Source organism: Bacillus sp. SH5-2 (genome assembly GCF_008368905.1).
Taxonomy (GTDB): domain Bacteria; phylum Bacillota; class Bacilli; order Bacillales; family Bacillaceae_G; genus Bacillus_A; species Bacillus_A luti.
In genome coordinates, this window is record NZ_QOSD01000020.1 from 400,890 (window position 1) to 458,560 (window position 57,671).

Genomic DNA, 57,671 nt, shown 5'->3' on the forward strand with positions numbered 1-57,671 from the left:
TATCTTAATCGAAAACATGCGTCGTGAAGGTTATGAATTACAAGTATCTAAGCCAGAAGTAATTATTAAAGAGGTTGATGGCGTAAGATGTGAGCCTGTAGAGCGCGTACAAATCGATGTACCTGAAGAATACACTGGTTCTATTATGGAATCAATGGGTGCACGTAAAGGTGAAATGTTAGATATGGTGAATAATGGAAACGGTCAAGTTCGCCTTACTTTCATGGTTCCAGCACGTGGTTTAATTGGTTATACTACAGAATTCCTAACATTAACTCGTGGTTATGGTATTTTAAACCACACATTCGATTCTTACCAACCAGTACACGCTGGGCAAGTTGGTGGACGTCGCCAAGGTGTTCTAGTTTCACTTGAAACAGGAAAAGCATCACAATACGGTATTATGCAAGTTGAAGACCGTGGTGTAATCTTCGTTGAACCAGGTACAGAAGTATATGCTGGTATGATTGTTGGAGAACACACTCGTGAGAATGACTTAACAGTTAACGTTGTGAAAATGAAACAACAAACTAACATTCGTTCTGCGACGAAAGATCAAACTTCAACAATGAAAAAACCACGCTTAATGACTTTAGAAGAGTCATTAGAGTACTTAAACGATGACGAGTTCTGTGAAGTAACTCCAGAATCAATTCGTTTACGTAAAAAGATTCTTGATAAGAGCGAACGTGAAAGAGCTGCTAAGAAAAAGAAATCTGTAGAAGCGTAAGTGTAAAATATTAGAACAGCTACCTTTAATAAAGGTAGCTGTTTTTTTATACTTATTTTTTAGAATATTTACTCTTTTCTATGGACAGTATTTTTTTCGCGGGTTACTCTTGTATTAAGTACATAAATGATTTTTTTTGAGAAGGAGTGAGAAATAGTGTTAGAAAGAATGTCATTTTTTGCGAAATTGTGTAAAGTTGATGAAAATCCAGAAATAGGGATGTGGTTATTGTATGGCATTATTATTATATTAAGTGCACTTGTGTATAATTTAGGATTTGCAAGAAAATTATCGCTAATAAAAAATATAGTGATATATATTTCATTAGCGATTGGATGTACGGTTTTAACTTTCTTTGCAGTTTTTTTACCTGTTGGCGAGGGGCTTGTTGTGGCGGCAATGGTACTTGGGATTTATAGGCTACGTTTACGCCAAGCGAAACAACAAAAAGCAGGATGAGAAGGGAGAGATTTCATGCGTTCAGTACAAGATGCATTATATAATTGGTTAACGATTAAAACAGTTGCGGAAGCACGTCCAGATGATCGTGCTGCAGAAGAAACGTACTTGTTATTTCAAAATATGATATATGAAGAATATAAATTAAGGAATGTAGCAGTTCAGAAGAACGAGGAAATGTATTTGATTACATATGAATTGAATGAGGAAAGAAAATCTGCGAGATTTCCGTTAGAAGCTATTGATTGTTTTCTGGATCAGATGAATCGTGAACCTGAAAAATATAAATAAGTCCTTATCCATGTGATTAAGGACTTATTTATATTTTACCAATCGTCTTCTACTTTTTTATCACGGTATAGTCGGAAATTACCACTTGCATGACGTTCCATCGTACGTTCTGCAATTCGTTCCGAACATTCCATGCACATATATGTATGAATAGGGCGATTACGCAGCTTTTTTGCCATAGGATTTTCATCGTCTAACATATCTTTTTTATCACAAATCATACATTTGACTCTCATTTCGTCACCTCAATACGGATTCTATCAGTATAAGTATATCATGGAAGTGTAATATTTTTGAATAATAGCAGGAAAAAATAATATTTTCGCAATTCGAAAAATAAGTTATGATAAGGATATATTAAGTATATTTGGAGGTGGAAATATGGCGAATGTAGTAGAGCCTACATTAACAGATGATTTAGTACAAACATTACGTAAAGAATGTATTGTTATGGTAGCAACAACAGATTTCGAAAAACAAGTTCCTAACGTAAGTGCTATTTCTTGGGTGTATGCAGTGAGTGAAACTAGTATTCGATTTGCTGTAGATCAACGTTCGCGTATTGTGGAAAATATAAGGCACAATACAGGAGTGGTATTGACTATAATGGCGAATGGATCCGTATTTTCCATAAGTGGTGCAGGTGAAATTTTGACAGATAGAATGGAAGGCATGCCTCTAAAATTAACTGTAATAGAAGTAAATGTGCAAGAAGTACGTGATGTTATGTTTTATGGAGCAAAACTTGCAATTGAACCAACATATGAAAAAACATACGATCTTCGGGCAGCAAAAAAACTGGATAACCAAGTGTTGATAGGGATGAAAGAATTATAAATGAGATGAATAAGAAGAGAATTCGTTAATTTTTGGAATCGGTTATTGTGATTTAACGCTAATAATTAAAATTAAAAGTAATATATTGAATAGAAATGAATAAAAAATAAAGAAAAGGTTTAATTGCTATCATTTTCGATTCTACCTCGTTTATACGGTACATATAATTATAACAATGGTTCGTCCATATTTTATGGATGAAACCCTTGTTCTACAAATTTAAAAGTGGAGTCAGGGGGTAACGGGTTGGATAAAATTTATGTGTTAGATACGAATGTACTTTTGCAGGATCCTTTATCTATTTTTTCATTTGCAACCAATGAAGTAGTGATTCCAGCAGTTGTATTAGAAGAGGTTGATTCGAAGAAACGTTATATGGATGAAGTAGGACGAAATGCTCGTTATGTATCTAAGTTAATAGATAAATTTCGCGAAATAGGAAAGCTGCATGAAAGTATTCCGCTAGAAAACGGCGGTACATTTCGTATTGAATTAAATCATCGTTCATTTGTTCAACTCCAAGATATTTTTGTAGAAAAAACAAATGATAATCGAATTTTGGCAGTAGCAAAAAATCTATCTTTAGAAGAACAAGAAAAAGAGGACGGGAAGTCTGTTATTTTAGTAAGTAAAGATGTGCTCGTCAGGGTAAAAGCTGATGCAATTGGATTGAAGGCTGAAGATTATTTAAGTGATCGCGTAATTGAAGTGGATAATATATACTCAGGATTTTTAGAAGGATATATATCAAAAGAACAATTGGATTATTTTTATGAAAAAGGGGAATTACCTTTATCTGAAATTGCAAATCATCCTTTTTATCCAAATCAGTTTGTAGTAATGAAAGATGCACTAGGGGGGTCTAGTTCTGCACTTGGAATTGTGGATCACTTAGGTAAGAAGGTGAAGAAACTTATTTTTCACAATGAACAAGTATGGGGAATACGACCACGAAACGTGCAACAAATAATGGGATTAGAATTGTTGCTTCGCGAAGATATTCCACTTGTAACGTTAACAGGGAAAGCTGGTACAGGAAAAACGTTACTTGCGTTAGCTTCGGGATTAATGCAAACGGAAGATTTAGGGTTATACAAAAAATTACTTGTTGCAAGACCAATTGTTCCAGTCGGAAAAGATATCGGTTATTTACCAGGAGAAAAAGAAGAAAAGTTAAGACCATGGATGCAGCCGATTTTTGATAATCTAGAGTATTTATTTAATACGAAAAAACCAGGGGAATTAGATGCTATTTTAGCTGGAATGGGTTCGATTGAAGTAGAAGCCCTTACTTATATACGCGGCAGAAGTATTCCAGACCAATTCATTATTATTGATGAGGCTCAAAATTTAACGAAGCATGAAGTGAAGACGATATTAACGAGGGTAGGAGAGAAAAGTAAAATCGTATTAATGGGAGATCCTCAGCAAATCGATCATCCGTATTTAGATGAATACAATAACGGTTTAACATACGTTGTGGAGAAATTTAAAGAGCAACGTATTAGTGGTCATGTAAAGTTTGTTAAAGGGGAGCGTTCTAATTTAGCCCAATTAGCAGCGGATTTATTATAAAAAGGAGTGAGCTAAGGCTCACTCCTTTTTATACAATTTAAATAATCGTAAATTTACGGATATTGCGGATTGGATTGTGTCTGTTTGATCCATCGTTGAAATATAGATGTACAGGTCCGTCCTCATTTAATGGTTTTCCTTCTTTTGAAAAACCAAGGATGGCCTTTTCGACTGTTTCTAACGGAAGTGTAATCGTAGTATCTACTGTTTCAATTTCAACTTGCATAGCGTCCTCTAGCATTTCAGCGTTAGTAAGGAATGGATGAAAAGGTATACCGAATGTTCCAGTAATAAGCTGTTCTTTTTTATATTTCTTTACACTTTGTTGTATCGGCGGGAAGGCAGCACCATTACGGATTTCACGATCCCAATGCTCTGAAGTATGTTTTAAGTATGTTTCTAATTCAGATGACTCTTCTCTAGTTTCATCAAAGTAAGTTGTCAAATCTACTTTTCGATCATCAAAAATCCAAACAGTTGGATCAATAGTGATTGGAAAACGTACTTTTCCATTAATAAATAAAATTTCGCTCATTGTTGTTCCCCCATTTGTGTTATACTCCCACTTTTCAGTATAATAGTATTAGACACTGTTGTCACAAAAAATGTTTCTATTGCAATTTATTAAAACTATCGCTAATATTAATAGATAGGATAGAGGAGAGTAGGACGGAAACGGAGGGAATCAATTTGGCGTCTGAGACAGTAGCAAATCATCAGGAAAAGGCACTAGCCCTTCTACAAGCGGATGCAGAGAAGATTTTAAGACTTATTAAGGTGCAAATGGACCATCTTACAATGCCGCAATGTCCATTATATGAAGAAGTGTTAGACACACAAATGTTTGGACTATCCCGCGAGGTCGATTTTGCAGTTCGCCTTGGTCTTATTGCAGAAGAACAAGGGAAAGCAATGTTAGGTGAGCTCGAACGTGAGTTATCTGCACTTCATGAAGCATTTACAAACAAACAACAATAACGGGTTCAAATAAGGGGGCTCAAACTAAATTAGTTTGAGCTTTTTATTTGTATAATAAAGCAGGAAGAACCTATATACATATGGAATACAACAATAATTAAATTGAAACAGAGAGAGGAAATGAAATGAAAAAAGTATGGAAATCAATGGATTATTCATTGTTACTTCCTCTTGTTATCTTATGTGTGCTGGGAGTTATAATGGTATATAGTTCGAGTTCCATTGTTGCGATTTCGTCAAGATATAACTGGCCGGCAGATTACTTTTTTAAAAAACAATTATTTGCTCTTGCTATTGGAACGGTAATGTTAGCGATTATCGTTTCCATTCCCTATACAATTTGGAGAAAACGAATAGTTTTGATTGCGATGGGAATGGGGAGTATTGTTTTATTATTAGCAGCCTTGATTTTCGGTAAGGACATTAATGGCGCAAAAGGATGGATATTAGGCATACAGCCAGCTGAGTTTGTGAAAATAGCGGTTATTATTACGCTAGCAAACTTTTTTGCGAAGAAGCAAGAGATGCAAACGCCTTTTTTTCAAGGGATTATTCCCCCACTAGGTTTTGTCGGTGGAGCAATAGTAATCATTTTACTTCAAAATGACTTAGGGACCGATATACTAATATGTGGAACTATACTGATTATGTTCTTTTGTTCAGGAGTTAATGTTAACTTGTGGATAAAAAGATTCTTGTTAACGTCTATAATATGGATACCTGCGTTATATTTTATTGGAAATTATAAGTTAAGTCCGTACCAAAAAGCTCGCTTTTCAGTTTTTCTCGATCCGTTTAACGATCCTCAAAATGATGGATTTCAATTAGTAAATTCATTTATTGGAATTGCTTCAGGTGGATTAAATGGGAGAGGGTTAGGGAATAGTGTGCAAAAGTATGGATACTTACCAGAGCCTCAAACCGATTTTATTATGGCGATTATATCTGAAGAACTAGGTTTTATAGGTGTAGCTATCATTTTAATCTGTTTATTACTCATAATAATTCGTTCATTTAGAGTGGCGCAAAAGTGTAAAGATCCATTTGGAAGTTTAATTGCAATCGGTATCGCAAGTTTGATTGGAATACAAACTTTTGTTAATGTCGGCGGTATGTCTGGATTAATACCGCTTACTGGAGTACCTCTACCGTTTATTAGTTATGGCGGAAGTTCCTTATTAGCAAATTTACTTGCGATGGGGATATTACTCAATGTTGCTAGTCATGTAAAACGACAAGAGAAACAACAGAATGAGTTAATGAAAGAAAAAGAACAAGGTGGACCACATCTTGTAGTTGTAAAATAAAAAACACATTGTGCTTTAGAGCGCGATGTGTTTTTTATTTGTTAGTAACTTTTAATATGATGCATTATTTCGTTTTTATGTATAAAAATATATCACATTTAATTAAATGTGATATACAATTAAGTTGTTAGAAAAGTAAGAGGTATGCTATACTATTTTTGTGAAACAAATTGATCAGAAAACTTATCATTTGTTAAAAAATAAGGTATGATGGATAAAAATAAAGTGAAGCTTTCTAAGTATAATATAATGTGGAAAGTGAAGAACTTCACGCTCTTTAGAGTGTGTATATATTTTATCTCTAGAGTGGTAGGAAAGTAGAGGGGGAAAATCATGACAAAGCTGCAACGTATTCAAAAAGTATTGGTAGCTAACCGTGGAGAGATTGCAATTCGTGTGTTTCGAGCTTGTTCGGAACTTGGGTTAAAAACAGTTGCAATCTATTCTAAAGAGGATAGTGGTTCTTATCATCGCTATAAAGCCGATGAGTCCTATTTAGTTGGGGAAGGGAAAAAGCCAATTGATGCTTATCTAGATATTGAGGGCATTATTGAGATTGCGAAAAGTAATCATGTAGATGCAATCCACCCTGGATATGGTTTCTTGTCAGAAAATATTCAATTTGCGAAACGTTGTGAAGAAGAAGGGATTATCTTTATCGGTCCAAAAAGTAAGCATTTAGATATGTTTGGAGATAAAGTTAAGGCAAGAACACAAGCGCAGCTAGCACAAATACCAGTTATTCCTGGTAGTGATGGTCCAGTAAATTCACTAGAAGAAGTCGTAGAATTTGCTGAAAAGTATGATTACCCGATTATTATTAAAGCTTCCCTTGGTGGCGGCGGTCGTGGTATGCGTATTGTACGTACAAGTGAAGAATTAAGAGAATCGTATAATCGAGCGAAGTCAGAAGCCAAAGCAGCCTTTGGTAATGATGAAGTGTACGTTGAGAAATTCGTTGAAAAACCTAAACATATAGAAGTACAAATTTTAGCAGATGAAGAGGGCAATGTTGTTCATTTATATGAGCGTGACTGTTCTGTACAACGTCGTCATCAAAAAGTAGTAGAAATTGCACCGAGTGTGTCGCTTTCAGATGATTTGCGTCAGCGTATTTGTGAAGCTGCTGTAAAGTTAACGAAAAATGTAAACTATTTAAACGCAGGAACGGTAGAATTCCTTGTAAAGGATAATAATTTCTATTTCATTGAAGTAAACCCACGTGTTCAAGTAGAACATACGATTACAGAGATGATTACAGGAGTGGATATCGTTCAATCACAAATTTTAATAGCTGATGGGCATGCGTTACATAGTAAGATAGTAGGTGTACCTAAGCAAGAGGAAGTGGTTGTACATGGATTTGCAATTCAATCTCGTGTAACGACTGAGGATCCACTAAATAATTTTATGCCAGATACAGGAAAAATAATGGCATACCGATCAGGTGGTGGCTTTGGTGTGCGTCTTGATACAGGTAATAGCTTCCAAGGTGCAGTTATTACACCTTACTATGATTCTTTACTTGTAAAAGTTACAACTTGGGCACTTACTTTTGAACAAGCTGCTGCAAAAATGGAACGTAACTTAAAAGAATTCCGTATTCGTGGTATTAAAACAAATATTCCATTCCTAGAGAATGTAGTAAAACATAAAAACTTTTTATCAGGAGAATATGATACTTCGTTTATTGATGTGTCACCTGAACTATTCTTGTTCCCGAAACGTAAAGACCGCGGAACAAAAATGTTAAATTACATTGGTTCAGTAACAGTAAATGGATTCCCTGGAGTAGGGAAAAAAGAGAAGCCAATTTTCCCTGATGCTCGTATACCAAGCGTAAAGCACTCAGAGCCAATCCAAAATGGAACGAAACAAATTTTGGATGAGCGTGGAGCAGATGGATTAGTAAAGTGGGTACAAGATCAAAAACGTGTACTTTTAACGGATACAACATTCCGAGATGCGCATCAGTCTTTACTTGCAACTCGTATTCGTACGAAAGATTTACATCAAATTGCAGAGCCAACAGCGAGAATGTTACCGAACTTATTCTCAGCGGAAATGTGGGGCGGTGCAACGTTCGATGTCGCATATCGTTTCTTAAAAGAAGATCCATGGGAACGATTACTAGATCTTCGTGAGAAAATGCCTAACGTTTTATTCCAAATGTTACTTCGCTCTTCAAACGCAGTTGGATACAAAAACTATCCAGATAATTTAATTCAAAAGTTTGTAGAATGTTCTGCCCAAGCTGGAATTGATGTGTTCCGAATTTTTGATAGCTTAAACTGGGTGGAAGGTATGCGAGTTGCGATTGACGCTGTTCGAGATACTGGTAAAATTGCAGAAGCGACAATGTGTTACACAGGGGATATTCATGATCCGTTACGTAGCAAGTATGATTTGAATTATTATAAAAACTTAGCAAAAGAGTTAGAAGCATCAGGAGCTCATATATTAGGAATTAAAGATATGGCAGGGTTATTAAAACCTAACGCAGCATATGATTTAGTTTCTTCATTAAAAGAGACAGTATCGATTCCAATTCACCTGCACACACATGATACGAGTGGAAATGGTATATTAACGTATACGAAGGCAATTGAAGCAGGTGTTGACATTGTCGATGTGGCAGTGAGTTCTATGGCTGGTCAAACGTCACAACCAAGTGCGAATACGCTATACTATGCATTAGGCGGAAACGAAAGGCAACCAGATGTTAATATAGATTCATTAGAAAAACTATCTCATTATTGGGAAGATGTACGAAAATATTATGCACCGTTTGAAAGTGGTATGAATGCACCACATACAGAGGTATATATGCATGAAATGCCAGGTGGACAGTATAGTAACCTTCAACAACAAGCGAAAGCAGTTGGGTTAGGTGATCGCTTTGATGAAGTGAAAGTAATGTATCGCCGTGTGAATGATATGTTTGGAGATATTGTAAAAGTAACACCATCATCTAAAGTTGTCGGTGATATGGCATTATTTATGGTTCAAAATCACCTGACAGAACAAGATGTTTTAGAGCGTGGGCATTCTATGGACTTCCCAGGATCTGTTGTTGAAATGTTCTCAGGCGATTTAGGACAACCATACGGAGGTTTCCCGAAAGAATTACAAGAAATTATTTTAAAAGGGAAAAAGCCTTTAACAGTAAGACCGGGTGAATTACTAGAGCCAGTAGATTTTGATGCTTTAAAAGAAGAGTTATTCCATAAACTTGGACGCGAAGTAACGATTTTTGATGTAGTTGCATATGCATTATATCCAAAAGTATTTATGGACTACGAAAAAGTTGCAGAGCTTTATGGCAATGTATCTGTTCTGGATACACCGACATTCTTCTATGGTATGAGACTTGGTGAAGAAATTGATGTGGAAATTGAACAAGGTAAAACATTGATGGTTAAACTCGTATCAATCGGAGAACCTCAGCCGGATGGAAATCGTGTTCTTTACTTGGAATTTAACGGTCAACCACGTGAAATTGTTGTGAAAGATGAAAGTGTGAAAGCAACAGTTGCCCAACGTATGAAAGGAAACCGTGAAAATCCAAATCATATTAGTGCAACAATGCCAGGAACGGTTATTAAAGTAGTTGTAAAAGAAGGCGATGAAGTGAGAAAAGGCGATTCTATGGCAATTACGGAAGCGATGAAAATGGAAACGACAGTTCAAGCACCGTTCAATGGTAAGGTGAAAAAAGTATATGTAAATGATGGAGACGCAATTCAAACAGGTGACTTACTTATTGAATTAGATCATTAAAATAAAAAGAGCTGCGAAAGCAGCTCTTTTTTTATTGCAAAAATACCTTGCGGATGCGCAAGGTATTTAAACTTTAATTTATTTAGTTTGTTTAGAAGTTGATGCTGCTTCTTTTGCATTGACCTTACTTCTTGTACCCAACATAACTAAATAGCATAATACAGCAAACAAGCAAGAAATGAATAGGGAATGTAATAATGCCATTGCTAAACTAGCATTTGTAAATACAACTAAAATCCCAACAATAGCTTGAAGTGTTACAAGGATAAAGGAAATAATCCATCCCCAGTATACTACGCGTTGTTGTTTATATTGACGAATAGCAATAATCATCGCGTATAGTATCCAAACGAAAATTAACATTGCTGCAAGCCTATGTCCCATTTGAACCCACTCATGTAGTTGAGTTGGCATAGGTCTATTTTTACTACATAAAGGGAAGTCTGGACAGGCTAAGCTAGCTCGTTCGTGACGTACTAGAGCTCCTGTGTAGACAACGAGATAACAGTAAATTGTTACACCATAAATATGAAATTTCATTTTTTTGTCCATAATAAGTGAACGTGCATCAAATTTCTGATCAATTTCAAAAATAAGACACGATAATAAAATAACAGAAGCAAATGAAATTAAGGAAATACCGAAATGGATAGCAAGTACTGCTGGCATTTGTCCCCAAACAACTGCTGCGGCTCCCATTAATGCTTGTGCAACTAAAAATACGAAGGATAAAATTGCTAACGTTTTTGTTTCACGCACATGTTTATAATATTTCCAGGACAAAATACAAAGGAGAGTGACAAGAATTCCTGCTGATCCTGATGTAAGGCGGTGACTTAGTTCAATAATAGTTTCCATTGATAAATTAGATGGAACAAATTCACCGTTACAAAGTGGCCATGATTTACCGCACCCTTGGCCAGAACCTGTTTTTGTAACTAAAGCGCCTCCTAATAAAACTATTAATAAATCAAGGCTTGTAATGACTGCTAACCATTTAATAAAGCGTTGCAATCTCTTTCACCATCTTTCTGCTATGAAGTTATTGCGAAATATTTTCATTCCATTATGTATAGAATAAAACGCGCTAGTTCCTATGATATATAAAAAATAATAAAATAGCAAAGAAATGGAGGGGGGAGGCAGGAGAGAGAAAACAGTTGTAAAAATAGGATGTATAAGGAAATTTTTAGGTGAAAAATAGGCTATTTTGAAAAGAAATGGGGAGAATACGTGTTAAATATGACAAAATAGTTTATTATAGAAGGTAACATCATGTTATGATAAGGATAAGTAAGAATAAAGTTTTTTATGTTCGACACAAAAAGTTCATGTTTTCTTCACAAAATGTTCGGGAAATATGATTTAATATATTGGAGTATGGGCGTAGATTAGTAGTAGAATGGGTTAACAATATTTCTACTGTAATAATATTGCTATATAGAAGCGAATTATTTCATTCGAAATAGGCGCAAAAAGAAAGATGAAAGTTTTAAGAGGGGGTTAAAGTGATGAACCATGCAACAAGTGAGCTGCATGATGAGTCTGCTGTTACAAGTGTACCGGAAACAACTCGGTTACAAGATTTAAAAGCACTCGTTAAAATGGGGATTGTAAACTCAAATACACTTACTGTATTTACAGGATTTTGGTTGGCATTACACTTTAATGGATTAAGTGTAATGGACAATCTGGATAAGTTATTTTTTACAATCGTTGGTTCTGGATTAGTTATGGCAGGGGTATGTTGTTTAAACAACTACATTGATCGAGACATCGATCCATTAATGGAAAGAACAAAGACCCGTCCAACGGTTACTGGAAAGTATAAACCAGGATTTGCACTTACATTTGGATTAGTTATATTACTTCTTGGGTTTGTATTTTTATTATTAACAACACCAATGGCAGTGTTAATGGGGTTTATTGGTGCTTTCACATATGTTGTTCTATATAGTTTATGGACAAAGAGAAAGTATACACTAAATACTGTTGTAGGTAGTATATCTGGTGCAGTTCCACCTTTAATTGGATGGGCAGCAATCGATCCATCTTTAGGCCATCCAATTGCTTGGATGCTATTTTTAATTATGTTTATTTGGCAAATCCCACATTTCCTTGCATTAGCAATGAAACGTGTTGATGAATATCGAAATGCAGGAATTCCAATGCTTCCTGTAGTTCATGGATTTGAAATTACGAAACGCCAAATTATGATTTGGACAGTATGTTTATTACCACTACCATTTTATATGAGTGGACTAGGGATAACATTTATGGTAATTGCAACACTGCTTAACATCGGATGGATCGTTTTAGGATTTTATGGCTTCCGTAAGAAAGATGACATCAAATGGTCCGTGCAAATGTTTGTTTATTCCCTAAATTATTTAACAATCTTATTTGTATCAATGATTGTAGTTACATTCTTCTAAGACAACGACATAATTGGATTTCTTTACGTTGAGATTTACTTTACTTAACTATAAAGTACAATCTAATTCACAAGGAAAGTGGGGGTTGTTTGTATGAAGAAACAGTGGCGACTGCTTTCGTTCGTTTCACTGCTGGCTTTACTGTTAGGGGGATGCGGTAAAGCCTTTCAATCTACTTTAATTCCGCAAGGAGAAGTAGCAAAAATGCAATATGATCTGCTCTTACTAGCAAGTGCGATCATGGTAGGAGTAGTACTAGTAGTTACTATTATTTTCTTATATGTAATTGTGCGTTTCCGACAAAAGAAAGGTCAGGAAGATTATATTCCAGAGCAAGTTGAAGGGAATCACAAACTAGAAATTATATGGACAGTTATTCCGATTATTCTTTTACTAATCTTAGCTGTTCCAACGGTTACATATACATTCAAACTTGCTGATGTAAGTGCGATGGAGAAAAAGAATATTGATAAAGATACTATCGTTGTTGATGTAACAGCGAATCTTTATTGGTGGGAATTTTCTTATAAATCAGAAAAAATAGTAACTTCTCAAGATTTAGTCATCCCCACAGGTAAGAAAGTGTATTTGAATTTGAAGGGTGCCGATATTAAACACTCATTTTGGGTTCCATCTTTAGCTGGGAAAATGGATACAAATACAGACAATGTAAACAAAATGTGGTTAAAGGCAGATAAATCGGGCACTTATAATGGTTTTTGTACAGAATTTTGTGGCCCATCACATTCTTTAATGCAATTTAAAGTGAAAGCTTTAGATGAAAGCGAGTACAAAAACTGGCTTGCTGATATGAAGAAGATTGATGGGAAGAAAGAAGTAGCTTCAACAAAGGCGCAAGAGGGCCAAGAAATATTTAATAAAAGCTGTATTGGTTGTCACGCAGTTGGATCTAATGATAGTAGACCACCTTCCGCTCGTATCGCACCAAACTTAGCGAACTTTGCTGATCGCGATATGGTTGCCGGCATTGCCGAAAACAATGAAGAAAACTTAAAAAAATGGCTGAAAGATCCTGAAAATATGAAACCAGGAAATAAAATGACTGGTAAATATGGCAACTTAACGGATGATCAAATTGATGCATTAAATGCATACTTACAAACGTTAAAAGTTGAAAAGTAAAGAGGGATTATTCGCGAAGGGGAGGTTGAAAACGTGAGTTCTGTAGCAAAAAAACAGGGGATGGGTGCTGTCATATGGGATTATTTAACGACAGTAGACCATAAAAAGATTGCCATTCTCTATTTAATTGCAGGTGGATTGTTTTTTATAATAGGCGGGATAGAAGCTCTATTTATTCGCCTTCAATTGGCGATTCCTAACAACGCTTTTCTTGTTGGGGATGCTTATAATCAAGTATTAACGATGCACGGTACAACAATGATTTTCCTCGCAGCTATGCCACTCGTGTTTGCATTTATGAACGCCGCTGTACCACTTCAAATTGGTGCACGTGATGTAGCGTTCCCGTTTTTGAATTCACTCGGATTTTGGTTATTTTTCTTTGGTGGAGTATTTTTAAATTTAAGTTGGTTTTTAGGTGGAGCACCAGATGCAGGGTGGACTTCTTATGCATCTTTAGCTTTAGCTTCTAAAGGTCATGGTGTTGATTTTTATGTACTCGGTTTACAAATATCTGGTATTGGTACATTAATTGGTGGTATTAACTTCCTTGTTACAATTATTAATATGCGTGCGCCAGGAATGACATATATGCGTATGCCGATGTTTACATGGACAACATTTGTAACATCTTCACTTATATTATTTGCGTTTCCGCCATTAACTGTAGGATTAGGGCTTTTAATGTTAGATCGTTTATTTGGAACAAGTTTCTTTAATCCAGCCTTAGGCGGAAATACAATTATATGGGAGCATTTATTCTGGATTTTCGGTCATCCAGAAGTATACATTCTTATACTCCCAGCTTTCGGAATATTCTCAGAAATCTTCGCGACGTTCTCGAAAAAACGATTATTTGGTTATTCGTCAATGGTGTTTGCAACAGTATTAATCGGATTCTTAGGATTTATGGTATGGGCGCATCATATGTTTACAGTTGGTCTTGGGCCAGTTGCAAATGCTATTTTCTCAGTTGCAACAATGGCGATTGCAGTTCCGACCGGTATTAAAATATTTAACTGGCTCTTTACGATGTGGGGCGGAAGTATTCGTTTTACGACACCGATGATGTGGGCAGTAGCTTTTATTCCATCATTCGTAATGGGGGGAGTTACAGGTGTTATGCTAGCATCTGCACCAGCTGATTATCAATTTCATGATAATTATTTCGTAGTAGCTCACTTTCATTATGTAATCGTCGGCGGTGTTGTATTTGGCTTACTCGCAGGAGCTCATTATTATTGGCCACTGATGTTTAATAAAGTATTGAATGAAACGTTAGGAAAGATAACATTTTGGCTATTCTTTATCGGTTTCCATTTAACGTTCTTCATTCAGCATTTCCTTGGTTTGATTGGTATGCCGCGTCGTTATTACACATATCTTGAAGGCCAAGGGTTGGAAATGGGGAATATGATTAGTTCTATTGGAGCGGTGTTTATGGCTCTTGGAACGATTGTTCTTCTATTCAATGTAATTAAAACAACTGTATCAAAAGAAAAGGCTGGTCGTGATCCATGGGATGCACGTACATTAGAATGGACAATGCCAGCACCTACACCGGAATATAACTTTAAACAATTGCCATTTGTTCGCGGGTTAGATCCGTTTTGGATTGAAAAACGTGAAGGGAATAAAGAGATGACAGCGGCGGAACCAGTTGGTGATATTCATATGCCAAATCCATCATTTTCACCATTTATCATTTCTTTAGGATTGTTTATAGCGGCATTCGGTGCCATGTATATGCAGGGTGGAAAAGATAAGTTCTGGTTATTAGTAGCAATTATTGGTTTAATCATTACATTCGGTGCAATGTTCCTACGTTCAGTAATTGATGATCATGGATATCATATTCATAAGGAAGATTTAGAGGATAAGGGGGGCAAGGCATAATGCATGTAGATGAAAAATTAACGAATGAAACATTTCCAGCAGAGCCTGAAAAAGCAACCCTTGAGGGGAAAAATAAGTTTGTCGGTTTTTGGTTATTTCTTGGAGGCGAAACGGTGTTGTTCGCTTCCTTGTTTGGCACATATTTAGCACTAAAAAACTCTACAAATGGTGGAGCAACATCTCAAGAGATGTTCCAAATGCCACTCGTTTTTATTATGACGATGCTTTTATTAACAAGTAGTTTAACGAGTGTATATGCGATGTATCATATGAAGAACTTTAACTTCAAGAAAATGCAACTATGGCTACTTATAACAGTGTTACTTGGTTTAGGCTTTTTGGGATTTGAAATATATGAGTTTTATCATTATACGCATGAATTTAAGCATACTATGAGAAGTAGCGCATTTGGGTCTGCATTTTATGCTCTTGTTGGTACGCACGGGCTCCACGTATTGTTTGGATTGTGTTGGATATTAACTTTAATCTTCAGAAATGCGAAGCGAGGTTTAAATCTATACAATGCACCAAAGTTTTACGTTGCATCAATCTATTGGCACTTTATTGATGTAGTTTGGGTGTTTATTTTCACTGTAGTATATTTGATGGGAATGGTGGGATAAACAATGGCAATAAAGCAAACGAATAATCCTAAGGTCGATCTGGTTTATCGAAAGAGAAAAAGTGCAGAGGAAATGAAGCATCAAGTGATTACATTTGCATTAATGATATTTTTGACATTAGTAGCGTTTGTAGCGGTAGCATATCCGAAAACGTTTAGTCCAACTTTCTCTGTCCCGTTTATTTTACTATTAGCAGTGGTTCAAGTGATTTTTCAATTGTACTACTTTATGCATATGAGTCATAAAGGGCATGAAGCGGCAAGTTTCTTTCTCTATTCTGGCTTGCTAATAGGGCTAATTACAATATTAGCTTTTATGACAATTGTATGGCTTTAAACAGTAAGACATAGGGGACTTGTGCTATCACAGTCCCCTATTCACGTTACGTGAAAGGAGAAAATAGTTTTCAGAAGGTAGGTGTGAAAAATGGATAACTTATGGATATTCGGTTTTCAAGCTTTATGGAGTCCTGTATTTATGATGTTTATGATTTCTATTTTGATTGGGTACTTTCTAATTATTGGGCCGTATAGAGATCGATTTGAGAATGCGACTAAAGTAAGTAAAAAACAGATTTTCTATTTTACGATTGGAATTGTTCTTTTGTATTTTGTAAAGGGGGGACCAATCGATTTAATAGGACATATTGTATTTAGTGCACATATGTTTGAAATGGCGATTATGTATATCGCAGTACCACCTTTATTACTACTTGGTATACCAATTTGGTTATATCGTTATATTACTTCTTTTAAGTTTGTTCAAATTATGTTGAAAATCTTTGCAAAACCACTCATTGCTTTGTTTATATTTAATGGCTTATTTTCTTTTTATCATTTGCCAGTTGTATTTGATACTATAAAACAAAGTCAAGTTTTACATCCTATTTGCCTTGCTATTTTGTTTTTTGCAGCAATGATGATGTGGTGGCCGATGCTAAATCCATTACCAGAATATCAGACGTTAAGTGATATAAAGAAACTTGGTTACATGTTTGCTAACGGTATACTATTAACGCCAGCTTGTGCATTAATCATTTTTGCGACTGCTCCATTATTTGCAACATATACGGATTCAGCTGCTTGGATGAAAGCGATGGAATTATGTGTACCAGCGGGAACTTTATCGGATTTAAATATAACTGGACCAGAATTTTTGCACTGGATGCCAGTAGTACAAGATCAACAAACTGGCGGTATCATTATGAAAATTGTCCAGGAAATAGTGTACGGTACGATTATTGGCTATGTATTCTTTAGATGGGCACGTAGGGAACGCGAAAAGGATAAAGAGCAGTTGCAACAATTACCACCTTATTTGCAGACGAAATAAAGTGAAACTTTAATCAGCGGAGGCATCCCCGCTGATTATTAGCCTTCACCAATCGGGCGTTTACTGTCCGGCGAATAGCTGGATAAAAAAAGAGTGCATCCTACTGATGCACTCTTTTTTAGTTACTCTATAATTTGAAATTCTTTTAATTCTTTTTCGACGTTTTGAAGGAGTTGTTCACTTTTTTGAAGTACATTCGTTGGGAAAGTCTCATCATCACCATATTCAACGCCATGAGGATAATAATGCTTTCCTAATAAGGGAGGGAGTAGTTTTACTTCAGCATGTCTGCTACCGATGTCACCTTCAATAGCAATACCTTGTACTCGCAAATAATAAACATCCGTTAATATCTCAAATTTATAATCGTATGTAACCCGTTCATAATCCCACTGTCCAGCAAGTACAAAATGGTTATTTTCCATAATTTCAGTTAAAAGTGTTAAATCAACGACTGCCCCGTTAAATTTCGTATTTGTAAATTGCATAGAATACCTCCTTTTTTAATATTACATCATTATTTTTATAATAGTATGAATAATAAGAAAGTGCAATTCATATTGAGAGAAAAGGGATAATCCAGACTTTTTTCATGAAAATATGATATAGTGAGAAGAGTACGGTACACACAAAAAGGAAAGAAAAGGATTTGTGTATATCTCAATTTTATGTTTTGTGCAGGAGGTATATCGTTTGAAGAAATTATTGCGTATCGTAATGATTACATTTTTAATTTTAGCTGTTGATTTATACGGGAAATTACTCGTTTCACAATATATATTAACCCCATCTCAATCCAAACAAGAAAATAAAATTGTGAAAAAGAAAAAACAAGTAAATGAAGACTCTTCGGATACTGTTTTAAATATGATTGGTGGGGACTCTGAAATTTTATTAGCAAAATGGGGCGAACCATCCCGAATAGAGCCATCTGCTTACGGATATGAATGGTGGATATACAATCAAGATTTAGCTCAATATGTTCAATTTGGAGTTGCTGAACGTAAAGTTGTAACGGCGTATGTTGCTGGTGAACAAGTTAAGGTGACGCCTTATTATATAAATGAAAAGTATGAAGAAGTATATAAAAAGAATCCACTCTCACATGAGATTTCATTAAAAAGAGGGAAGAATAATTATCAATTTGAGTTATCTGATACCGAAGTAATGGAACAACCGTTAATACCTGTAGAAGATGGATGGGCACAATTATATTTTGATCATTTTACACATGAGCTTGTTGGTGTTCGTTATATGGATGATGAAACGTTATTACGCCAAAGACCGTATCAACTTGTTTATTCAGGTGAATTACTTGCAGAACAACCATTGACGCCAGAAAAAATGAAGCAAGTAGAGAATGGGAATATGCAACAAATTTTTGATTTAACAAATATTATTCGAAGTCGTCATGAATTACCGTTGTTAACATGGGATCAACAAACAGCAGAAGTTGCTATTGGTCACAGTAAGGATATGAAGGATAATAATTATTTTTCACACGATTCACCGACATTAGGTACATTAGGAGATCGTTTGCAGCGCGGGAAAGTAGGGTTTCAACTTGCTGGTGAGAACATAGCGGCGCAACATAGTGATGGAATTGCGGCCGTACAGGGTTGGTTAAATAGTGAGGGGCATAGAAAAAATTTATTGAATGAACAATTTACTGGATTAGGTGTTGGGGTATATGATAAATTTTATACACAAAACTTTATTCGAAAATAAAGTGAAACCGTAAGCGGTGGGCTTTTATGAATAGTTACGTTCTTGGATAATTCCCTCGCATTCACTGGATTGTAAGGTGGGTATCATCCTGCAAACAAATAGCGAGATAAAAAGGTGCATGAATCGTCTAAAAATAGGCGAACCATGCGCCTTTTTTTTCTTACAATATAGTAGATACACATGAAGAGGTGAGGATTATGCCAACAACAAAAGGGCCGTTACATCCATCGGTTCAACAGTTTAAAGAGTTTGTAAACCATCACCCTAAAATGGTTCATGAAGTTCGAAGTGGTCATAAAACTTGGCAACAGTTTTATGAGGAATGGTACTTACTTGGTGAAGAAGATCCGATATGGGCAACTTTTAGACCTGATGGAGCGCCTGCTTTTTCTTCGGTAAAAGAAAATAAAAAAGAAAAAGAAAAAGAAAAAGAAAAAGATAATCGAACTGAAGAGGAAAAAACTGCCGATGTGATGGGACAAATGCTTTCTTTCTTTAAAAAGCTAGATGTGGAACAAATGCAACATCATTTAGCCAATGTGACGAGTGCTATTGGTAGCGTGCAACAAGTTTTTCAACAATTTCAAGGGAAACGCGAGCAGCAAGAGCAAAGTACTTCAGAAAATAATCCATTTTTCTTTCAGAAGGATTAGGGGGAAAGATGATGAGAGCAGAACTTATGGAGTTTATAAAAGCTGATGAAGATTTATCTCGCTATATTAGGGAACAACCGTACTGGTATAGAAAATTAACACGAAACCCTGAAGAAAAAGAGGCTTTTGAGTTGGCAGCGATGCAGCATTTCAAAAAAACGATACCAGATAAAGTAGAGAAATTTCAAAATCAATTGGCGGTTGCTTCAATCATGATTGATATGTTTCAGTATATGAAGCAGCAAAATGCGACATAATTGGAAGGGAAAACTATGTCCGTCATGCAGAACTTTTGTTACAATAGAAGCGGATTATTTAAAAAAGGAGTTGCAGCATGACGGAAATTTGTTTAGTACGACATGGACAAACTGATTGGAATTTTCGAGAAATTATTCAGGGGCGTGAAGATATTCCACTTAATGAAGTTGGGAAGAAGCAAGCGAGTCAAAGTGCAGCTGCTTTACAAGCGGAATCGTGGGATTTAATTATTAGCAGCCCGTTAATTAGAGCGCAAGAGACCGCCAATGAAATCGCAGAGGCAGCTGGATTACAGTCGATTTTATTAGATGAGCGATTTGTTGAACGGAATTTTGGAGAAGCTTCTGGGCAGCCGGTTGCGACTGTTAGGGAGTTAATAGCAGAAGGTAAAGTAGAAGGTATGGAGCAAGATGAAGAAATAGTAGCTCGTTGCTTTGCGGCTTTAGAAGATGTTGCAGCAACGCATTCTGGCAAACGTATTATCATTGTTGCTCATTCCCATGCGATAAAAGCAATTTTACATGCAATTGAACCAGATGAAATTACGTTTAAGACCCCATTAAAAAATGCATGTATTAGTTATGTGAAAGAAAATAGTGGACAATGGGATGTTCTTCAATATAATATTGCGGAACATATTAATGTATAAGTGTATTTGCGATTGTGTAAAATCAGTTAGAGTTATATCTTTCTTTTAAGTGAGGCACTTCAATTAGTAGTTCTATTCTAAATGTGGTATGATGAATACTCGGAGGTGTCTCTCATGATTGTAGCGACGCTGGAAAGCGTATTGATATTAGATAAGGCAGAGCAGCTTGCAAAAGCGATTATCTGTTCAGATATAGCAGAAGATTATCGTAAGTGTTATAAAGAATTGCATGAAGATATGGAAGTTCAGGCGTTAATTCAGCAATTTACAGCGATGAAGGAACGATATGAGGAAGTGCAGCGTTTTGGTAAATACCATCCTGACTATACTTTCGTTTCAACGAAAATGAGGGAATTAAAGCGTTCTGTAGACTTACATGATAAAATTGCAGCCTTTAAACGAGTAGAAACTGCTTTGCAAAAATTATTAGATGAAGTTAGTGTGGCAATCGGCTCTGAGGTGTCTTCTTCCGTTAAAGTTCCAACAGGAAATCCATTTTTTGATGTTGGTGGCTGTAGTGGCGGTTGCGGTACCGGTGGCGGTTGTGGCTGCAAAAAAACGGGGTGATTTACCCCGTTTTTTAGAATATGGAAGAAAACGTATACAGAGTTTGTTCTATAATGTCATAAATTTCTGATTGGTTTTCATAGAATATAAAAATTTAAGTTTTTAAAAGGAGAAGATGGAGAAGATTATGTTCGGGCAACGACAAAGTATGATTGTTTATTTACACTCATTGAAACATGCCAAGATTTTGAGGAAATATGGTAACATACATTACATATCAAAGCGTTTGAAATATGCAGTTGTATATTGTGATATGGAACAAATTGAGCACATGATGCATAAGTTGAACAAACTTCCTTTTGTGAAAAAGATAGAACAGTCGTACCGCCCGTTTTTAAAAACAGAATTTGAAAATTCTCGTCCAGATCGGGCAAAAGAATACGATTATAGTTAATGCGAAAAATCCCCCTGCTACGTTTAGCGGGGGGATTTTTCACTTGAAATAAAATGTTATTTCATTGGAGGAATGAAATTGTTCATTCGTAAAATACCAATTAAATGATTGAAAAATAGTTCTTTTTCTGGGAAAGTTGTGGACGGTTTTACAGTAAATGTAGTCACTTTTTTTCCTAGTTGTTCTGCCATTTCTTCGAATAAAATGACACGTTTACTTTTCTTATTTTCAAGCATAGGAATGCCTTCGCGACATATGTATAATGGTTGGAAATCACCAGTAGTAGTTGGTTTTAATATTACAACAAGTGAACAAACTTTTTTTTCATTTTTTATCGTTTCGAATTGTAACATATGGGTTATACGTTCTTGATTTGCTTTGGCAATTTCAAGTAATTCATATAAATCAGAGTAGCCTTCTCCGAGTTCTATAAAGCGTTGAATCATATTTTTTCCTCCTCTTTCTTTTACTGTACCATCTCACTTTTTAAATGAAAAGTAGACAAATAAAAAAAACCCTGCAAAGCAGGGCCCTTCTTATACTAGTATGTACTAGTAAGAAGGCAAAGGGAGAGGAGAAACCGGAGGAAGAACTTATGGGGAAACGTAAGTCTTCTCCGCGGTTGGCAACAACATCGAAGGTGATGTTGTTATAATTATTTATGTCCAATCTAAATGAAGATATACATAATGAAAATAAATTTTATGTTTGGCTTTTTATTTTTCTTTTTTTAAATTTATGATAGGATAAAAAAAGATAAAGTGAAACTAATATACATAATGGATTCGTGTTAGCGAATGATGAGATGAATACATAAAAAATGCGAGCGGTTACTGAATTGAGAAGGGTTTTCTATAATTGCTCGATAGATTGAAATAAAGGTAGTGACAACAGATGAGAGTAGTTTCAGGTAAATGTAAAGGACACCCACTTAAAGCGGTGCCTGGTAATACAACACGTCCAACGACAGATAAAGTGAAAGAGTCTATTTTTAATATGATAGGGCCGTATTTTGATGGTGGCACTGCCCTTGATTTATTTGGTGGTAGTGGTGGCCTTGGAATTGAGGCTATAAGTAGAGGGATTGATAAAGCGATTTTTGTTGATCGAGATAGTAAAGCAATAAAAGTAATACATCAAAATTTAGAAAGTTGTAGAATACAGGAACAAGCTGAAGTATATCGGAATGATGCGGAGCGTGCGGTAAAGGCGCTTATAAAACGAGAAATATCATTTGATCTTATACTAATTGATCCGCCATATAAAGAACAAAAAATTGTATCTTTAATTAGTGTGATGGATCAACATGGATTGCTACATAGTGATGGATTAATTATGGCAGAGCATGGTAATGATGTAGTTTTACCTGATTCTATAGGGGGGCTTGCCAAAGTGCGGGCTGAGAATTATGGCATTACAGCAATATCGATTTATAAGTATGAAGGTGAGGGGACGGAATGACAAGTATAGCTATTTCTTCAGGAAGTTTTGATCCAATTACCCTAGGGCATCTGGATATTATTAAAAGGGGAGCAAAAGTATTTGATGAGGTATACGTAGTTGTTTTAAACAATTCATCAAAAAAACCGTTCTTTTCAGTCGAGGAGCGCTTAGAATTAATTCGAGAAGCAACAAAGGATATCCCGAATGTGAAAGTAGATTCACATAGTGGACTATTGGTGGAGTATGCAAAAATGCGTAATGCAAACGCGATATTACGTGGTTTACGAGCAGTATCTGATTTTGAATACGAGATGCAAATCACTTCTATGAATCGAAAATTAGATGAAAACATTGAAACCTTCTTTATTATGACAAACAACCAATATTCATTTTTAAGCTCGAGTATTGTGAAAGAAGTTGCGAGATATGGAGGAAGTGTAGTAGATCTTGTGCCGCCTATTGTAGAGCGCGCTTTAAAAGAAAAGTTTCAAACCCCGTTAAAGTGAACGGGGTTTTTCTTTATTGTTGCGAAAAAATAATAAGATAACATATACATATAAACAAAATAATGTGAATATCGGTCCGTATTGTACGAAAGATGTCCAAATTTCATGCAGTATAGAAGAATGATTTGATAAAAAGACGGGAATATTTTTTTGCATGGGCGAGAAAGAATTGACTTTTTCGTAAAATGGTTTCCAAAATATAAAAGTAAACATAGGAGCGAGAATACTTTGGATAATGCGTGCGAAAAAATATGGTTTAAATCGGATGTCAGTTTCAGCTAATATGCTTGCAACTTGTGCCTGAATAGAGAGACCGCTAAACGCTAAAATGAAGCTTGTTACCATAGCTTGTTGCAGAAGAGGTGTTTCATTTACTTGACTAATCATTTGGCTTCCAAGTGTCATTTCAAAAATGCCAGATAATATCGGAATACTAAATTCGGTAGTTAGTTGGAAGAATGATAAAATATGTTGCATAATAAAAGAAAGGGCTGTTGTAATATGAAATACAGTAATCATTTTATTTAAAACAGAGAATAAAATAATAAATCCACCAATCATAAGTAGCGTTTGAATAGACGAAACGATCGCGTCCCCAAGTAATTTTCCTATTGGTCTTTTTTCTTGCATGCGTGTCTGGTGAAGAATTGAAAAAGGATTTTGAAAAGGACGTTTTTTAGTAGTGTGTTTATCATTTGTTTTAGTGGTGTTATTACCGTAAAAACGCATCAGTAACCCGACGGCAAAGTTACTTAAATAATGTGCGGCAGCTAATATGATTCCTAATTTCGGATTATTGAAAAAACCGATAGAAACAGCTCCGAAAATAAAAAGTGGATTAGAAGAGTTTGTAAAGGATACGAGGCGTTCTGCTTCGATTTGTGTAAGTTGATTGCTTTTGCGTAGTCTAGCGCTTAATTTGGCGCCAGCAGGAAAACCTGAAGCCATTCCCATTGCCCACACAAATCCGCCTATCCCTGGAACGCGAAACAGTGGTCGCATGAGTGGTTCTAATATAACACCGATAAATTTTACAACACCAATACTAATTAGAAGTTCCGCAATGATGAAAAACGGTAATAGAGACGGGAATACAACTTCCCACCATATATTTAACCCTCGAATGGAAGCTTGCAAAGCAGCTTGGGGGTGGAGTACAAGAGAAAAGGTTAAAAACAGTGTTGATATGGTAAGGAAAGCCGTTTTCCATTTTTCATACATGTAAGTAAATCCCCCTTTGTCCCAAAAAACGTTCATTTCAGTATACGTGGATACGTGGTGAATTTAGACCATAAGTATGAAAAAGGAATGAAAAAAGTTAAAGGGTGAGAAAAATGAAAGAACCGAAAATTGGTTTAGCGCTTGGATCTGGAGGAGCGAAAGGATTTGCTCATATTGGCGTTATAAAAGTTTTGAGGGAAAATGGTATACCGATTCATATGATTGCGGGAAGTAGCATGGGAGCTTTAATAGGTACATTTTATGCAGCTGGTAGTAACGTTGAAAGACTGTATAAAATGGCAACTGTTTTCAAGAGGAAATATTATTTAGATTTCACGGTTCCGAAAATGGGATTTATTGCTGGAAAACGTGTCAAAGATATGATTAAAATGTTTACATATAATAAAAAATTAGAAGAGTTAGATATCCCGACGGCTGTTGTGGCTACTGACATCTTGAAAGGGGAAAAGGTTGTTTTTACAAGTGGTCCTGTTGCAGATGCAGTGAGGGCTAGCATATCGGTACCTGGGGTGTTTGTACCAGAAAAAGTAGATGGGCGATTATTAGTGGATGGCGGAGTTATTGATCGTATTCCAGTATCGGTTGTGAAGGAGTTAGGCGCTGATATTGTTATTGCTGTTGATGTATCTCCGATCAAGGTGAATGGTGAGGTTACGTCCATTTATGATGTGATTATGCAGAGTATTGAAATTATGCAACATGAGCTTGTGATGAATCGGCAAATTGCATCAGATTTAATGATGCGACCAGCTGTGGAACAATTTAGTTCACGTGCTTTTACAAACATTGAAGACATTATTCAAGTCGGAGAAGTAGAAGCGGAAAAACATGTTTCAAATATTTATTTATTAATTGAGCAGTGGAAGGAGAAACATAATGTTTAAGCGTTTTCGGTTTATATATGCAATTTTAATAGGTGTGATATTGGCGATGTTACTTGTTTACGTACGTTTGCCGTATTATGTAACAAAACCAGGGATGGCTGCAAAATTAGAGCCGTATGTTCAAGTTGAGGGCGGAACGAAAGAATCTGGTGATTTTATGCTTGTAACGGTTTCAATGGGACCGGCAAATGTGGTGAATTTAATAGCAGCGCAGTTTAACAAATATACACATGTATCGAAGGCGGAAGAAATATTACAAAGAGGCGAGAGCGATGAAGAATATCAATTTCGCCAAAATTATGCAATGAAAGATTCGCAAAATGCAGCGATTTACAATGCTTATAAACGTGCAAATCGTTCTGTTTCTTTTGAAAATAAAGGTGTTTTAGTAGCGGGAGTTTCGAAGGGAATGCCGTCGGAAGGAAAGCTTAAGCTTGGGGATGTCATCATAGCTGTTGATGGAAAAACATTCGAAAAGACGGAGCAATTTATTGAGTATATGACTGGGAAAAAAGAGGGCGATACAGTAAGTATTGAGTACAAGAGAGGTGGAAAGCAACTTAAAGAAAATTTAAATGTTAAGACAATCCCAAATGGGAATGGGCGTGTTGGTATAGGTGTTTCTATTGTAACGGAAAGAGAATTAGTAGTAGATCCGAAAGTGAAAATTGACTCGCATGAAATAGGGGGGCCATCGGCAGGTTTAATGTTTACATTAGAAATATATAATCAACTTGTAGAAGAAGATTTAACGAAAGGACACGAAATTGCTGGAACGGGTACAATCAATGAAAAAGGTGAAATTGGTCCAATTGGTGGTATTCAGCAAAAAGTGGTAGCTGCTAGTGATGCTGGTGCTGAAGTGTTCTTTGCACCGAATGAAAAAGGTGCGGAGAAATCGAATTATAAAGATGCACTTGAGGCTGCGAAAGATATTAAAACAAAAATGAAAATTGTACCAGTTGACACGTTGGATGATGCATTAACGTATTTAGAAAAAATGGGTGATAAAAAATAAACCTCTCTGAAAAAGAGAGGTTTTTCTTATAGAAATGTTGCAGTTGTTTCATCGTAACGAATTGGATGGTGTGTTACGTCTTGTTTTAGTAGTTGTGTCCGTAATGGTTCTTGCATGATGGAGAAATAGACAGAATTTGCTTTTCGCTCTATATCTAAAGTGGGATGATTAAAAGTTTTTGTATGAGTAAGGATTGGAAGTTCTATTTTTTTCTTGTTTTTTGAAAGGTAAGTTTGTCCTTTTTGTGACATGCCAAGTAGACGGATATACGGTGCATGCTGTTCTATATTTGCATTATGCATTTCTTCTTTTGTTGTGTTTGTTAAAATGTGTGTGCAAGCTCTTTGTAATCTAGTCCATGTATAACGTTTAGTTTTTAATGCTTCCATGAATGAATAGAACGAGGAACTGTTTTGTATTTTTGATAAAATGCGATGCTCTAAGCCTTCTTCTATTTCATATATATGTTGTAAGTCCTTGGGAGACATCGTCATGAGTTTGTATTTGAAAAATGAGAAATATTGTTCCCAATTATGTAATATCCCATAGTTTTGTTTGTAATTTGCTAAAAGTGAAGCGGTTGCTTTTGGGATGAAAGGCTCAATTGCTGTAAATGAACTATTCTCGTTAAAAAGTTGTTTACGAATACTGGTTGCGCTTGCGATATGTTGATCAGTAAATGTTTCATCATGATAATGAGAGGCAAATCTTTTTATCGTTTGTGCTTGCATAGAACTATTTTGCGAGAGAATTGCTTTCATGTATTGGAAGCCTAAAATGTTATTTGGCTGAGACATGTCTATGTTTTTTTCGGATGGCAAAATATGCAGGAAGGCTTCAGATGTAGCTTTTGCGTAACTATTACCTGTGTTCATAAATTGTTTAACAAGTCGATTAAAAGTTTCTTCTTCGTTTTTTTGTACAGAGATGGTATTATAAAAATTTTCGATTATTCCATCTTCACTACCGAAACAAATTTCAGAAACATGTAAGGCGTTTAAAATAGAAATAGCGCCATTTGCAAATGTTTCAGCCTTTTGTGTGGCGAAAGCGTATGGAAGCTCTACAATAAGGTCTACGCCGCTTTCTAACGCCATTTTGGTGCGGTACCATTTAGATAGGAGTGCCGGCTCACCGCGCTGTAAAAAAGGGCCACTCATAACGGCAATTGTAATATCAGAGTGTGTTAACTTTTTTGTTTGTTGCACATGATAATCATGACCGTTATGAAAAGGGTTATATTCAACAACAATACCACTGGCTTTTATGGTAATCTCTCCTTTCGATGTAGCATCTTTTTGAAAAACATGATACTCTATATATTATTTACTATGATGACTTCATTATAGTGTAAAGAAAAAACATTGACAAATATAAAATGGCTAGCTATAATTTTGTTTGTTGCCTTGAGGTGATATGATATGAAATGGTCCATCCATCAATTGAATAAATTGAGAAATAAAGGATTGACATTGGATGAGATGGTAGATGTAAGTGAGCTAAAAGAGGTCGAGAAAGATATTCGTGAAATTAATCCTGTTCATGTAACAGGAAGAGTTGATTTTGGCTCCGGTAAGTTTACGTTTCATCTACATATAACTGGAAACATGGTTTTACCGTGTTCTCGCTCTTTAGTAGATGTGACATTACCATTTGACATTAAAACAACTGAGGTGTTCCAAACTTCACAAGAAGATTTTGAAACAGAAGCTGAAATTCATTGTTTAGAAGGAGAAGTACTTGACTTACTGCCCGTAATCAAGGAAAATATACTTTTGGAGATTCCAATGCAAATTTTCAGTGATGATGTTTCTGGTGGAGCACCGACGCAAGGTCAAGACTGGCAAGTGATTTCGGAAGAAAACAAAGAAAAGCCTGTTGATCCAAGATTGGCAGGACTTGCAAAGTTTTTTGACAAATAATCGGAAGACTGGTTCAGGCCTTCATATGAAAATAACTATTTCTTTTAAGGAGGTGGGAAGAATGGCTGTACCTTTTAGAAGAACTTCTAAAACAGTAAAAAGAAAGCGTCGTACGCATTTCAAATTATCAGTACCTGGTATGGTAGAGTGCCCAAGCTGTGGTGAAGCGAAATTAGCTCACCGTGTATGTAAAGCATGCGGTACTTACAAAGGTAAAGAAGTAATCAGCAAGTAATTGCGGGAAAATAAACGTAGAAGATATCTTCTGCGTTTATTTTTTTTGTCTAATTCTTTAATTGGTGTATTCTATCTTTTCTAGTAACTGCATATGTTTAATAAAAAATGCATAGGGAGGACTAGAGAGATGGCGACAACAAGACAAGATGCTTGGACTGATGATGAAGATTTGCTTCTGGCAGAAGTAGTACTCCGGCATATTCGAGAAGGTGGAACACAGCTTTCTGCCTTTAAAGAAGTGGGAAGACATTTGTCTCGTACACCAGCAGCATGTGGGTTTAGATGGAATTCTTATGTTAGAAAGCAATATAAAGAACGTATTGAAGAAGCGAAGCAACTGCGTAAAGTAGAGAATTATGAAGTGAAAGAGACGAAGGTATTAGAGCCTACGTCAATTACATTGAATGATGTTATCGATTTCTTGCAAAATTATAAAGATGAAAATTCTTTAATGGTGCTGCAACAACAAATTGAATCGTTACAAACAGAGAGAGAGCGTCTTTTGGAGCGATTATCAGTATATGAGGAAGAATATAGAACATTACTTGATTATATCGATCAAAAAAGAAGTGTAATGGTTGCGGAAAGAAATAGCGCTCGTTCCAATGGAAAATTAGAGAAATTAAAGAAATAAAAAAACAGCTGCTATGTAGCTGTTTTTTTTATTTTTAAGCAGATTCTTCGTTTGTAACCGCATTCAAATTTGTTTCTGGGTGCCAAACATAAAAATCACCATTAGGTACTGATACAGGTTGGAAATTTAATTTATCCCAAAAACCAGCTGAATGGATACGTGCAATTGTTTTAATTGGGAATTGTAGTTGTTTCGCATAATTTACAAGCATTTCTCCAAATCCTTGTTTTTGAAAAGTTGGTAACACTTCTAGTTTATAGAGCTCTAGGTAAGTACCTGTAATTTCGAATGGCTCGCCGCCGTTTCTTTTCATGTATAAGCTCATACGTGCAATTAATGATCCGCCATAATAGATACCATAAAATGGAGATTCACTATCGTTTTCAATAATGTTTGCTTGTAATTCTTCTAACATGGATAGTTCTTGAGCTCCGCAACCTTTAAATTTTTTAAATTCATCTAATGTTTTATAATTGATGAGCAAACGCTCAACTTTTGGGAATCCCATTACATCACGTCCTTTTCTAATCTTGTTGAATGCAGAAAAGTAAAAATATTTATAATAATATTATAACTCATTTTTTGATTTTTATGAAGAAGATAGTATATTTCTTTTATTATTTTTTTGAGGATTTGCTAAACTAAGAGTAGAAGCGTATTAATAGGTAGTATATACATAGTGAAAGAAGAGGTTGCATTTGTTTGTCAGGGAACAGTGAAATTATTAGTTGTATTAGTGTGATTTAGGAAGATATAAAGGGGGGAGGGCAAGGGAACTTATGTAACTTGTTCATAGGAGTTCCTTGTGTGAAGATGAAAATTGGGATTGTGGGACCGGGTGCTATCGGTCTATTGTATACATTTTATTTACAAAAAAGTAATCAAGATGTTACGTTGTTTACTAGAACGGCTAAACAGTCTGAGGAATTGAATATAACGGGTATAACCTGTGTTAGGGATGAGGGATGTGAAACGGTATTTCCATCGGTTTTACCAATAGAGAGTATGCCAAAGCAGAAGTTAGACTTTATATTTATTGCTGTAAAGCAATATCATATAACTGACATATTATCTTTTGTGCAGGGAGAATTATCATTAGTCTTTTTACAAAACGGAATGTCACATTTGCATGCTATGCAGAAAATAGGGAATGAAAATATAGCTGTTGGGATTGTAGAACATGGTGCGAAAAAAGAAGGGATGCATACAGTTCATCATACGGGAATAGGTGTTACAAAGTTTGGTGTAGTACGCGGTCAATCTATACATTTTGAAAAAATATTTGATTGTTTTTCTTCCCCTCATTTCCCTCTTCAAATAGCATCTGATTGGAAGGATGTTATGCACAAAAAATTAGTAGTTAATGTATGTATTAATCCGTTGACAGCGTTATTACAAGTTCAAAACGGGGAGCTGATTTCTAATCCGTTTTTTTATCAAATGATGGAGCAAGTATTTCAGGAAGTGGTTTTTCTTGTTAAAGAAGAAAAAGAAATTGTATGGCAAATGGTACGACATGTATGTGAAAGAACGTCTCGTAATACATCATCTATGTTGGCGGATGTGAGAGCGAATAGACAAACGGAAATTAATGCGATAATTGGATATGTATTAGAAGAAGCTAAGAAACAGCAACGACCAGTTCCGACACTACAATTTTTATTCGATGCAATAAAAGGGTTAGAAGTAAAAGTATAAGTGTTATTCTTTGCTTTTACGTGAAACATTGACTACAATGTGGATTGGTGAGAGAACAGGATACGAAAGGAAGAATTATATGGAGATAAAAGAAATCTCTGTTCCGCAACAAGGTGTTGTAGCGGACTATATGAACGGTGAAAAAGAGATACAGTCGTGTTTTGATTATATGTTAACAGAAGATGCTTTTAAACAGCGTTTACATGATTTGCGTGAGAGAGAGTTTTTCCGCCAAGATTTAGTAGCGCATTTATTAGAATATAATACAAAGTTACAAGCGGGAGAAACTACAATTCAAAATGTAAAAGCGCTTGGGGATGAAAATACATATGTTGTTATAGCTGGACAACAAGCAGGGCTATTGACTGGACCGCTTTATACAATTCATAAAATTATTTCAATTTTACAGCTTGCGAAGGAAAAGGAAGCAAGTTTAGGTGTTAAAGTTGTTCCTGTTTTCTGGATTGCTGGTGAAGACCATGATATGGATGAAATTAATCACACTTTCGTAATGAAGAATAAAAATATTAAAAAGACTATTTTTCATGATCGTAATCCGAAAAAGGCGAGTGCTTCAGAGTCGGAACTTTCAGTGGAAGACTGTAGAAAGTGGATTGAAGAGATTTTTAAAACATATCCCGAAACGAATTTTACTAAGGATGTATTGCAATTTATTGATGATGCTTTGGAAAAATCGAATACGTATGTAGATTTCTTTGGTTACCTTATTACTAAAATGTTCGTTAGCTCTGGTTTAATTCTCGTTGATTCACATCATCCTGAATTGAGAAAATTAGAAGTGCCGTTCTTTAAACAAATTATAGGCAAGTATAAAGAAGTGCAAGAGGGGCTTCATAATCAACAGGAAGTAATTAAAGGATTAGGATATAAACCGATTATTGAAACGAAGAATAATGCGGTGCATATATTCATGGAAATTGATAATGAGCGAGTACTACTTGAAGAGAATAAAGGGAGATTTGTTGGGAAAGATGGAGCGTATTCCTTTTCGTATGAAGAATTAATCGAAGAGATGGAAAGAAATCCAGAACGTTTTAGTAATAATGTTGTAACACGCCCGCTTATGCAAGAGTATGTATTTCCTACGCTTGCGTTTATTGGAGGGCCGGGAGAATTAGCTTACTGGAGTGAATTGCAACAAGTATTTCATACTGTCGGTTTCCGGATGCCGCCTGTCGTTCCGCGTATTACAATTTCTTATTTGGAGAGAGATATAGCGACAGATGTGAAAGATTTACAATTACAAGAGAGCGATCCATTTGTAAAGAATGTAGATAAACTGCGTGAGAATTGGTTGTCTAATCAAATAGAGGAACCGATAGATGAACGATTTGTAGATGCGAAAAAAGAAATAATGGATATTCACGCATCATTACAGCAGTTTGTGAAGAAGATAGATCCAGGATTAAGTGCGTTTGCAGGGAAAAATGAAGTGAAAATAAATGAACAAATTGAACTGTTGGAAAGAATGTTGAAAAAGAATGTTGAGAAAAAACATGAGGTTCAGCTAAATAAATTCCGTCACATACAATGTGCACTTCGTCCGTTAGGAGCGCCGCAAGAGCGCGTTTGGAATGTGTGCTATTATTTAAATCAGTTCGGTTTAGATTTTGTTGAGCGAGTAATGGAAAACTCATTTTCTTGGGATGGAAAACATCATGTTATAAAACTATAGAATCTTGCTCTTCGGAGCAGGATTTTATTTTTGTCTCGTTGAATTTACTTTGAAGTGTAATTTTTCTGAATTATCAATTTAAAAATAATGAAGATTGTATGTAGGCAGGATACTTAAATATATGACAAAATAGCACAAAATGTAAACGTATTATTATCTTTTTCGACAGTTTTTTATTTAAATTCCCGCAAAAGATGATAAAATTTAGTATATAATAAAAGAAAATAGCGATTTGTATAGTATGCTGCCTTTGTAGGTAAGTTAAATGAGTCGTTCTTTAGTAGTATTTCGTTCTCTAATCGTGAAATAAGCGTGTAGAGGAAGGAATGCATTCAACATAATTAATTGGAAAAAGAGTAGGTGCAACAATGTTTAAACACGTAACAGTACTTTTGAAAGAAACGGTAGACGGCTTAGATATAAAGCCAGGTGGTACATATGTAGATTGTACACTGGGGGGAGGAGGACATAGTTCTTATCTATTATCCCAATTAACTGATGGCGGGAAATTAATAGCTTTTGATCAAGATGAGATAGCGATTCAAAATGCGAAAGAAAAATTTGCTTCATACGGTGAGCAGTTTGTAACAGTAAAGAGCAATTTCCGTTATTTATCTGAAAAACTACAGGAATTAGGTATAACAGAAGTAGATGGTATTTTATTCGATTTAGGTGTTTCATCTCCACAATTAGACACACCAGAGCGTGGTTTTAGTTATCATCATGATGCACCGTTAGATATGCGGATGGATCAAGATGCCCCATTAACAGCATATGATGTTGTAAACAGCTGGTCATATGAACAACTCGTAAGAATTTTCTTCCAGTATGGTGAAGAGAAATTTTCAAAACAAATAGCAAGGAAAATTGAAGCGTATCGTGAGAATAAAGCTATTGAAACGACTGGAGAGTTAGTAGAACTAATTAAAGAGGGTATCCCGGCTCCTGCACGAAGAACTGGTGGACATCCTGCGAAACGCGTGTTCCAGGCGATTCGTATTGCTGTAAATGATGAATTGAAAGTATTTGAAGAAGCTTTAGAATCTGCAATTAGTATGGTCAAGCCAGGTGGAAGAATCAGTGTTATAACATTCCATTCTTTAGAAGACCGTATTTGTAAAACAACGTTTAAGCGAAATAGTACAACGCCACAATTGCCACCAGGATTACCAATTATTCCTGAGGAATTCAAACCGAAATTAAAACTTATTACAAGAAAGCCGATTTTACCTTCTGATATAGAGCTAGAAGAAAATAATCGAGCGCGTTCTGCGAAGTTGAGGATCGCTGAAAAACGATAAAAAGGGGAGAGAGGTATGAGTAACTTAGCTGTAAAGTATAAGCAACAAGCGCAAGAAGAGGTCCAGATTCAAACACCCCCACAGCAGATGGTTCAACCAAAAGTTAAAGCGAAAATTACAAGAATTGAAAAACTGTTATATGTAGCGTTTATTGGCTTTTTATTGTATGCCTGCGTAGCGTTTATTGGAAATAAAGCGGGCCTTTATCAAGTTAATGTAGAAGCAGCGACAATAGAAGAAAAAATTGTGAAGCAGCAAAAAGAAAATCAAGAGTTACAGGCTGAAGTAGAGAAGTTAAGTCGTTATGAGCGAATCGCTGAAGTTGCAAAAAAACACGGGCTAGAAATTAATGCAAATAATGTGAAGGGCCTCAAGTAAGGCAATAGGTGTGAAGGAAAGATGAAGAGTAATATGACTAAATTTCATACCAATAAGGGAGCAGGGTATTTTATGATATTATTCCTCCTGCTCTTTTTGCTGTTATTAGCCCGATTTTTTTACATACAAGCGACAGGAACTGTGCATAACCAAGATTTGGATACACTTGCTAAGCAAAAACATAGCAAAACAGGAGTCCTCGAAGCCAATCGAGGAACAATTTATGATCAAAACGGTCATGTGTTAGCGCAAGACGCAAACTCGTATAAACTTGTAGCAGAATTAAAAGGTGCTAAGCCCGTTAAGGATAAAGAGGATACCGCAAAGAAAATTGCGGGAGTACTCGGAAAAGGTGAAGAAGATATTTTAGCTGCATTAAATAAGGAAGGCAGAAGTCAGGTTGAATTTGGAACGCTAGGTAAGAATCTGACGAAAGAGCAGAAGGAACAAATAGAAGCGTTGAAGTTGCCTGGAATATCCTTTATTACAGAAAATGCCAGAGTATATCCAAATGGTGATTTTGCATCTTACGTCATAGGTCATGCGAAACCAAATGATAAGGGAACTTCGGTAGGTCAATTTGGCTTAGAACAAAGTTTGGATAAATATTTAAGTGCTTCTAACGGGAAAGTAGCTTATACAGGTGATCGTAAAGGTGTATCTCTCGATGGTGGAAAAGTTAACGTAGAGGCCCCTAAAAATGGAGATAATGTATATTTAACAATGGATCAACGTATTCAAAGTTATTTAGAAGATGCGATGAAAGAAGCGAGTAAGCATTATGAGCCAGAAAGTTTAATAGGGATTGTTGCGGATCCGAAAACAGGAAAAATATTAGCGATGTCTAGTAAACCTAGTTATGATCCAAATGATCGTCAAATTAAATATTTCTTTAATGATGCGATTGCAAATGCATTTGAACCTGGATCAACAATGAAGATTTTCACATTAGCGGCCGCTATCAATGAAGGTGTGTACAAAGGACAAGATTATTATCAATCTGGTACATATCAAGTTGGTAATCGAAAAATAAAAGATCATAATGGTGGTGCTGGTTGGGGATCTATCACGTTTGATGAAGGGGTAGAGCGTTCTTCCAACGTAGCGTTTGCTATTTTAGGTGATCAAAAACTTGGTCCAGAACGTTTCCGAAAATATATCCATGCTTTCGGATTAGATGAAAAAACGAATATTGATTTACCTGGTGAAGGTTCAAATACCATTTTATTCGATCAGCAAATACAGCAAGTAACAACAGCATTTGGACAAGGTTCTACTGTAACGCCAATTCAACTTGTACAAGCTGCAACAGCTATTGCAAATGATGGGAAAATGATGAAACCTTATACAATTGATAAAATTGTAGATCCGATAACAGGGAAAGTAAAATTAGAACATAAACCAGAAGAAGTAGGAAAGCCTGTTACAAAAGAAACAGCAGCGCAAGTAAGGCAGTTATTAGAACGCGTTGTTACATCACCTAAAGGAACAGGGACTGCATATAAAGTTGATGGGTATTCAGTGGGTGGTAAAACTGGGACAGCACAAATTCCGGATGGAAAAGGTGGATATATGACGGGAAGAGAGAATTATATATTCTCATTCTTAGGTATGGCACCGATGGATGACCCACAACTTGTTGTGTACGTAGCTGTTAAACAGCCGAAGTTAAAAGATGATGAAAACGGCGCACAGCCTTTAGCTGATATCTTTAAATATGTAACAAAAAATAGTTTAGAGTATTTAAAGATTAAGCCGAATGAAGTGAAAGATCCAAAAAAATATTTGAAAGATCAACAAACAGCAGTTCCAGATGTAACTGGCAAAACGATGGCAGAAGCAGGGAAAGCGATCGATAAAGCAAAACTCCGTCCAATCGTATTAGGTGAAGGGAAAGTACAGCAACAAGTGCCAAAAGCGACTGAACAAACATTAAGAGGAGATCGGGTCTTCCTAGTGGGAGATAAGCCTACAATGCCAAATATACAAGGCTGGGCACTGCGTGATGTTATGAATTTAGCAAAAACATTACAGCTTAATTTAAAACCTTCTGGCACTGGGTACGTAACCGAACAAAGTGTAGCAGAAGGAACGTTATTGCAACCGGGTACAGAATTAGGTGTTACACTCGTACCGCCACTCGAACCGCAACAAGAAGCAGAAAAACCGTAATGGTAAGAAGCGAAAAGTTCTAATTAAATAAGTACAAGCATATATTGGAACAAGCTAGGCGTAAAGGAGGCTTGTTCCAATATGCGTGTATCAAATGTAACTGTTAGAAAGCGACTTATTTTTATACTTATATCCGGTATACTTATTTTCACTATCATCGATATTCGTCTTGGATATGTGCAGTTCTTTCTTGGGAGTATGTTAACAGATCGTGCGAAGGATTCATGGAGTCGTAATATTACTTTTGAACCTGAACGTGGGAAGATTTTAGACCGAAATGGTGTGGAACTTGCCACGAATAAAAGTGCCCCAACTGTCTTTGTTGTACCGAGGCAAATTGAAAAACCAGCAGAGACTGCAGAGAAACTAGCTGCAGTATTAGGTGTGGAAAAAGATGAGATTTATAAGAGAGTTACAAAAAAAGAGTCGATTGTAAGGTTAGACAAAGGCGGAAGGAAAATATCACATGACAAAGCGAAAGAGGTACGAGGATTAAGTTTGAAAGGTGTGTATATCGCAGAGGATTCGATCCGGTACTATCCATTTGGAAACTTTTTATCACATGTATTAGGGTTTGCAGGTAGTGATAACCAAGGTCTCATGGGACTAGAAAAATATTATGATAAAGAGCTAAATGGTGATAAAGGTCATGTGCGTTTTTTTGCAGATGCGAAAGGACAAAGGATGCCGAATGTTGGTGATGATTTCAAAAAACCAGAAGCTGGCTTGAATTTGGGGCTAACAATTGATGCGCGTATTACGAGAATTATGGAAAGAGAAATGAATATTGCAGAGTCAACGTATAATCCAGACGGTATGATTGCAATTGCAATGAATCCAAAAAATGGTGAAATTTTAGGTATGTCAAGCCGGCCGAGTTTTGATCCAGCAGATTTTCAAAGTGTCTCTCCTGAGGTGTATAACAGAAACTTACCAGTATGGAGTACGTATGAGCCTGGTTCAACATTTAAGATCATTACGTTAGCAGCAGCTTTGAATGAAAATTTAGTAGACTTAGAGAAAGATACGTTTTATGATGATGGAGCAGCTGAAGTTGGTGGAGCTAGATTGAAGTGTTGGAAAGCAGGAGGTCATGGTAGCCAAACGTTTTTAGAGGTAGTTCAAAACTCTTGTAACCCAGGATTTATTGAACTAGGTGACCGCCTTGGTAAAGACCGATTGTTTAAATACATTCGTAATTTCGGTTTTGGACAGAAAACAGGCATTGATTTGCAAGGCGAAGGTAGCGGGATTTTATTTAATTTAGATAAAGTCGGTCCAGTCGAGCAAGCGACGACTTCATTCGGTCAAGGTGTTTCTGTTACGCCAATCCAACAAGTGGCGGCAGTAGCAGCGGCTGTAAATGGTGGAACATTGTATCAACCGTATATAGCTAAAGAATTTATTGATCCGAAAAACAATCAAGTTGTAAGTAAAAAGACACCTGTGGAAAAAAGAAAAGTTATTTCCAAGGAAACTTCAGAAAAAGTTCGGTATGCATTAGAAAATGTTGTAGCGAAAGGGTCTGGTAAAGGGGCATATATTGACGGATATCGCGTAGGAGGAAAAACAGGAACTGCTCAAAAGGTAAAGGATGGAAAATATTTAGAGAATAACTATATTGTATCCTTTATTGGTTTTGCTCCAGCAGATGATCCAGAAATCGTTGTCTATGTTGCTGTTGATAATCCGAAAGGTGTAACGCAATTTGGTGGAGTAGTAGCAGCTCCAATTGTTGGGAATATTCTCCGGGATGCACTTCCTGTTATGGGAGTGAAACCGAGAAAAGAACAAGTTGAGAGAGAATATAAATGGGGCGATACACCAACTGTGGAAGTTCCGAATTTAATTGGTATGAAAAAGAAAGACTTACAGACGCAACTCGTCGATTTGAAGCTTGATATAAGCGGAGATGGAGAGAAAGTCATTAAACAATCACCAGAAGCAGGATCTAAAGTGAAAGAAGGCTCGAAAATTAGAATTTACTTCGGGAATTAAAGGTAACCTAGTACGTTTTATGGTACAATTGGTGGAAGTGAGTTCTTTATAGAAGAGTTACTTAATTTGAGGCCGTAAGGGTTTCAGTTATAAATAGGTCTATTTATAGACGATAGTAGCACTTACCTCCTATTTTACATAATTAGGAGGTAATGTGTTGCTTATTAAAAAAGAGATAAATACACAATGTAGAGAGGGTTTAGTGAAATGAAGTTGCATACACTTGTATCATGTTTGCATGATTTTCCAGTTGTTCCAAAAGAAAATCCAGAAATCACATCAATAGAGGCTGATTCGCGTAAAGTGAAAGAAGGAAGCTTATTTGTATGTATGAAAGGATATACAGTTGATAGCCATGATTTTGCTAAGCAAGCAGCGGCACAAGGAGCGGCTGCTATTGTTGCGGAAAGACCAATTGATGTTGACGTTCCAGTTGTACTTGTGAAAAACACTTTTCGTTCGTTAGCGGTTTTAGCTGATTATTTTTATGGTCAACCAACGCACAAGTTACATTTAATCGGAATTACAGGTACAAATGGAAAGACAACAACATCGCATATAATGGATGAGATTATGCGCGCACATGGTCATAAAACAGGGCTAATTGGAACGATTAATATGAAAATCGGTGATGAAACATTTGAGGTGAAAAATACAACGCCAGATGCACTAACACTTCAACAGACGTTTTCAAAAATGGTTGAACATGGTGTGGATAGCACAGTAATGGAAGTTTCATCGCATGCTTTAGATCTTGGTCGTGTACACGGATGTGATTACGATGTAGCAGTGTTTACAAATTTAACACAAGATCATTTAGACTATCATAAAACGATGGAAGAATATAAACATGCAAAAGGGTTGTTATTTGCACAACTTGGCAATAGTTATAATCATAATCGTGAAAAGTACGCGGTACTGAATAACGATGATGCTGTAACAGAGGAGTACATGAGAAGTACTGCAGCAACTGTTGTAACGTATGGAATTGATACAACAAGTGATATTATGGCCAAAGATATTGTTATGACGAGTGGTGGAACTACGTTTACGCTTGTAACACCGTATGAAAGTGTAAATGTTACGATGAAATTGATTGGGAAATTTAATGTATATAACGTACTAGCGGCAACAGCGGCAGGACTTGTTTCGGGCGTGAAACTAGAAACAATCATTGATGTGATAAAAGAACTAGCTGGAGTTCCAGGACGTTTTGAAGTAGTTGATGGTGGACAAAATTATACAGTTATTGTTGATTATGCACATACACCAGATAGCTTAGAGAATGTATTGAAAACAGCAAAACAATTTGCAAAAGGTGACGTATATTGCATCGTAGGTTGTGGCGGTGATAGAGATCGAACGAAGAGACCGATCATGGCCAGTGTTGCAACAAAATATGCAACTCACGCAATTTACACTTCAGATAATCCAAGAAGTGAAGAGCCAGGAGCTATTTTAGATGATATGATACAGGGTGCAAATGGGAATAATTATGAAGTAATTATTGATAGAAAAGAAGCGATATACCATGCAATTGCTAACGCGAAAGCTGAAGATATCATCATTATTGCTGGTAAGGGTCATGAAACGTATCAAATTATTGGTAAAGATGTACATCATTTTGACGATCGTGAAGTCGCTAAAGAAGCAATTACAGAGCGTTTAAACAACGAAGAGTAACAACGTGAGAGGAGGACTACATGTGCTTGAGCAAGGTTTATTAGTAACGGCTGGGGTAGCATTCTTAATTTCTGTTGCCCTTTCGCCATTATTTATTCCATTTTTAAGAAAATTAAAGTTCGGACAGAGTATTCGTGATGAGGGACCAAAGTCACATCAAAAAAAATCAGGGACACCGACGATGGGTGGTATTGTCATATATGTATCTATGATGGTGACTTCACTTATTATGGCGATTAAGTTTAATCATTTAGGTGCAGAGGTTTCATTATTACTATTAGTGACGTTTGGTTACGGATTGATTGGATTTTTAGATGACTACATAAAGGTAGTTAAGAAGAGAAATCTTGGTTTAACATCAAAACAAAAATTAGTAGGTCAGCTTGTTATTGCTATTGCGTTCTTTTTAATTGGAAAAGGGCAAGCATTTCACACATACATCATGATTCCGGGAACGGATGTTAAGTTTGAATTAGGTTGGGCGTACTTTGTACTTGTACTATTTATGCTAATCGGTGGATCAAATGCGGTTAACTTAACTGATGGTTTAGATGGTTTATTATCAGGAACAGCTGCTATTGCATTTGGGGCGTTTAGTATTATTGCTGTAGCACAAGAGCAATTTGGAGTAGCAATATTCTGTATGGCGGTTGTAGGAGCTGTACTTGGATTTTTAGTGTTCAATGCGAATCCAGCAAAAGTATTTATGGGAGACACAGGTTCCTTAGCTTTAGGTGGTGCCATCGCAGCTGTAGCAATTTTATTAAAACAAGAATTGCTACTTGTAATTATTGGTGGCGTATTCGTAATGGAAACTTTATCTGTTATTATTCAAGTTATTTCATTTAAAACAACAGGAAAACGTGTCTTTAAAATGAGTCCATTACATCACCATTATGAATTATGTGGTTGGTCAGAGTGGCGCGTCGTGGTAACGTTTTGGTCTGTAGGGTTTTTATTAGCTGTGTTAGGAATTTATATCGGGGTGTGGATGTAATTGAAAACTGTAACTGAATTTCAAAATAAAAATATTCTTGTATTAGGCATTGCAAAAAGTGGTTATGCAGCAGCTACCTTGTTACAAAAGTTAGGGGCAAACGTTATTGTAAATGACGGAAAACCTTTAGCAGAAAATGTACTTGCTGCAGAACTACAAGCAAAAGGAATGGACGTTGTATGCGGTGGTCATCCTTTAGAATTGTTAGAGAGAAATATTTCTCTTGTTGTAAAAAATCCAGGAATTCCGTATTCTAATCCAATATTAGTTGCTGCGAAAGAAAAGCAAATTCCAATAGTTACAGAAGTGGAATTAGCATATCGCATTTCAGAAGCGCCATTTGTTGGAATTACAGGATCTAACGGTAAAACGACAACGACAATGCTTACATTTGAAATGTTAAAAGAAGGACAAAAGCATCCTGTTATTGCAGGAAACATAGGGACTGTTGCTTGTGAAGTAGCGCAGGATGCAAAAGAAAATGAAGTTGTAGTTACAGAACTTTCATCGTTCCAATTGATGGGAGTAGAATCGTTCCAGCCTAAAATTGCTGCGTTTTTAAACTTATTTGAAGCCCACTTAGATTATCATGGGACGAAGAAGGAATATGGTTTAGCAAAAGCAAATATTTTTAAAAACCAAACAGAAAACGATTATAGTGTAATAAATGCAGATGATGCAGATGTGATGGCCTTATCTGTGAATACTAAAGGTCAAAAAGTATTATTTTCGACAACGAAAGAAATTGAAGATGGTGCGTATATAAAAGACAATGCTCTTTATTTTAAAGGGGAAAAAGTTGTTGAAGTAAGTGATATCGTTCTACCAGGTCAGCATAATTTAGAAAATATTTTAGCTGCGATGAGTATTGCGAAATTGTTAGGTGTTTCTAACGAAGCGATTACGGTAGTGTTAAAACGTTTTACAGGTGTAAAACATCGTTTAGAATATGTAACAACTATTAACAACCGTAAGTTTTATAATGACTCGAAAGCGACAAATATGCTAGCAACTGAGAAAGCATTATCTGCGTTTGCACAACCGATTGTGTTACTAGCAGGTGGGCTTGATCGCGGAAATGAATTCGATGATTTAATTCCATATTTCAAAAATGTAAAAGCGATTGTAACATTTGGACAAACAGCGCCAAAACTAGTAAGGGCAGCAGGGAAAGCCGGATTAGATATAATTGAAAGTGTCGATACTTTAGAAGAAGCAGTGGTGAAAGCTTATGCTCATTCTACAGACGGCGATGTTATTCTTCTTTCTCCAGCATGTGCAAGCTGGGATCAATTTAAAACATTTGAAGAAAGAGGAGACATTTTTATACAAGCTGTGCATAAACTTATATAAAGTAAATCAAAACATCAGTAGGCTAACACCTACTGATGTTTTGTTACATAGGGCAAAAGGTTCTGCCTAAAGAGGTGGTGTTTATGGGTAATGAAGAAATCGCCTGATTTTATTCTCATCATCGTTACACTTTCGTTGTTGACAATCGGAATGATTATGGTTTACAGTGCGAGTGCAGTTTGGGCCTCTTATAAAATGGGGGACTCATTCTTTTTTGCAAAAAGACAATTATTGTTTGCAGGTCTTGGTGTAGTGGCTATGTTTTTTATAATGAAAATTGATTATTGGGTGTGGCGTACGTATTCAAAAGTAATTTTGCTAGTTTGTTTCATTCTTCTTATTCTCGTTCTTATTCCAGGAGTTGGTCTTGTTCGAGGGGGAGCACGAAGTTGGATTGGGATCGGAGCATTTTCGATTCAACCGTCAGAGTTTATGAAGTTTGCGATGATAATTTTCTTGGCAAAATTTTTAGCGGAACGGCAAAAATTAATTACATCTTTTAAACGTGGTTTATTACCGGCTCTTAGTTTTGTGTTTCTTGCTTTTGGGATGATTATGTTACAGCCAGACCTTGGCACAGGGACGGTAATGGTTGGGACATGTATCATTATGATCTTTATTTCGGGAGCGAGGGTCTTTCACTTTGCAATGTTTGGTTTGCTTGGTGTAGCAGGATTTGTAGGGTTAATTGTATCAGCACCGTATCGAATGAAACGCATTACATCATATTTAGATCCGTGGTCAGATCCGCTTGGAAGTGGATTTCAAATTATCCAATCATTACTCGCAATTGGACCTGGTGGATTATTCGGGCTTGGACTTGGACAAAGTAGACAAAAATTTCTTTATTTACCTGAACCACAAACAGACTTTATATTTGCAATCTTATCCGAGGAATTAGGTTTTATTGGTGGTTCATTTGTGTTATTATTATTTAGTCTATTATTATGGCGCGGGATTCGTATCGCATTAGGAGCGCCGGATTTATATGGTACGTTTTTAGCAGTAGGTATTGTGGCGATGATTGCGATTCAAGTAATGATTAATGTTGGTGTTGTAACAGGACTGATGCCTGTTACGGGTATTACTTTGCCGTTTTTAAGTTATGGTGGATCAAGTTTGACATTAATGTTAATGGCGGTAGGTGTATTATTAAATATAAGTCGCCATTCTCGCTACTAAACCCTGTTTATAAGACAGGGTTTTTCGTATGTGTGTGAAAATACAATATGTATATAGAAATAAATACGATTGAAATAAGAAATAAGAAATAAGAAATGAGAAGCGGAGGAGTTAGTAGTGCGTGTATTAGTAAGTGGTGGGGGTACTGGAGGTCATATTTATCCGGCTCTTGCTTTAATTAGAGAAATAAAAAAGTTAAATCCAGAAGCAAGGTTTTTATATATTGGTACAGAAAATGGATTGGAGAGTACAATTGTTCCAAAAGCAGGTATACCGTTTCAATCTATTGTTATAAGTGGATTTAAACGAAAAATATCGTTAGATAATGTGAAAACAGTGATGCGTTTCCTAAAGGGTGTACAAGATAGCAAACGATATATCCGTCGTTTTAATCCGGACATTGTGATTGGAACTGGTGGATATGTATGTGGTCCAGTTGTGTATGCCGCAGCAAAATTAGGTATTCCAACTATTGTACATGAACAGAATAGTGTACCAGGTGTAACGAACAAATTTTTAAGTCGTTATGTTGATAAAGTTGCTGTTTGTTTTGAAGCAGCGACAGAACATTTTCCACAGTCAAAAGTGGTTATGACAGGTAATCCACGAGCATCAGAAGTAATGGATCAAAATGGAATGAAAGGAAAGCGTTCAGTAGGTTTATCTCTTCCTAAAAAATCCGTGCTTATTTTCGGAGGGAGTCGTGGGGCTAGACCGATTAACGATGCCTTTGTAGAGGCGATAGAACAATTTGGGAATAAAAGTTACGAAATTTTGTATGTAACAGGTGAAGTACATTATGACAAAGTGATGGAAGCAGTGAAGCAAAAGGGGAATCCGAATAATGTTATCATTAAACCGTTCATTCATAACATGCCAGAAGTACTTACAGGTGTAGATCTTGTTGTTTCAAGAGCCGGGGCAACAACACTTGCAGAATTAACGGCGTTAGGTAAGCCAAGTGTGTTAATTCCGAGTCCGTACGTAACAAATAACCATCAGGAAAAAAATGCACGTTCAGTTGTTGATAAAGGAGCAGCAAAAATGCTACTTGAAAAAGATTTAACGTCTGAAACGCTAATTCGTGATATTGATGAGATTTTATTAGATGCACAAACATTACAAAATATGAAGCTAGCTGCTAAACAATTAGGTATTCCGGATGCGGCGAATAAGCTGTATGAAGTAATGAATAAGCTTGTGAAAAAATAACGTTAGGTGAACGCCCTGCATACTACTGTAATAAGGAGACTTAATATGGGGGAGATCGTTTATGGAACAATTAGTAAATGAGCTTATAAAAGCAAATGTTGGTCGAGTATTAGTTAACGAACCGTTAGCGCGTTACACTACTATGAAAATAGGTGGACCAGCTGATATTTTAATTGTGCCAAAGCATGTTACCAGTATTGAGAAAACGTTGCAGTTAGTAAAGCAATATAAAACAAAGTGGACTGTAATTGGTCGCGGTTCAAACCTTCTCGTATCTGATAAAGGGATAGAAGGTGTCGTTATTCGTTTAGGAGAAGGATTAGACCACTTAGAGGTCGAAAACCATAGAGTAAGAGTTGGTGGTGGATATCCCCTTATTAAATTGTCAACTTTACTTAGTCGCCAAGGGTTAGCTGGACTGGAATTTGCAAGTGGTATTCCAGGGAGTGTTGGTGGTGCAGTGTATATGAATGCAGGCGCACATAAATCAGATATATCAAATGTATTATCAAAGGCTCTTATTCTGTTTGAAAACGGAACAATTGAGTGGTTGAGGAATAGAGAAATGGAATTTTCTTATCGTACATCTGTATTACAAACGAAACGTCCTGGTATTGTTTTGGAAGCAGAGTTTCAATTACAGGTAGGAGAGCGTGAGGAAATTGTAAGAAGCATGCAAAAGAATAAAGATTATCGCCGCGAAACACAGCCGTGGAATCATCCTTGTGCAGGAAGTGTATTTCGGAATCCCCTCCCAGACTTTGCAGGAAATTTAGTAGAAAAAGCGGGGCTTCGTGGTTATCGAATAGGTGGAGCTCAAATTTCTGAAATGCACGGGAATTTTATTGTTAATACTGGGGGGGCTTCAGCGCAAGATGTATTATCCTTAATCGCATTGATAAAACAGACGATTAAGGAAAAATTCGGTATAGATATGCATACAGAAGTAGAAATCATTGGAAGATAACGGTTATTCGTTCCGCTCATTATCATTTATGTTATAATAAGAAGATAAGAACGGCATGAGGAACATGCCGTTCTTTATGTTACATAGGGGGATCGTACATGAAAAATAGTAAAGTGATTAAACTACAAGATCGTGTACCAAAGTTGAAAAATCAAAAGAAAAAAAACAAAAACAAAAAAAATGTTAATCATCGATTGATTTTATACATATCAATTTTATTTTTATTAGTACTCTTTTTAATTTATTTTCGGTCTCCGCTTAGTAATATAAAAAAAATAAGTGTACTTGGAAATCATTATATGACAGATGAACAAGTGATGAAGGAATCAGGTGTGACATATGATACAAGTTATTTCCGAGTGACAGCACATAAAGCAGAAGAAAACTTAACGAAACGAAAAGAAATTAAAGCAGTAAATGTAAAAAAACGTTTTCCGAACAAAATTGATGTTCATATTGAAGAGTATGTAACAATTGGTTATATAAACAAAGATGGAAAATTACAACCGTTGTTGGAAAATGGGAAAACACTTGATGTACTCCCGAACGGAAAACTTCCTGTTGCAGCACCAATTTTTGAACCTTTTAAAGAGGAAAAAATGAAAGAGTTAATTGCTGAGCTAGAAAAATTAACACCGACTATTTTAAGGTCCATTTCTGAAATCCGTTATTCACCTACGAATGCGAATGAAGACCATCTTACTTTATATATGAATGAAGGGTATGAAGTGAGCACTACGATTCAAAATTTCGCAAAGCGTATGGAAGCTTATCCTCTTATTTTAAAAACAATTGAACCAGGTAAGAAAGTATTAATTGACTTAGAAGTAGGGGCATATACGAAAGAGTTAGGAGCGGAAGAAAAAAAAGAATAGAACGGTAGTTTTCGCTACGGTATTATAGAAAAACGAAACGAATGTTCTATTGTGTGCATATGAATTTACAAGAATGGTTCATTTGATGAAAAATATGTAAAAATTCGTAGATTCATACTAGGATTGGTACAAGTTTCACTTTTCTATGAGTACATCTTAGTGTAGACTTATACTTGGCGGTAATCTTTACACTTGAAATAGAATTATTTCAAGATAAGCAGTTATTCACAGTTTACTGCGATATTCTTAAATGAATGTTAAATAAAAATAAGAAAAATATAGGGTTAAAAAAGGGAAACGTATAAAGACGTTGAATATTTTTCTTATAAATAGTAAAGTTGCGATTGTTGTTCCATATATTGAGTTGTATGGTATAAATAAAGAAGGAGGTGCCAAAGAATGAACAGCAATGAAATATATGTTAGTCTTGACATCGGTACATCCAATGTTAAAGTCATCATTGGTGAAATGGTTAATGACAGCTTAAACATTATTGGTGTTGGAAATGTAAAATCAAATGGTTTAAAGAAGGGATCGATAGTTGATATAGACGAGACTGTTCGATCAATTAAAAAAGCAATTGAACAAGCTGAGCGCATGGTGGGAATCCACATTGAGCAAGTTGTAGTAGGTGTCAATGCAAACCAGGTACAACTACTTCCTTGTCACGGAGTAGTCGCTGTTTCAAATGAAGATCGTGAAATCGGGAATGAAGATGTCTTACGCGTTCTAGATGCAGCACAAGTTGTGTCAATTGCTCCTGAACGTGAGTTTATTGATGTGGTACCTCGACAGTTCATCGTAGACGGTCTTGACGAGATTAACGATCCACGCGGGATGATCGGTGTAAGATTAGAAATGGAAGGTACACTTATTACAGGCTCGAGAACTTTACTACATAACCTACTTCGTTGTGTAGAAAAAGCAGGTCTTGAAATTGTTGATATTTGTCTTCAACCATTAGCGGCTGCGACAGTTGCTATATCTTCAGATGAAAAAAATAGAGGTGTAGCCCTTGTTGATATTGGGGGAGGTTCTACAACGTTATCTATTTTTAAAGATGGAGAGTTACAAGCGACGAGCGTATTGCCATTAGGTGGAGACCATATAACGAAGGATATTGCAATTGGATTGAAAACTTCAACAGAAAATGCAGATCAAATTAAGTTGAAATATGGACATGCTTTCTATGATACAGCATCTGAAGAAGAAATGTTTACGGTTCCTATCATGGGAAGTGATCAAACAGAACAGTATTCACAATTGGAATTATCTGATATTATCGAGGCTCGTGTAGAGGAAATTTTAATGTTTGTTCAAGAAGAAGTACGTAAGTTAGGAATCAAACAAGTTGCTTCTGGTTATGTACTAACTGGCGGAATTGCTTCTATGCCAGGTGTTCTTGATCTTGCATATGATATTTTACATGAAAATGTTCGTATAGCGACTCCTGATTATATTGGTGTGCGTGAGCCTCAATATACAATTGGAGTTGGATTAATTAAACACTCTTATCAAAAAGCTAAATTACGTGGGAAAAACGTGCAGGAAAAGCAAGAGCATTTTGAACCAGTACCTGCACCAATGCCGGTACAACAGCAACCTGCGAAACAAAAAACTCGTAATCAAAACAATAATAATCAAAATGATGACCGTATGATGTCAAAAGTAAAACGTGTATTCCGTTATTTATGGGATTAAAATTGGACACGAAAAATGAGGTTCTAGGGGGATTTCGACATGTTAGAGTTTGATACTACTCAAGATCAATTAGCGAATATAAAAGTTATCGGTGTCGGCGGTGGCGGAAACAATGCTGTAAACCGTATGATTGAACACGGTGTACAAGGTGTAGACTTTATCGCTGTGAATACTGATGCACAAGCATTAAATCTATCAAAAGCTGAAACAAAAATGCAAATTGGTGGAAAATTAACGCGCGGACTTGGTGCAGGCGCAAACCCTGAAGTAGGGAAAAAAGCTGCAGAAGAAAGTAAAGAGCAAATCCAAGAAGCACTTCGTGGTGCGGATATGGTCTTCGTAACAGCTGGTATGGGCGGCGGAACTGGAACTGGTGCAGCTCCAGTTGTTGCTCAAGTTGCAAAAGAACTAGGCGCATTAACAGTTGGTGTTGTAACACGTCCATTTACATTTGAAGGCCGTAAGCGTGCAACACAAGCAGCATCTGGTATTGCAGCATTTAAAGAAAATGTAGATACGTTAATTGTAATTCCAAACGATCGTTTATTAGAGATTGTTGATAAAAATACGCCGATGTTAGAAGCGTTCCGTGAAGCGGATAACGTATTACGTCAAGGTGTTCAAGGTATTTCTGATTTAATTGCAACACCAGGTTTAATTAACTTGGACTTTGCAGATGTAAAGACAATCATGTCTAATCGAGGTTCTGCTTTAATGGGTATCGGTTCTGGTAATGGGGAAAATCGTGCTGCTGAAGCTGCGAAAAAAGCGATTTCTAGTCCATTATTAGAAACATCTATTGATGGAGCTCAAGGTGTTATTATGAACATTACGGGTGGAGCTAACTTAAGCTTATATGAAGTACAAGAAGCGGCAGATATTGTAGCTTCAGCTTCAGATCCAGAAGTAAATATGATCTTCGGTTCTGTTATTAATGAAGGATTAAAAGATGATATCGTTGTAACTGTAATTGCAACTGGTTTTGATGACAGCATTGCAACTCAACCACCAAAACCAATTATCCGTCCGACTGCGAATCATACGCAACAGCAACAACCAGTAGCTCAACCTTCAAAACAACGTGAAGTAAAACGTGAAATGAAGCGTGAAGAGCCGGTTGTACATGAGCGCCATTCAGACTCAGATGACATCGATATTCCAGCATTTTTACGTAACCGTCGTAGACGATAAAAGAAAAGGAGCTTTCATGCTCCTTTTTTGTTTTTTAAATGGAAAAGATCTGCTAAGCAGGTCTTTTTTTATTTCGTATATTTTAATTTACTTTGCATTAATTACCTGTGAAACTCGTTTTTTACATATCACTAATTACAGTTTCGCTATATAACCGTAGTAAATTTTAAGCCTGGTTATATAGTTCAGTTAATCTGTTTATAAAAAATAAAAGTATATCACGCTATGAAACTATACTTTTATTTTTTACCGACAGATTATGTCTAGAAATCACAAAATAACAAAAAAACACCTCCGCAAATTGACACACTTTCCTATTGGATATGCATTATACTAGTCTCAACTTAAAAAAAGAGGTGAATTGTTTGGTTGTTTACGCCGACATTGTTTGGTTGTTAAACGCCTGCATTGATTTTCTTTTACTTTTATTAACAGCTACCGTGTTAAAAAAGAAGATCAAGAGATGGAGGCTTGTGTTAGGGGCATTTATAGGTTCAACCATTGTTATTTTTGCCTTTACTCCTTTTGCTTCTATGATGACACATCCTATTATGAAACTACTGTACTCGTTACTTATTGTGTATACAGCATTTGGGTTTACAACGTTTAGAAATTATGCACAAACTGTTTTTACCTTTTACTTTGTCACCTTTATGGTTGGTGGAGGATTAATTGGAACGCATTTCTTTTTGCAAACGAATGACATGGTAAATGGATTGGTTCAATCTCAATCCATTTCTTACGGCGATCCAATTAGTTGGTTGTTTGTTATTTTTGGCTTTCCAGTAATTTATTATTTTTCTAAAAAGCGTATTGAAAGCGTAGAGGTTACGAAAATACACTACGATCAAATCGTAAGAGTGAAAATTCAATTAGCTGAAGAAGAATTAGAACTAGCAGGTTTAATTGACAGCGGGAATCAACTGTACGACCCATTAACAAAAACACCCGTTATGATTATGCATATTTCATCATTAGAACATTGTTTACCAGCTTGGTTAACAGAACAAATTTATTCCAAAACAGAAATTCCTCAAATACCAGAAAATGATTCTGGATGGGCGACAAAATTACGCCTAATTCCTTTTCGCGCAGTTGGGGTAGAGAGTCAATTTTTATGGGCAATTAAGCCAGATAGTGTGCAAGTCGATCATGAAGACAGCTCTATTGTTGTAAACAAAGTATTAATTGGATTAAATACACAACAATTGTCTACTAATGGAGAGTATCAATGCATTGTACATCCAAAAATGTTGATTTCGCAAAAGATGGTAATTGCTTAATTATGAGAGGCGGGATAATATGATGAAATTAAAATTTTATTTAGTATACCTTTGGTATAAAGTATTGCTGAAATTAGGAATTAAGACCGATGAAATTTATTACATCGGGGGAAGTGAAGCGTTGCCGCCACCGTTAACGAAAGAGGAAGAGGAAGTTCTTTTGAATAAATTGCCAAAGGGAGATCAGGCAGCAAGATCATTACTTATAGAACGCAATTTACGGCTAGTTGTATATATAGCAAGAAAGTTTGAAAATACAGGGATAAATATTGAAGATTTGATTAGTATAGGAACAATCGGCCTTATTAAAGCGGTAAATACATTTAATCCAGAAAAGAAAATAAAATTAGCAACATATGCATCGCGTTGTATAGAAAATGAAATTTTAATGCATTTGCGCCGGAATAATAAAAATCGTTCAGAAGTTTCTTTTGATGAGCCACTTAACATTGATTGGGATGGGAATGAACTGTTGTTATCGGATGTATTAGGTACAGATGATGATATTATTACAAAAGATTTAGAGGCTACTGTAGATCGTCACCTTCTAATGAAAGCATTGCACCAATTAAATGATCGGGAAAAACAAATTATGGAGCTCCGGTTTGGGCTTGCTGGAGAAGAGGAAAAGACACAAAAAGATGTGGCAGATATGCTTGGGATTTCACAGTCATACATTTCGCGTTTAGAAAAAAGAATCATAAAAAGATTGCGAAAAGAATTTAATAAAATGGTGTAGAGAATAAGACCAGCCTTTATCTAGGCTGGTCTTATTTTGTTTAGTTGTACGAGAAAACGGAACTAAAATGAAAAGTGAAGAAAAAACCACATGCATAAAATCCCCTTCAAAGGAAATACTTTACACTGTACAGCAACTCCCGATAGGAGGGAACACTTTGACGAGAAACAAAGTAGAAATTTGCGGTGTTGATACAGCTAAACTTCCAGTACTAAAAAATGAAGAGATGCGTAAATTATTTCGTGAAATGCAAAGTGGAGAGATAAGCGCAAGAGAGAAATTAGTGAATGGAAACTTACGTCTTGTACTGAGCGTCATCCAAAGATTTAATAACAGAGGAGAGTATGTTGACGATTTATTTCAAGTTGGTTGCATCGGACTTATGAAATCGATTGATAACTTTGATTTAGGCCAAAATGTAAAATTTTCAACGTATGCTGTGCCGATGATTATTGGGGAAATACGCAGATATTTGCGTGATAACAATCCGATTCGCGTATCTCGCTCGTTACGAGATATTGCGTATAAAGCGTTGCAAGTAAGGGAAAAATTGATTGCAGAAAATTCAAAAGAACCAACAGCGATGGATATTGCAAAAGTTCTTGAAGTGACTCATGAAGAAATTGTTTTTGCTTTAGATGCGATTCAAGATCCGGTTTCATTATTTGAGCCGATTTATAACGATGGGGGAGATCCTATCTTTGTTATGGATCAGTTAAGTGATGAAAAACAAAAGGACGAGCAGTGGGTTGAAGAATTAGCGTTAAAAGAAGGAATGAAGCGTTTAAATGATCGAGAGAAAATGATTATTCGAAAGCGTTTCTTTCAAGGGAAGACACAAATGGAAGTTGCAGAAGAAATTGGGATTTCTCAAGCTCAAGTATCACGTTTAGAGAAATCAGCTATTAAACAAATGAATAAGACGATTCAAGGATAAGGTCTCACCATTTATGGTGAGACCTTTTTATTTGCGCTCATAGTAGGGAGACAGTGTTCATATAATGAAAAATAATATGGATTTTAGTAGAGGGTGCTTCCTGTTAATTTGAGAAACAGTATTTTAAAATTTGTCATATATAAGGGGGAGGATGGAAGTGATACGAATTTCGGAGTTGCAGATGAAGGATGTTATAAACATTTCAGATGGAAAAAGGTTAGGGAATATTGGAGATATTGAAATTGATATAAATACAGGGAAGGTGCAGTCTATTATTATTACAAAACAGGCACGTATGCTTGGTATTTTTGGAAAGGACGTAGAAATTGTAATTCCTTGGGAGGAAATTATGAAAATTGGGGAAGATGTCATACTTGTTAGAGTAAATCCTGTTAATTCTGTAACAGAATCAATACAAACACCGACAATTTCATAAAGAATATTACAAATTCCTCTTTTTTTTCTGTTGGCATTATGAAAAAATAAAAGTATGGTAAAATAGACAGGAAGTACCATGCTTTTTTATGTTATTTTAATTAAAAGGAGCCGCTTTGTTATGAGAGAACCATTTAAATATGTGGACGGTATACTGTATTTACAAGCGTGGAAAGAACTTGGAAACATTACTGCTGGATTTACGACAAAAGATGGTGGGATAAGTACGGGCTCCTTTCATGCGATGAATTTAGGATTACATGTGAATGATATTGCGGAGAACGTTCATGAAAACAGACGCATTTTAGCAAATAAGTTACAAAAACCATTGGAAAACTGGATTTGCTCTGAACAAGTTCATGATCACCATGTTGAAAAAGTAGGACAACAAGAAAAAGGAAGTGGCGTCTATTCATATGAGGATGGCATTTCAAAAACAGATGGCATTTATACGACTAGTAACGATGTTCTTTTAACGTCTTGTTACGCGGATTGTGTTCCGCTCTATTTTTATGCACCATCACATGGTATGATAGGACTTGCGCATGCTGGGTGGAAAGGGACCGTAAAAGAGATTGCAAATGAAATGATTCAAAAATGGAATGCAGAAGGGATTTCAAGTGATGAAATTCATGTTGCGATTGGACCGGCAATAGGATCTTGTTGTTATGTTGTTGATGATAGAGTATTAACCGCAGCACAACAAGTAGTAAATGGGTCTGTCCCGTATAAAAAAATTTCTGATGGACAGTACGCAATTAATTTAAAAGAAATTAATCGTATATTATGTGTACAAGCAGGTATAAAAGAAGAGCATATTGTAATGTCATCTCTTTGTACAAGCTGTGAAGAACAACTATTTTTCTCTCATCGTCGTGATCAAGGAAAGACAGGGAGAATGTTGAGTTTCATAGGTTTTAAGGAGGAAGGAAGCAAATGACAGTGCAAGAAAATTTAGTAATTGTAAACGAAGCTATTAAAGAAACTTGCGCACGAGCTGGACGTTCGTTGCAAGATATTAAACTCGTTGCAGTTACAAAAACTGTAGGGATTGAAAAAACAAACGAAGTAATTGAAGCTGGAATTATTGATTTAGGTGAAAATAGAAATGAAGGTTTCATACAGAAATATGAGCATTTCGGCTCAAAAGTTAATTGGCATTTTATTGGCTCATTACAAACGAGAAAAGTAAAAGAAATCATTAATGAAATTGATTATTTACATTCATTAGATCGTCTTTCTTTGGCGAAAGAAATTCAAAAACGTGCCGATAAGAAAGTGAAATGCTTTATTCAAGTGAAAACCTCACCTGAAGAATCGAAGCAAGGGTTGGCAATAGAAGAGACGATTTCTTTTATTCAAAGTTTGCAAGAACTGGATAAGATTGAAGTGGTCGGACTAATGACGATGGCACCATTTACAGAAGAAGAGGAAGAGGTTCGCCGTTGCTTTAAAAAGTTACGTGTACTACAAACAGAGGTACAGGGGCTAGGATTGTCATATGCACCATGTAAAGAACTATCAATGGGAATGTCCAATGATTACACGATTGCAATTGAAGAAGGTGCTACATATATTCGTTTGGGAACGATTTTAGTAGGAAAAGCGTAAAAGGAAGGAGAATCTTATTATGAGTTGGTCAAAAGTAAAATACTTCTTTTTTGATACACCAGAAGAAAAAGAAGCAGCTCAATATAGCTATGACAAGGAGCAAACAGACATGAAGAAGCAACAAGATCCGCCAGAACAACAAGATGTTACGTTTCCAAAAGCGCAACCGAAACAAAATGTTGTGAGCATTGAAACGGCAAAGCAATCTTCAAAAGTTGTTTTATTAGAACCACGCACATATTCGGAAGCGCAAGGGATTGCGGACCATTTAAAAGGTAGACGAGCTGTTGTAATTAATTTACAAAGAATGTCTACTGATCAAGCGGTACGTATCGTTGACTTTTTAAGTGGTACTGTATACGCTATAGGCGGGGACATTCAAAAAATAGGACCGAAAACATTTATGTGTACACCTGAAAATGTAGATATTGTTGGTGCAATTTCAGAGTTATTCGGTGAAGAAGAAGAAACAAATATAAAGAGGTGGTAATACGCCATGACAACAGTTTTAATGGTGTTAAGTTATGCTTTCGAGATTTATTCGTGGGCACTTATTATTTATATTCTCCTATCATGGTTTCCTGGTGCAAAGGAATCATCTTTTGGAGATTTCCTGTCACGTATTTGTGAACCGTATTTAGAACCATTCCGCAGATTTATCCCGCCGCTTGGTATGATTGATATTTCTCCACTCGTTGCGATTTTTGCGTTAAAACTTGCTAAAAGTGGTTTGTTCAGTTTGTTTGGCTATTTCTTATAAATAAGAGGTTACATACATGAGCATTTACGAACATTTTAGACCTGATGAAGAGGTCTTTGTGGATAAAGTGTTAGAGTGGAAGCGAACGGCGGAGTACCATCAGGTGAAGTTAACAGATTTCCTTGATCCAAGACAGCAACAAATTGTTTCTATGGTAATTGGACAAGGAGATGTTGCTGTACAATTCCATGGTGCAACGCCTCACGCGGAGCGTAAAAGAGCACTAATTTATCCAGACTATCTAGAAGTAAATGAAGAAGAATTTCAAGTAGAAGTATTAGAAATTGACTATCCTTCCAAGTTTTATACGCTAGAGCATCGGCAAATATTAGGTACATTTATGTCTCTTGGTTTAACGAGAGAGAAATGTGGTGATATTTTGCTTCAAGAAAATCGTGCCCAAATTGTAGTTGCGAAAGAAATCGTATCGTACATTGAGATGAACTTACAATCAATAGGGAAAGTAAAAGTCTCCTTATCATCAATACAAGGAGAACAAATTCTGCAGATGCATGAAACGTGGGGAGAGAAATCTGGAACGGTTTCGTCACTTCGTTTAGATGTTATGCTAGCTGAAATGTTACATGTATCCAGACAGAAAGTACAACCTTTAATAAAAAATGGTTTAGTGAAAGTCAATTGGAAAACAGTGGAGCAAACTTCTTATGAATGTTATCCAGGAGATGTTTTTTCTGTAAGAGGATACGGGCGAAGTAAATTATTTTCTGTAGAAGGTAAAACAAAACGCGACAAATGGAGAATTTTGTATGGTATACTAAAATGATTGGTTTTTTAGAAGGAAATCCTCCTATTTTGTCGAAGAAAAGATATAATTGAAAGAGGAAATTTAGATAACTACTTGGAGGTGGCGTTGTGCCGTTAACACCATTAGACATTCATAACAAAGAATTTGGTCGCGGATTCCGTGGCTATGATGAAGATCAAGTAAACGAGTTTCTTGATCAAATTATCAAAGATTATGAATTAGTCATTCGTGAGAAAAAAGCTTTAGAAGAAAAGGTTGCGCAATTAGAAGGAAAGTTAGATCATTTCTCTAATATTGAAGATACGTTAAACAAATCGATTGTTGTCGCACAAGAAGCAGCAGAAGAAGTAAAACGTAATGCGCAAAAAGAAGCGAAATTAATTGTACGTGAAGCTGAAAAAAATGCAGATCGTATCATTAACGAAGCTTTAGTAAAATCAAGAAAAGTTGCCTTTGATATTGAAGAGCTGAAGAAACAAGCAAAAGTATTCCGAACTCGTTTCCGTATGCTGTTAGAAACACAGCTTGAAATGTTAAACAACGATGATTGGGATAAGTTAATTGAGTTAGAAGACGAAGTGGACGAGCTGTTGAAAAAAGAAGAAACAGTGTAAGCTTGACGTTTTTCTCATTATTACATATAATTTTAAACAACATATTTATTAAGAAAAACGAAGATAGGGATAAGTACCTTTTCACACCTTATATAGCGAACTGAGGATGGTGTAAGCTCAGGATAAGGAGATAATGGGAATATCACCCTGGAGTTCCGCGCTGAACAAATAGAGTAAGCGTAGGCGTATATTCGCGTTAAGAATATAAAGAGGATCTTATACATACGTATATGGTCTACTAGGGTGGTACCGCGGGAGACTTTCTCGTCCCTTTTGGGGATGAGAAGGTCTCTTTTTTATTCCGTTTTTTAAGTATTTCTTTTATACATGTAAGGAGGAATTGAGCATGGAGTACAAAAATACATTACTGATGCCAAAAACAGAGTTCCCAATGCGTGGGAATTTACCAAAACGTGAGCCTGCAATGCAAGAAAAATGGGCTGAAATGAACATTTATGAAAAAGTGCAAGAGCATACAAAAGGTCGTCCTTTATTCGTATTGCATGATGGACCTCCATATGCGAATGGTGACATTCATATGGGACATGCATTAAATAAAGTGTTGAAAGACTTTATTGTTCGCTATAAATCAATGACTGGT

The 57,671-nt window shown here is 36.0% G+C and carries 61 protein-coding genes and 1 other annotated feature (2 of these 62 cut by a window edge); of the genes, 53 read left to right on the forward strand and 8 right to left on the reverse strand.

Annotated features, from left to right (window positions below; genetic code table 11):
- From typA to DN410_RS17320, 3 genes are all read left to right on the forward strand, one after another.
- Positions 1 to 730 carry the end of a translational GTPase TypA gene (gene typA / locus DN410_RS17310; RefSeq protein ID WP_149177395.1) on the forward strand. It extends 1,115 nt beyond the left edge of the window, so 730 of the gene's 1,845 nt are visible here — the last part of the coding sequence; its start codon lies beyond the left edge, outside the window; the stop codon is at positions 728 to 730.
- A 156-nt stretch (positions 731 to 886) separates the two neighbouring features.
- Positions 887 to 1,189, forward strand: coding sequence for a YlaH-like family protein (locus tag DN410_RS17315; protein WP_149177396.1), 303 nt, complete (start codon positions 887 to 889; stop codon positions 1,187 to 1,189).
- A 15-nt stretch (positions 1,190 to 1,204) separates the two neighbouring features.
- Positions 1,205 to 1,480 carry a hypothetical protein gene (locus DN410_RS17320; RefSeq protein ID WP_001258131.1) on the forward strand — a complete coding sequence of 92 codons (276 nt, stop codon included), beginning with the start codon at positions 1,205 to 1,207 and terminating at the stop codon, positions 1,478 to 1,480.
- Positions 1,481 to 1,515: 35 nt separating this feature from the next.
- Here the strand turns inward: DN410_RS17320 and DN410_RS17325 are convergent, their stop codons facing one another.
- On the reverse strand, positions 1,516 to 1,716 hold the full coding sequence (locus DN410_RS17325; RefSeq protein ID WP_001995040.1) for a YlaI family protein: 201 nt from the start codon (positions 1,714 to 1,716) through the stop codon (positions 1,516 to 1,518).
- A gap of 145 nt (positions 1,717 to 1,861) precedes the next feature.
- On the opposite strand from DN410_RS17325, the gene DN410_RS17330 reads away from it, so the two are divergent.
- Together DN410_RS17330 and DN410_RS17335 are read left to right on the forward strand one after the other, a co-directional pair.
- Positions 1,862 to 2,317: a pyridoxamine 5'-phosphate oxidase family protein gene (locus DN410_RS17330; protein ID WP_149177397.1), complete on the forward strand. Its 456-nt coding sequence runs from the start codon at positions 1,862 to 1,864 to the stop codon at positions 2,315 to 2,317.
- 246 nt (positions 2,318 to 2,563) lie between these two features.
- The gene (locus tag DN410_RS17335; RefSeq protein WP_000358078.1) at positions 2,564 to 3,892 is read left to right on the forward strand and encodes a PhoH family protein; all 1,329 of its coding nucleotides are present in this window, start codon (positions 2,564 to 2,566) and stop codon (positions 3,890 to 3,892) included.
- Between the two features lie 37 nt (positions 3,893 to 3,929).
- Here the strand turns inward: DN410_RS17335 and DN410_RS17340 are convergent, their stop codons facing one another.
- Positions 3,930 to 4,427: a peptidyl-prolyl cis-trans isomerase gene (locus tag DN410_RS17340; RefSeq protein WP_149177398.1), complete on the reverse strand. Its 498-nt coding sequence runs from the start codon at positions 4,425 to 4,427 to the stop codon at positions 3,930 to 3,932.
- Positions 4,428 to 4,582: 155 nt separating this feature from the next.
- Between DN410_RS17340 and DN410_RS17345 the strand changes: the two genes are divergently transcribed.
- The 3 genes from DN410_RS17345 (at position 4,583) to pyc (ending at position 9,957) form a co-directional block, all read left to right on the forward strand.
- Positions 4,583 to 4,870 (forward strand): Fpa/YlaN family protein, encoded by a 288-nt coding sequence (locus DN410_RS17345; protein WP_000135694.1) that lies wholly within the window; start codon positions 4,583 to 4,585, stop codon positions 4,868 to 4,870.
- Positions 4,871 to 4,995: 125 nt separating this feature from the next.
- Positions 4,996 to 6,177 (forward strand): putative lipid II flippase FtsW, encoded by a 1,182-nt coding sequence (gene ftsW, locus DN410_RS17350; protein ID WP_149177399.1) that lies wholly within the window; start codon positions 4,996 to 4,998, stop codon positions 6,175 to 6,177.
- Positions 6,178 to 6,510: 333 nt separating this feature from the next.
- Positions 6,511 to 9,957, forward strand: coding sequence for a pyruvate carboxylase (gene pyc, locus DN410_RS17360; protein WP_149177400.1), 3,447 nt, complete (start codon positions 6,511 to 6,513; stop codon positions 9,955 to 9,957).
- A gap of 78 nt (positions 9,958 to 10,035) precedes the next feature.
- Here pyc and ctaA read toward each other — a convergent pair whose 3' ends face one another.
- Positions 10,036 to 10,971: a heme A synthase gene (gene ctaA / locus DN410_RS17365; RefSeq protein ID WP_149177401.1), complete on the reverse strand. Its 936-nt coding sequence runs from the start codon at positions 10,969 to 10,971 to the stop codon at positions 10,036 to 10,038.
- Between the two features lie 497 nt (positions 10,972 to 11,468).
- Here ctaA and ctaB point away from each other — a divergent pair, with 497 nt between their 5' ends.
- The 6 genes from ctaB (at position 11,469) to ctaG (ending at position 17,386) form a co-directional block, all read left to right on the forward strand.
- Positions 11,469 to 12,392, forward strand: coding sequence for a protoheme IX farnesyltransferase (ctaB, locus tag DN410_RS17370; protein WP_001015058.1), 924 nt, complete (start codon positions 11,469 to 11,471; stop codon positions 12,390 to 12,392).
- Between the two features lie 93 nt (positions 12,393 to 12,485).
- Complete coding sequence (coxB, locus tag DN410_RS17375) at positions 12,486 to 13,535, forward strand: cytochrome c oxidase subunit II (RefSeq protein WP_000745273.1); 1,050 nt, start codon at positions 12,486 to 12,488, stop codon at positions 13,533 to 13,535.
- Positions 13,536 to 13,595: 60 nt separating this feature from the next.
- Positions 13,596 to 15,431 (forward strand): cytochrome c oxidase subunit I, encoded by a 1,836-nt coding sequence (gene ctaD, locus DN410_RS17380; RefSeq protein ID WP_179958627.1) that lies wholly within the window; start codon positions 13,596 to 13,598, stop codon positions 15,429 to 15,431.
- Positions 15,431 to 16,054, forward strand: a complete 624-nt coding sequence (gene ctaE, locus DN410_RS17385) for a cytochrome c oxidase subunit III (RefSeq protein ID WP_000557856.1) — start codon at positions 15,431 to 15,433, stop codon at positions 16,052 to 16,054. Before ctaD ends, ctaE begins: the two co-directional genes overlap by 1 nt.
- Positions 16,055 to 16,057: 3 nt before the next feature.
- A complete protein-coding gene (ctaF, locus tag DN410_RS17390; protein ID WP_149177402.1) occupies positions 16,058 to 16,390 on the forward strand; it encodes a cytochrome c oxidase subunit IVB in 333 nt (110 codons plus the stop codon).
- Positions 16,391 to 16,480: 90 nt separating this feature from the next.
- Entirely contained in the window at positions 16,481 to 17,386 is a 906-nt protein-coding gene (gene ctaG, locus DN410_RS17395; protein ID WP_149177403.1) for a cytochrome c oxidase assembly factor CtaG, read from the forward strand.
- A gap of 122 nt (positions 17,387 to 17,508) precedes the next feature.
- On the opposite strand, the gene DN410_RS17400 is transcribed toward ctaG, so the two are convergent.
- Entirely contained in the window at positions 17,509 to 17,874 is a 366-nt protein-coding gene (locus DN410_RS17400) for a YugN family protein (protein WP_071713180.1), read from the reverse strand.
- 205 nt (positions 17,875 to 18,079) lie between these two features.
- Between DN410_RS17400 and DN410_RS17405 the strand changes: the two genes are divergently transcribed.
- The 6 genes from DN410_RS17405 to DN410_RS17430 all read left to right on the forward strand — a co-directional run bounded on the left by DN410_RS17405 (position 18,080) and on the right by DN410_RS17430 (position 21,635).
- Complete coding sequence (locus DN410_RS17405) at positions 18,080 to 19,114, forward strand: CAP domain-containing protein (RefSeq protein ID WP_149177404.1); 1,035 nt, start codon at positions 18,080 to 18,082, stop codon at positions 19,112 to 19,114.
- A 197-nt stretch (positions 19,115 to 19,311) separates the two neighbouring features.
- Positions 19,312 to 19,767, forward strand: a complete 456-nt coding sequence (ylbD, locus tag DN410_RS17410; protein WP_149177405.1) for a YlbD family protein — start codon at positions 19,312 to 19,314, stop codon at positions 19,765 to 19,767.
- 11 nt (positions 19,768 to 19,778) lie between these two features.
- Positions 19,779 to 20,024 (forward strand): YlbE-like family protein, encoded by a 246-nt coding sequence (locus tag DN410_RS17415; protein ID WP_088230197.1) that lies wholly within the window; start codon positions 19,779 to 19,781, stop codon positions 20,022 to 20,024.
- A 77-nt stretch (positions 20,025 to 20,101) separates the two neighbouring features.
- Positions 20,102 to 20,674 carry a histidine phosphatase family protein gene (locus tag DN410_RS17420; protein ID WP_149177406.1) on the forward strand — a complete coding sequence of 191 codons (573 nt, stop codon included), beginning with the start codon at positions 20,102 to 20,104 and terminating at the stop codon, positions 20,672 to 20,674.
- A gap of 114 nt (positions 20,675 to 20,788) precedes the next feature.
- Complete coding sequence (locus DN410_RS17425; protein ID WP_000634352.1) at positions 20,789 to 21,241, forward strand: YlbF/YmcA family competence regulator; 453 nt, start codon at positions 20,789 to 20,791, stop codon at positions 21,239 to 21,241.
- 127 nt (positions 21,242 to 21,368) lie between these two features.
- Entirely contained in the window at positions 21,369 to 21,635 is a 267-nt protein-coding gene (locus DN410_RS17430; RefSeq protein ID WP_002093356.1) for a YlbG family protein, read from the forward strand.
- 56 nt (positions 21,636 to 21,691) lie between these two features.
- Here DN410_RS17430 and DN410_RS17435 read toward each other — a convergent pair whose 3' ends face one another.
- The gene (locus DN410_RS17435) at positions 21,692 to 22,081 is read right to left on the reverse strand and encodes a DUF7147 family protein (RefSeq protein WP_000616005.1); all 390 of its coding nucleotides are present in this window, start codon (positions 22,079 to 22,081) and stop codon (positions 21,692 to 21,694) included.
- A 448-nt stretch (positions 22,082 to 22,529) separates the two neighbouring features.
- Between DN410_RS17435 and rsmD the strand changes: the two genes are divergently transcribed.
- Both rsmD and coaD read left to right on the forward strand, forming a co-directional pair.
- Positions 22,530 to 23,096: a 16S rRNA (guanine(966)-N(2))-methyltransferase RsmD gene (rsmD, locus tag DN410_RS17440; protein ID WP_149177407.1), complete on the forward strand. Its 567-nt coding sequence runs from the start codon at positions 22,530 to 22,532 to the stop codon at positions 23,094 to 23,096.
- Positions 23,093 to 23,584 carry a pantetheine-phosphate adenylyltransferase gene (gene coaD, locus DN410_RS17445; protein ID WP_000200601.1) on the forward strand — a complete coding sequence of 164 codons (492 nt, stop codon included), beginning with the start codon at positions 23,093 to 23,095 and terminating at the stop codon, positions 23,582 to 23,584. Before rsmD ends, coaD begins: the two co-directional genes overlap by 4 nt.
- Here the strand turns inward: coaD and ylbJ are convergent.
- Entirely contained in the window at positions 23,576 to 24,805 is a 1,230-nt protein-coding gene (gene ylbJ / locus DN410_RS17450; protein WP_149177408.1) for a sporulation integral membrane protein YlbJ, read from the reverse strand. The genes coaD and ylbJ overlap by 9 nt on opposite strands.
- 113 nt (positions 24,806 to 24,918) lie before the next feature.
- Here ylbJ and DN410_RS17455 point away from each other — a divergent pair, with 113 nt between their 5' ends.
- A complete protein-coding gene (locus DN410_RS17455) occupies positions 24,919 to 25,710 on the forward strand; it encodes a patatin-like phospholipase family protein (protein ID WP_149177409.1) in 792 nt (263 codons plus the stop codon).
- The gene (locus DN410_RS17460) at positions 25,703 to 26,728 is read left to right on the forward strand and encodes a SepM family pheromone-processing serine protease (RefSeq protein WP_149177410.1); all 1,026 of its coding nucleotides are present in this window, start codon (positions 25,703 to 25,705) and stop codon (positions 26,726 to 26,728) included. Before DN410_RS17455 ends, DN410_RS17460 begins: the two co-directional genes overlap by 8 nt.
- Positions 26,729 to 26,754: 26 nt before the next feature.
- Here the strand turns inward: DN410_RS17460 and DN410_RS17465 are convergent, their stop codons facing one another.
- Complete coding sequence (locus tag DN410_RS17465; RefSeq protein WP_149177411.1) at positions 26,755 to 27,981, reverse strand: nucleotidyltransferase; 1,227 nt, start codon at positions 27,979 to 27,981, stop codon at positions 26,755 to 26,757.
- Positions 27,982 to 28,149: 168 nt separating this feature from the next.
- On the opposite strand from DN410_RS17465, the gene DN410_RS17470 reads away from it, so the two are divergent.
- The 3 genes from DN410_RS17470 to DN410_RS17480 all read left to right on the forward strand — a co-directional run bounded on the left by DN410_RS17470 (position 28,150) and on the right by DN410_RS17480 (position 29,521).
- Positions 28,150 to 28,650: a YceD family protein gene (locus tag DN410_RS17470; RefSeq protein WP_149177412.1), complete on the forward strand. Its 501-nt coding sequence runs from the start codon at positions 28,150 to 28,152 to the stop codon at positions 28,648 to 28,650.
- A 61-nt stretch (positions 28,651 to 28,711) separates the two neighbouring features.
- A complete protein-coding gene (gene rpmF / locus DN410_RS17475) occupies positions 28,712 to 28,885 on the forward strand; it encodes a 50S ribosomal protein L32 (RefSeq protein ID WP_001984764.1) in 174 nt (57 codons plus the stop codon).
- Positions 28,886 to 29,014: 129 nt separating this feature from the next.
- The gene (locus DN410_RS17480; RefSeq protein WP_000246477.1) at positions 29,015 to 29,521 is read left to right on the forward strand and encodes an RsfA family transcriptional regulator; all 507 of its coding nucleotides are present in this window, start codon (positions 29,015 to 29,017) and stop codon (positions 29,519 to 29,521) included.
- Positions 29,522 to 29,555: 34 nt separating this feature from the next.
- On the opposite strand, the gene DN410_RS17485 is transcribed toward DN410_RS17480, so the two are convergent.
- Positions 29,556 to 30,029: an N-acetyltransferase gene (locus tag DN410_RS17485; protein WP_149177413.1), complete on the reverse strand. Its 474-nt coding sequence runs from the start codon at positions 30,027 to 30,029 to the stop codon at positions 29,556 to 29,558.
- 299 nt (positions 30,030 to 30,328) lie between these two features.
- Between DN410_RS17485 and panE the strand changes: the two genes are divergently transcribed.
- The 26 genes from panE to ileS2 all read left to right on the forward strand — a co-directional run.
- Positions 30,329 to 31,219 carry a 2-dehydropantoate 2-reductase gene (panE, locus tag DN410_RS17490; protein ID WP_149177414.1) on the forward strand — a complete coding sequence of 297 codons (891 nt, stop codon included), beginning with the start codon at positions 30,329 to 30,331 and terminating at the stop codon, positions 31,217 to 31,219.
- A 79-nt stretch (positions 31,220 to 31,298) separates the two neighbouring features.
- The gene (bshC, locus tag DN410_RS17495) at positions 31,299 to 32,915 is read left to right on the forward strand and encodes a bacillithiol biosynthesis cysteine-adding enzyme BshC (RefSeq protein WP_149177415.1); all 1,617 of its coding nucleotides are present in this window, start codon (positions 31,299 to 31,301) and stop codon (positions 32,913 to 32,915) included.
- 368 nt (positions 32,916 to 33,283) lie between these two features.
- Entirely contained in the window at positions 33,284 to 34,216 is a 933-nt protein-coding gene (rsmH, locus tag DN410_RS17500) for a 16S rRNA (cytosine(1402)-N(4))-methyltransferase RsmH (RefSeq protein WP_071713190.1), read from the forward strand.
- 15 nt (positions 34,217 to 34,231) lie between these two features.
- Positions 34,232 to 34,594 carry a cell division protein FtsL gene (gene ftsL / locus DN410_RS17505; protein ID WP_000067084.1) on the forward strand — a complete coding sequence of 121 codons (363 nt, stop codon included), beginning with the start codon at positions 34,232 to 34,234 and terminating at the stop codon, positions 34,592 to 34,594.
- A 21-nt stretch (positions 34,595 to 34,615) separates the two neighbouring features.
- On the forward strand, positions 34,616 to 36,766 hold the full coding sequence (locus tag DN410_RS17510) for a penicillin-binding protein (RefSeq protein ID WP_472926186.1): 2,151 nt from the start codon (positions 34,616 to 34,618) through the stop codon (positions 36,764 to 36,766).
- An 81-nt stretch (positions 36,767 to 36,847) separates the two neighbouring features.
- Positions 36,848 to 38,764, forward strand: coding sequence for a stage V sporulation protein D (locus DN410_RS17515; RefSeq protein ID WP_149177417.1), 1,917 nt, complete (start codon positions 36,848 to 36,850; stop codon positions 38,762 to 38,764).
- A 207-nt stretch (positions 38,765 to 38,971) separates the two neighbouring features.
- Positions 38,972 to 40,447: a UDP-N-acetylmuramoyl-L-alanyl-D-glutamate--2,6-diaminopimelate ligase gene (gene murE, locus DN410_RS17520; RefSeq protein WP_149177418.1), complete on the forward strand. Its 1,476-nt coding sequence runs from the start codon at positions 38,972 to 38,974 to the stop codon at positions 40,445 to 40,447.
- Between the two features lie 22 nt (positions 40,448 to 40,469).
- A complete protein-coding gene (gene mraY, locus DN410_RS17525; RefSeq protein WP_000893058.1) occupies positions 40,470 to 41,444 on the forward strand; it encodes a phospho-N-acetylmuramoyl-pentapeptide-transferase in 975 nt (324 codons plus the stop codon).
- Positions 41,445 to 42,797, forward strand: a complete 1,353-nt coding sequence (gene murD, locus DN410_RS17530) for a UDP-N-acetylmuramoyl-L-alanine--D-glutamate ligase (RefSeq protein WP_149177419.1) — start codon at positions 41,445 to 41,447, stop codon at positions 42,795 to 42,797.
- Between the two features lie 90 nt (positions 42,798 to 42,887).
- A complete protein-coding gene (gene spoVE / locus DN410_RS17535) occupies positions 42,888 to 43,979 on the forward strand; it encodes a stage V sporulation protein E (protein WP_149177420.1) in 1,092 nt (363 codons plus the stop codon).
- A gap of 117 nt (positions 43,980 to 44,096) precedes the next feature.
- Positions 44,097 to 45,191, forward strand: a complete 1,095-nt coding sequence (gene murG, locus DN410_RS17540; protein ID WP_149177421.1) for an undecaprenyldiphospho-muramoylpentapeptide beta-N-acetylglucosaminyltransferase — start codon at positions 44,097 to 44,099, stop codon at positions 45,189 to 45,191.
- 61 nt (positions 45,192 to 45,252) lie between these two features.
- On the forward strand, positions 45,253 to 46,158 hold the full coding sequence (murB, locus tag DN410_RS17545; RefSeq protein WP_149177422.1) for a UDP-N-acetylmuramate dehydrogenase: 906 nt from the start codon (positions 45,253 to 45,255) through the stop codon (positions 46,156 to 46,158).
- A gap of 98 nt (positions 46,159 to 46,256) precedes the next feature.
- On the forward strand, positions 46,257 to 47,033 hold the full coding sequence (gene divIB, locus DN410_RS17550; protein WP_000798220.1) for a cell division protein DivIB: 777 nt from the start codon (positions 46,257 to 46,259) through the stop codon (positions 47,031 to 47,033).
- Positions 47,034 to 47,432: 399 nt separating this feature from the next.
- Positions 47,433 to 48,734: a cell division protein FtsA gene (gene ftsA, locus DN410_RS17555; RefSeq protein WP_097904423.1), complete on the forward strand. Its 1,302-nt coding sequence runs from the start codon at positions 47,433 to 47,435 to the stop codon at positions 48,732 to 48,734.
- 39 nt (positions 48,735 to 48,773) lie between these two features.
- On the forward strand, positions 48,774 to 49,925 hold the full coding sequence (gene ftsZ, locus DN410_RS17560; protein WP_088230172.1) for a cell division protein FtsZ: 1,152 nt from the start codon (positions 48,774 to 48,776) through the stop codon (positions 49,923 to 49,925).
- Positions 49,926 to 50,290: 365 nt separating this feature from the next.
- On the forward strand, positions 50,291 to 51,208 hold the full coding sequence (gene spoIIGA / locus DN410_RS17565; RefSeq protein WP_149177423.1) for a sigma-E processing peptidase SpoIIGA: 918 nt from the start codon (positions 50,291 to 50,293) through the stop codon (positions 51,206 to 51,208).
- A gap of 19 nt (positions 51,209 to 51,227) precedes the next feature.
- Positions 51,228 to 51,947 (forward strand): RNA polymerase sporulation sigma factor SigE, encoded by a 720-nt coding sequence (gene sigE / locus DN410_RS17570; RefSeq protein WP_000976947.1) that lies wholly within the window; start codon positions 51,228 to 51,230, stop codon positions 51,945 to 51,947.
- Between the two features lie 157 nt (positions 51,948 to 52,104).
- The gene (gene sigG / locus DN410_RS17575; protein WP_000197755.1) at positions 52,105 to 52,884 is read left to right on the forward strand and encodes an RNA polymerase sporulation sigma factor SigG; all 780 of its coding nucleotides are present in this window, start codon (positions 52,105 to 52,107) and stop codon (positions 52,882 to 52,884) included.
- A gap of 151 nt (positions 52,885 to 53,035) precedes the next feature.
- The gene (locus DN410_RS17580) at positions 53,036 to 53,320 is read left to right on the forward strand and encodes a YlmC/YmxH family sporulation protein (RefSeq protein WP_149177424.1); all 285 of its coding nucleotides are present in this window, start codon (positions 53,036 to 53,038) and stop codon (positions 53,318 to 53,320) included.
- Between the two features lie 120 nt (positions 53,321 to 53,440).
- Positions 53,441 to 54,259 (forward strand): peptidoglycan editing factor PgeF, encoded by an 819-nt coding sequence (pgeF, locus tag DN410_RS17585; protein ID WP_149177425.1) that lies wholly within the window; start codon positions 53,441 to 53,443, stop codon positions 54,257 to 54,259.
- Positions 54,256 to 54,930 carry a YggS family pyridoxal phosphate-dependent enzyme gene (locus DN410_RS17590; protein ID WP_149177426.1) on the forward strand — a complete coding sequence of 225 codons (675 nt, stop codon included), beginning with the start codon at positions 54,256 to 54,258 and terminating at the stop codon, positions 54,928 to 54,930. The genes pgeF and DN410_RS17590 overlap by 4 nt, the downstream gene beginning before the upstream one ends.
- A 19-nt stretch (positions 54,931 to 54,949) precedes the next feature.
- Positions 54,950 to 55,420, forward strand: coding sequence for a cell division protein SepF (locus DN410_RS17595; RefSeq protein WP_149177427.1), 471 nt, complete (start codon positions 54,950 to 54,952; stop codon positions 55,418 to 55,420).
- Between the two features lie 6 nt (positions 55,421 to 55,426).
- On the forward strand, positions 55,427 to 55,690 hold the full coding sequence (locus DN410_RS17600; RefSeq protein ID WP_000214325.1) for a YggT family protein: 264 nt from the start codon (positions 55,427 to 55,429) through the stop codon (positions 55,688 to 55,690).
- Between the two features lie 16 nt (positions 55,691 to 55,706).
- Positions 55,707 to 56,474: a YlmH family RNA-binding protein gene (locus tag DN410_RS17605; RefSeq protein ID WP_149177428.1), complete on the forward strand. Its 768-nt coding sequence runs from the start codon at positions 55,707 to 55,709 to the stop codon at positions 56,472 to 56,474.
- Between the two features lie 89 nt (positions 56,475 to 56,563).
- On the forward strand, positions 56,564 to 57,070 hold the full coding sequence (gene divIVA / locus DN410_RS17610) for a septum site-determining protein DivIVA (RefSeq protein WP_001131611.1): 507 nt from the start codon (positions 56,564 to 56,566) through the stop codon (positions 57,068 to 57,070).
- Positions 57,071 to 57,121: 51 nt separating this feature from the next.
- Positions 57,122 to 57,345, forward strand: a binding site (T-box leader).
- 71 nt (positions 57,346 to 57,416) lie between these two features.
- Positions 57,417 to 57,671: the 5' end (the start) of an isoleucine--tRNA ligase gene (gene ileS2, locus DN410_RS17615; RefSeq protein WP_149177429.1), read on the forward strand. 2,511 nt of this gene lie beyond the right edge of the window; the window shows 255 of its 2,766 coding nt (coding positions 1–255); it begins with the start codon at positions 57,417 to 57,419; its stop codon lies beyond the right edge, outside the window.

Excerpts from the sequence above, each read along its gene's own strand:
- coxB (WP_000745273.1), top strand. The coding sequence starts at position 12,486 with ATGAAGAAACAGTGGCGACTGCTTTCGTTCGTTTCACTGCTGGCTTTA.
- DN410_RS17480 (WP_000246477.1), top strand. The coding sequence starts at position 29,015 with ATGGCGACAACAAGACAAGATGCTTGGACTGATGATGAAGATTTGCTT.
- DN410_RS17330 (WP_149177397.1), top strand. The coding sequence starts at position 1,862 with ATGGCGAATGTAGTAGAGCCTACATTAACAGATGATTTAGTACAAACA.
- DN410_RS17600 (WP_000214325.1), top strand. The coding sequence starts at position 55,427 with ATGACAACAGTTTTAATGGTGTTAAGTTATGCTTTCGAGATTTATTCG.
- divIB (WP_000798220.1), top strand. The coding sequence starts at position 46,257 with ATGAAAAATAGTAAAGTGATTAAACTACAAGATCGTGTACCAAAGTTG.
- DN410_RS17605 (WP_149177428.1), top strand. The coding sequence starts at position 55,707 with ATGAGCATTTACGAACATTTTAGACCTGATGAAGAGGTCTTTGTGGAT.
- DN410_RS17430 (WP_002093356.1), top strand. The coding sequence starts at position 21,369 with ATGTTCGGGCAACGACAAAGTATGATTGTTTATTTACACTCATTGAAA.
- DN410_RS17400 (WP_071713180.1), bottom strand. The coding sequence starts at position 17,874 with ATGCAATTTACAAATACGAAATTTAACGGGGCAGTCGTTGATTTAACA.
- ftsW (WP_149177399.1), top strand. The coding sequence starts at position 4,996 with ATGAAAAAAGTATGGAAATCAATGGATTATTCATTGTTACTTCCTCTT.
- ctaB (WP_001015058.1), top strand. The coding sequence starts at position 11,469 with ATGAACCATGCAACAAGTGAGCTGCATGATGAGTCTGCTGTTACAAGT.
- DN410_RS17515 (WP_149177417.1), top strand. The coding sequence starts at position 36,848 with ATGCGTGTATCAAATGTAACTGTTAGAAAGCGACTTATTTTTATACTT.
- ylbJ (WP_149177408.1), bottom strand. The coding sequence starts at position 24,805 with ATGTATGAAAAATGGAAAACGGCTTTCCTTACCATATCAACACTGTTT.
- DN410_RS17590 (WP_149177426.1), top strand. The coding sequence starts at position 54,256 with ATGACAGTGCAAGAAAATTTAGTAATTGTAAACGAAGCTATTAAAGAA.
- ftsA (WP_097904423.1), top strand. The coding sequence starts at position 47,433 with ATGAACAGCAATGAAATATATGTTAGTCTTGACATCGGTACATCCAAT.
- DN410_RS17510 (WP_472926186.1), top strand. The coding sequence starts at position 34,616 with ATGAAGAGTAATATGACTAAATTTCATACCAATAAGGGAGCAGGGTAT.
- rpmF (WP_001984764.1), top strand. The coding sequence starts at position 28,712 with ATGGCTGTACCTTTTAGAAGAACTTCTAAAACAGTAAAAAGAAAGCGT.
- bshC (WP_149177415.1), top strand. The coding sequence starts at position 31,299 with ATGGAGATAAAAGAAATCTCTGTTCCGCAACAAGGTGTTGTAGCGGAC.
- DN410_RS17580 (WP_149177424.1), top strand. The coding sequence starts at position 53,036 with ATGGAAGTGATACGAATTTCGGAGTTGCAGATGAAGGATGTTATAAAC.
- DN410_RS17425 (WP_000634352.1), top strand. The coding sequence starts at position 20,789 with ATGATTGTAGCGACGCTGGAAAGCGTATTGATATTAGATAAGGCAGAG.
- DN410_RS17320 (WP_001258131.1), top strand. The coding sequence starts at position 1,205 with ATGCGTTCAGTACAAGATGCATTATATAATTGGTTAACGATTAAAACA.
- DN410_RS17595 (WP_149177427.1), top strand. The coding sequence starts at position 54,950 with ATGAGTTGGTCAAAAGTAAAATACTTCTTTTTTGATACACCAGAAGAA.
- murB (WP_149177422.1), top strand. The coding sequence starts at position 45,253 with ATGGAACAATTAGTAAATGAGCTTATAAAAGCAAATGTTGGTCGAGTA.
- ftsL (WP_000067084.1), top strand. The coding sequence starts at position 34,232 with ATGAGTAACTTAGCTGTAAAGTATAAGCAACAAGCGCAAGAAGAGGTC.
- murE (WP_149177418.1), top strand. The coding sequence starts at position 38,972 with ATGAAGTTGCATACACTTGTATCATGTTTGCATGATTTTCCAGTTGTT.
- DN410_RS17485 (WP_149177413.1), bottom strand. The coding sequence starts at position 30,029 with ATGGGATTCCCAAAAGTTGAGCGTTTGCTCATCAATTATAAAACATTA.
- ctaF (WP_149177402.1), top strand. The coding sequence starts at position 16,058 with ATGGCAATAAAGCAAACGAATAATCCTAAGGTCGATCTGGTTTATCGA.
- sigE (WP_000976947.1), top strand. The coding sequence starts at position 51,228 with ATGATGAAATTAAAATTTTATTTAGTATACCTTTGGTATAAAGTATTG.
- DN410_RS17340 (WP_149177398.1), bottom strand. The coding sequence starts at position 4,427 with ATGAGCGAAATTTTATTTATTAATGGAAAAGTACGTTTTCCAATCACT.
- DN410_RS17460 (WP_149177410.1), top strand. The coding sequence starts at position 25,703 with ATGTTTAAGCGTTTTCGGTTTATATATGCAATTTTAATAGGTGTGATA.
- pyc (WP_149177400.1), top strand. The coding sequence starts at position 6,511 with ATGACAAAGCTGCAACGTATTCAAAAAGTATTGGTAGCTAACCGTGGA.
- DN410_RS17455 (WP_149177409.1), top strand. The coding sequence starts at position 24,919 with ATGAAAGAACCGAAAATTGGTTTAGCGCTTGGATCTGGAGGAGCGAAA.
- coaD (WP_000200601.1), top strand. The coding sequence starts at position 23,093 with ATGACAAGTATAGCTATTTCTTCAGGAAGTTTTGATCCAATTACCCTA.
- ctaE (WP_000557856.1), top strand. The coding sequence starts at position 15,431 with ATGCATGTAGATGAAAAATTAACGAATGAAACATTTCCAGCAGAGCCT.
- pgeF (WP_149177425.1), top strand. The coding sequence starts at position 53,441 with ATGAGAGAACCATTTAAATATGTGGACGGTATACTGTATTTACAAGCG.
- DN410_RS17435 (WP_000616005.1), bottom strand. The coding sequence starts at position 22,081 with ATGATTCAACGCTTTATAGAACTCGGAGAAGGCTACTCTGATTTATAT.
- DN410_RS17325 (WP_001995040.1), bottom strand. The coding sequence starts at position 1,716 with ATGAGAGTCAAATGTATGATTTGTGATAAAAAAGATATGTTAGACGAT.
- spoVE (WP_149177420.1), top strand. The coding sequence starts at position 42,888 with ATGAAGAAATCGCCTGATTTTATTCTCATCATCGTTACACTTTCGTTG.
- DN410_RS17415 (WP_088230197.1), top strand. The coding sequence starts at position 19,779 with ATGAGAGCAGAACTTATGGAGTTTATAAAAGCTGATGAAGATTTATCT.
- ylbD (WP_149177405.1), top strand. The coding sequence starts at position 19,312 with ATGCCAACAACAAAAGGGCCGTTACATCCATCGGTTCAACAGTTTAAA.
- rsmH (WP_071713190.1), top strand. The coding sequence starts at position 33,284 with ATGTTTAAACACGTAACAGTACTTTTGAAAGAAACGGTAGACGGCTTA.
- rsmD (WP_149177407.1), top strand. The coding sequence starts at position 22,530 with ATGAGAGTAGTTTCAGGTAAATGTAAAGGACACCCACTTAAAGCGGTG.
- ctaG (WP_149177403.1), top strand. The coding sequence starts at position 16,481 with ATGGATAACTTATGGATATTCGGTTTTCAAGCTTTATGGAGTCCTGTA.
- ftsZ (WP_088230172.1), top strand. The coding sequence starts at position 48,774 with ATGTTAGAGTTTGATACTACTCAAGATCAATTAGCGAATATAAAAGTT.
- DN410_RS17470 (WP_149177412.1), top strand. The coding sequence starts at position 28,150 with ATGAAATGGTCCATCCATCAATTGAATAAATTGAGAAATAAAGGATTG.
- ctaD (WP_179958627.1), top strand. The coding sequence starts at position 13,596 with ATGGGTGCTGTCATATGGGATTATTTAACGACAGTAGACCATAAAAAG.
- DN410_RS17420 (WP_149177406.1), top strand. The coding sequence starts at position 20,102 with ATGACGGAAATTTGTTTAGTACGACATGGACAAACTGATTGGAATTTT.